Annotated in this window: 58 protein-coding genes (1 of these 58 only partly in view); 53 read left to right on the top strand and 5 right to left on the bottom strand. The window is 41.1% G+C overall.

Features of this window, described 5'->3' with window-relative positions; translation table 11 throughout:
• Positions 1–29: 29 nt before the first annotated feature.
• A complete protein-coding gene (locus WMZ97_RS02575) occupies positions 30–377 on the bottom strand; it encodes a helix-turn-helix domain-containing protein (protein WP_343270492.1) in 348 nt (115 codons plus the stop codon).
• Positions 378–739: 362 nt separating this feature from the next.
• On the opposite strand from WMZ97_RS02575, the gene WMZ97_RS02570 reads away from it, so the two are divergent.
• The 4 genes from WMZ97_RS02570 (at position 740) to WMZ97_RS02555 (ending at position 3,613) form a co-directional block, all read left to right on the top strand.
• Positions 740–1,342: a CalY family protein gene (locus WMZ97_RS02570; RefSeq protein ID WP_343270491.1), complete on the top strand. Its 603-nt coding sequence runs from the start codon at positions 740–742 to the stop codon at positions 1,340–1,342.
• 136 nt (positions 1,343–1,478) lie between these two features.
• Positions 1,479–2,327 (top strand): amyloid fiber anchoring/assembly protein TapA, encoded by an 849-nt coding sequence (gene tapA / locus WMZ97_RS02565; RefSeq protein WP_343270490.1) that lies wholly within the window; start codon positions 1,479–1,481, stop codon positions 2,325–2,327.
• Positions 2,320–2,919, top strand: coding sequence for a signal peptidase I SipW (gene sipW, locus WMZ97_RS02560; protein ID WP_343270489.1), 600 nt, complete (start codon positions 2,320–2,322; stop codon positions 2,917–2,919). The genes tapA and sipW overlap by 8 nt, the downstream gene beginning before the upstream one ends.
• A 37-nt stretch (positions 2,920–2,956) precedes the next feature.
• Positions 2,957–3,613 (top strand): TasA family protein, encoded by a 657-nt coding sequence (locus tag WMZ97_RS02555; protein ID WP_343270488.1) that lies wholly within the window; start codon positions 2,957–2,959, stop codon positions 3,611–3,613.
• A 36-nt stretch (positions 3,614–3,649) separates the two neighbouring features.
• On the opposite strand, the gene WMZ97_RS02550 is transcribed toward WMZ97_RS02555, so the two are convergent.
• Positions 3,650–4,423 carry a class I SAM-dependent methyltransferase gene (locus WMZ97_RS02550; protein ID WP_343270487.1) on the bottom strand — a complete coding sequence of 258 codons (774 nt, stop codon included), beginning with the start codon at positions 4,421–4,423 and terminating at the stop codon, positions 3,650–3,652.
• A gap of 320 nt (positions 4,424–4,743) precedes the next feature.
• On the opposite strand from WMZ97_RS02550, the gene WMZ97_RS02545 reads away from it, so the two are divergent.
• The gene (locus WMZ97_RS02545) at positions 4,744–5,604 is read left to right on the top strand and encodes a LysR family transcriptional regulator (RefSeq protein WP_343270486.1); all 861 of its coding nucleotides are present in this window, start codon (positions 4,744–4,746) and stop codon (positions 5,602–5,604) included.
• A gap of 77 nt (positions 5,605–5,681) precedes the next feature.
• Complete coding sequence (locus tag WMZ97_RS02540; protein WP_343270789.1) at positions 5,682–6,104, top strand: organic hydroperoxide resistance protein; 423 nt, start codon at positions 5,682–5,684, stop codon at positions 6,102–6,104.
• Between the two features lie 39 nt (positions 6,105–6,143).
• On the opposite strand, the gene WMZ97_RS02535 is transcribed toward WMZ97_RS02540, so the two are convergent.
• Positions 6,144–7,859 carry an Rqc2 family fibronectin-binding protein gene (locus WMZ97_RS02535; protein ID WP_343270485.1) on the bottom strand — a complete coding sequence of 572 codons (1,716 nt, stop codon included), beginning with the start codon at positions 7,857–7,859 and terminating at the stop codon, positions 6,144–6,146.
• A gap of 162 nt (positions 7,860–8,021) precedes the next feature.
• Between WMZ97_RS02535 and WMZ97_RS02530 the strand changes: the two genes are divergently transcribed.
• The 15 genes from WMZ97_RS02530 (at position 8,022) to spoVM (ending at position 24,521) form a co-directional block, all read left to right on the top strand.
• Positions 8,022–10,673, top strand: a complete 2,652-nt coding sequence (locus WMZ97_RS02530; protein WP_343270484.1) for a calcium-translocating P-type ATPase, SERCA-type — start codon at positions 8,022–8,024, stop codon at positions 10,671–10,673.
• Positions 10,674–10,759: 86 nt separating this feature from the next.
• Positions 10,760–11,641, top strand: a complete 882-nt coding sequence (locus WMZ97_RS02525) for a YicC/YloC family endoribonuclease (RefSeq protein ID WP_343270483.1) — start codon at positions 10,760–10,762, stop codon at positions 11,639–11,641.
• Positions 11,642–11,759: 118 nt separating this feature from the next.
• On the top strand, positions 11,760–12,020 hold the full coding sequence (remA, locus tag WMZ97_RS02520; protein WP_269409293.1) for an extracellular matrix/biofilm regulator RemA: 261 nt from the start codon (positions 11,760–11,762) through the stop codon (positions 12,018–12,020).
• Positions 12,021–12,194: 174 nt separating this feature from the next.
• Complete coding sequence (gmk, locus tag WMZ97_RS02515; protein ID WP_343270482.1) at positions 12,195–12,809, top strand: guanylate kinase; 615 nt, start codon at positions 12,195–12,197, stop codon at positions 12,807–12,809.
• Between the two features lie 2 nt (positions 12,810–12,811).
• Positions 12,812–13,027, top strand: coding sequence for a DNA-directed RNA polymerase subunit omega (gene rpoZ, locus WMZ97_RS02510; protein WP_343270481.1), 216 nt, complete (start codon positions 12,812–12,814; stop codon positions 13,025–13,027).
• Between the two features lie 364 nt (positions 13,028–13,391).
• Positions 13,392–14,600 carry a bifunctional phosphopantothenoylcysteine decarboxylase/phosphopantothenate--cysteine ligase CoaBC gene (coaBC, locus tag WMZ97_RS02505; RefSeq protein ID WP_343270480.1) on the top strand — a complete coding sequence of 403 codons (1,209 nt, stop codon included), beginning with the start codon at positions 13,392–13,394 and terminating at the stop codon, positions 14,598–14,600.
• The gene (gene priA / locus WMZ97_RS02500) at positions 14,597–17,005 is read left to right on the top strand and encodes a primosomal protein N' (RefSeq protein WP_343270479.1); all 2,409 of its coding nucleotides are present in this window, start codon (positions 14,597–14,599) and stop codon (positions 17,003–17,005) included. The genes coaBC and priA overlap by 4 nt, the downstream gene beginning before the upstream one ends.
• A gap of 16 nt (positions 17,006–17,021) precedes the next feature.
• Complete coding sequence (fmt, locus tag WMZ97_RS02495; RefSeq protein WP_343270478.1) at positions 17,022–17,972, top strand: methionyl-tRNA formyltransferase; 951 nt, start codon at positions 17,022–17,024, stop codon at positions 17,970–17,972.
• Positions 17,965–19,305, top strand: a complete 1,341-nt coding sequence (rsmB, locus tag WMZ97_RS02490) for a 16S rRNA (cytosine(967)-C(5))-methyltransferase RsmB (protein WP_343270477.1) — start codon at positions 17,965–17,967, stop codon at positions 19,303–19,305. Before fmt ends, rsmB begins: the two co-directional genes overlap by 8 nt.
• An 83-nt stretch (positions 19,306–19,388) precedes the next feature.
• Positions 19,389–20,150: a Stp1/IreP family PP2C-type Ser/Thr phosphatase gene (locus WMZ97_RS02485; RefSeq protein WP_343270476.1), complete on the top strand. Its 762-nt coding sequence runs from the start codon at positions 19,389–19,391 to the stop codon at positions 20,148–20,150.
• Positions 20,147–22,180 carry a Stk1 family PASTA domain-containing Ser/Thr kinase gene (gene pknB / locus WMZ97_RS02480; protein ID WP_343270475.1) on the top strand — a complete coding sequence of 678 codons (2,034 nt, stop codon included), beginning with the start codon at positions 20,147–20,149 and terminating at the stop codon, positions 22,178–22,180. Before WMZ97_RS02485 ends, pknB begins: the two co-directional genes overlap by 4 nt.
• On the top strand, positions 22,181–23,062 hold the full coding sequence (gene rsgA / locus WMZ97_RS02475; RefSeq protein ID WP_343270474.1) for a ribosome small subunit-dependent GTPase A: 882 nt from the start codon (positions 22,181–22,183) through the stop codon (positions 23,060–23,062).
• Positions 23,063–23,066: 4 nt separating this feature from the next.
• Positions 23,067–23,729 (top strand): ribulose-phosphate 3-epimerase, encoded by a 663-nt coding sequence (gene rpe, locus WMZ97_RS02470; RefSeq protein ID WP_343270473.1) that lies wholly within the window; start codon positions 23,067–23,069, stop codon positions 23,727–23,729.
• A 6-nt stretch (positions 23,730–23,735) separates the two neighbouring features.
• Positions 23,736–24,407, top strand: coding sequence for a thiamine diphosphokinase (locus WMZ97_RS02465; protein WP_343270472.1), 672 nt, complete (start codon positions 23,736–23,738; stop codon positions 24,405–24,407).
• 3 nt (positions 24,408–24,410) lie between these two features.
• On the top strand, positions 24,411–24,521 hold the full coding sequence (gene spoVM / locus WMZ97_RS02460; RefSeq protein WP_343270471.1) for a stage V sporulation protein SpoVM: 111 nt from the start codon (positions 24,411–24,413) through the stop codon (positions 24,519–24,521).
• Positions 24,522–24,770: 249 nt separating this feature from the next.
• On the opposite strand, the gene rpmB is transcribed toward spoVM, so the two are convergent.
• Entirely contained in the window at positions 24,771–24,959 is a 189-nt protein-coding gene (gene rpmB / locus WMZ97_RS02455; RefSeq protein ID WP_343270470.1) for a 50S ribosomal protein L28, read from the bottom strand.
• A gap of 323 nt (positions 24,960–25,282) precedes the next feature.
• Here rpmB and WMZ97_RS02450 point away from each other — a divergent pair, with 323 nt between their 5' ends.
• From WMZ97_RS02450 to WMZ97_RS02395, 12 genes are all read left to right on the top strand, one after another.
• A complete protein-coding gene (locus WMZ97_RS02450; protein WP_343270469.1) occupies positions 25,283–25,645 on the top strand; it encodes an Asp23/Gls24 family envelope stress response protein in 363 nt (120 codons plus the stop codon).
• 153 nt (positions 25,646–25,798) lie between these two features.
• Positions 25,799–27,460: a DAK2 domain-containing protein gene (locus tag WMZ97_RS02445; protein WP_343270788.1), complete on the top strand. Its 1,662-nt coding sequence runs from the start codon at positions 25,799–25,801 to the stop codon at positions 27,458–27,460.
• 597 nt (positions 27,461–28,057) lie between these two features.
• A complete protein-coding gene (gene sdaAB / locus WMZ97_RS02440; RefSeq protein ID WP_343270468.1) occupies positions 28,058–28,720 on the top strand; it encodes an L-serine ammonia-lyase, iron-sulfur-dependent subunit beta in 663 nt (220 codons plus the stop codon).
• A gap of 26 nt (positions 28,721–28,746) precedes the next feature.
• On the top strand, positions 28,747–29,631 hold the full coding sequence (gene sdaAA, locus WMZ97_RS02435; RefSeq protein WP_343270467.1) for an L-serine ammonia-lyase, iron-sulfur-dependent, subunit alpha: 885 nt from the start codon (positions 28,747–28,749) through the stop codon (positions 29,629–29,631).
• A 5-nt stretch (positions 29,632–29,636) separates the two neighbouring features.
• Positions 29,637–31,667, top strand: coding sequence for an ATP-dependent DNA helicase RecG (gene recG / locus WMZ97_RS02430; RefSeq protein WP_343270466.1), 2,031 nt, complete (start codon positions 29,637–29,639; stop codon positions 31,665–31,667).
• A 207-nt stretch (positions 31,668–31,874) separates the two neighbouring features.
• Positions 31,875–32,435: a transcription factor FapR gene (gene fapR, locus WMZ97_RS02425; protein WP_343270465.1), complete on the top strand. Its 561-nt coding sequence runs from the start codon at positions 31,875–31,877 to the stop codon at positions 32,433–32,435.
• A gap of 107 nt (positions 32,436–32,542) precedes the next feature.
• Positions 32,543–33,547, top strand: coding sequence for a phosphate acyltransferase PlsX (plsX, locus tag WMZ97_RS02420; protein WP_343270464.1), 1,005 nt, complete (start codon positions 32,543–32,545; stop codon positions 33,545–33,547).
• Positions 33,548–34,489, top strand: coding sequence for an ACP S-malonyltransferase (gene fabD / locus WMZ97_RS02415; RefSeq protein ID WP_343270463.1), 942 nt, complete (start codon positions 33,548–33,550; stop codon positions 34,487–34,489).
• A complete protein-coding gene (gene fabG / locus WMZ97_RS02410) occupies positions 34,489–35,232 on the top strand; it encodes a 3-oxoacyl-[acyl-carrier-protein] reductase (RefSeq protein ID WP_343270462.1) in 744 nt (247 codons plus the stop codon). The genes fabD and fabG overlap by 1 nt, the downstream gene beginning before the upstream one ends.
• Before the next feature lie 230 nt (positions 35,233–35,462).
• A complete protein-coding gene (gene acpP / locus WMZ97_RS02405; RefSeq protein WP_343270461.1) occupies positions 35,463–35,699 on the top strand; it encodes an acyl carrier protein in 237 nt (78 codons plus the stop codon).
• Positions 35,700–35,794: 95 nt separating this feature from the next.
• Positions 35,795–36,478 (top strand): ribonuclease III, encoded by a 684-nt coding sequence (gene rnc / locus WMZ97_RS02400; RefSeq protein WP_343270787.1) that lies wholly within the window; start codon positions 35,795–35,797, stop codon positions 36,476–36,478.
• A 104-nt stretch (positions 36,479–36,582) separates the two neighbouring features.
• Positions 36,583–37,248 (top strand): MgtC/SapB family protein, encoded by a 666-nt coding sequence (locus WMZ97_RS02395; protein WP_343270460.1) that lies wholly within the window; start codon positions 36,583–36,585, stop codon positions 37,246–37,248.
• A gap of 134 nt (positions 37,249–37,382) precedes the next feature.
• On the opposite strand, the gene WMZ97_RS02390 is transcribed toward WMZ97_RS02395, so the two are convergent.
• Positions 37,383–37,604 (bottom strand): DUF1128 family protein, encoded by a 222-nt coding sequence (locus WMZ97_RS02390; RefSeq protein WP_343270459.1) that lies wholly within the window; start codon positions 37,602–37,604, stop codon positions 37,383–37,385.
• Between the two features lie 233 nt (positions 37,605–37,837).
• On the opposite strand from WMZ97_RS02390, the gene smc reads away from it, so the two are divergent.
• The 20 genes from smc to WMZ97_RS02290 all read left to right on the top strand — a co-directional run.
• Complete coding sequence (smc, locus tag WMZ97_RS02385; RefSeq protein WP_343270458.1) at positions 37,838–41,404, top strand: chromosome segregation protein SMC; 3,567 nt, start codon at positions 37,838–37,840, stop codon at positions 41,402–41,404.
• 14 nt (positions 41,405–41,418) lie between these two features.
• A complete protein-coding gene (ftsY, locus tag WMZ97_RS02380; RefSeq protein WP_343270786.1) occupies positions 41,419–42,414 on the top strand; it encodes a signal recognition particle-docking protein FtsY in 996 nt (331 codons plus the stop codon).
• A gap of 47 nt (positions 42,415–42,461) precedes the next feature.
• Positions 42,462–42,779, top strand: a complete 318-nt coding sequence (locus tag WMZ97_RS02375) for a putative DNA-binding protein (protein WP_343270457.1) — start codon at positions 42,462–42,464, stop codon at positions 42,777–42,779.
• Positions 42,780–42,792: 13 nt separating this feature from the next.
• The gene (ffh, locus tag WMZ97_RS02370) at positions 42,793–44,136 is read left to right on the top strand and encodes a signal recognition particle protein (protein WP_343270456.1); all 1,344 of its coding nucleotides are present in this window, start codon (positions 42,793–42,795) and stop codon (positions 44,134–44,136) included.
• Between the two features lie 125 nt (positions 44,137–44,261).
• Positions 44,262–44,531 carry a 30S ribosomal protein S16 gene (gene rpsP / locus WMZ97_RS02365; protein ID WP_343270455.1) on the top strand — a complete coding sequence of 90 codons (270 nt, stop codon included), beginning with the start codon at positions 44,262–44,264 and terminating at the stop codon, positions 44,529–44,531.
• Positions 44,532–44,548: 17 nt separating this feature from the next.
• Entirely contained in the window at positions 44,549–44,776 is a 228-nt protein-coding gene (locus WMZ97_RS02360; protein WP_343270454.1) for a KH domain-containing protein, read from the top strand.
• Between the two features lie 77 nt (positions 44,777–44,853).
• A complete protein-coding gene (locus WMZ97_RS02355) occupies positions 44,854–45,243 on the top strand; it encodes a YlqD family protein (protein WP_343270453.1) in 390 nt (129 codons plus the stop codon).
• Positions 45,244–45,256: 13 nt separating this feature from the next.
• Complete coding sequence (gene rimM, locus WMZ97_RS02350; RefSeq protein ID WP_343270452.1) at positions 45,257–45,769, top strand: ribosome maturation factor RimM; 513 nt, start codon at positions 45,257–45,259, stop codon at positions 45,767–45,769.
• Complete coding sequence (gene trmD, locus WMZ97_RS02345; protein WP_343270785.1) at positions 45,769–46,521, top strand: tRNA (guanosine(37)-N1)-methyltransferase TrmD; 753 nt, start codon at positions 45,769–45,771, stop codon at positions 46,519–46,521. Before rimM ends, trmD begins: the two co-directional genes overlap by 1 nt.
• Before the next feature lie 304 nt (positions 46,522–46,825).
• Positions 46,826–47,170: a 50S ribosomal protein L19 gene (gene rplS, locus WMZ97_RS02340; RefSeq protein WP_343270451.1), complete on the top strand. Its 345-nt coding sequence runs from the start codon at positions 46,826–46,828 to the stop codon at positions 47,168–47,170.
• A gap of 167 nt (positions 47,171–47,337) precedes the next feature.
• Entirely contained in the window at positions 47,338–47,901 is a 564-nt protein-coding gene (gene lepB / locus WMZ97_RS02335; RefSeq protein WP_343270450.1) for a signal peptidase I, read from the top strand.
• 12 nt (positions 47,902–47,913) lie between these two features.
• Entirely contained in the window at positions 47,914–48,762 is an 849-nt protein-coding gene (ylqF, locus tag WMZ97_RS02330; RefSeq protein ID WP_343270449.1) for a ribosome biogenesis GTPase YlqF, read from the top strand.
• 101 nt (positions 48,763–48,863) lie between these two features.
• A complete protein-coding gene (locus WMZ97_RS02325; protein ID WP_343270448.1) occupies positions 48,864–49,634 on the top strand; it encodes a ribonuclease HII in 771 nt (256 codons plus the stop codon).
• A gap of 25 nt (positions 49,635–49,659) precedes the next feature.
• Positions 49,660–51,405, top strand: coding sequence for a hypothetical protein (locus WMZ97_RS02320; RefSeq protein WP_343270447.1), 1,746 nt, complete (start codon positions 49,660–49,662; stop codon positions 51,403–51,405).
• Positions 51,402–51,680 (top strand): EscU/YscU/HrcU family type III secretion system export apparatus switch protein, encoded by a 279-nt coding sequence (locus tag WMZ97_RS02315; RefSeq protein WP_343270446.1) that lies wholly within the window; start codon positions 51,402–51,404, stop codon positions 51,678–51,680. Before WMZ97_RS02320 ends, WMZ97_RS02315 begins: the two co-directional genes overlap by 4 nt.
• 377 nt (positions 51,681–52,057) lie before the next feature.
• On the top strand, positions 52,058–53,218 hold the full coding sequence (gene sucC / locus WMZ97_RS02310) for an ADP-forming succinate--CoA ligase subunit beta (protein WP_343270445.1): 1,161 nt from the start codon (positions 52,058–52,060) through the stop codon (positions 53,216–53,218).
• Positions 53,219–53,352: 134 nt separating this feature from the next.
• Complete coding sequence (gene sucD / locus WMZ97_RS02305) at positions 53,353–54,255, top strand: succinate--CoA ligase subunit alpha (protein ID WP_343270444.1); 903 nt, start codon at positions 53,353–53,355, stop codon at positions 54,253–54,255.
• A gap of 58 nt (positions 54,256–54,313) precedes the next feature.
• The gene (gene dprA / locus WMZ97_RS02300; protein WP_343270443.1) at positions 54,314–55,237 is read left to right on the top strand and encodes a DNA-processing protein DprA; all 924 of its coding nucleotides are present in this window, start codon (positions 54,314–54,316) and stop codon (positions 55,235–55,237) included.
• A gap of 176 nt (positions 55,238–55,413) precedes the next feature.
• Positions 55,414–57,492 carry a type I DNA topoisomerase gene (gene topA / locus WMZ97_RS02295; RefSeq protein WP_343270442.1) on the top strand — a complete coding sequence of 693 codons (2,079 nt, stop codon included), beginning with the start codon at positions 55,414–55,416 and terminating at the stop codon, positions 57,490–57,492.
• Positions 57,493–57,628: 136 nt separating this feature from the next.
• Positions 57,629–57,671 carry the beginning of a hypothetical protein gene (locus tag WMZ97_RS02290; protein ID WP_343270441.1) on the top strand. The gene runs 269 nt beyond the window's last position, so only the first 43 of its 312 coding nucleotides appear in the window; it begins with the start codon at positions 57,629–57,631; the stop codon falls past the right edge of the window.

The following is a 57,671-nucleotide window of genomic DNA, read 5'->3' as shown; positions in this document are numbered from 1 at the left end:
CCATAAGGGTGGTCATTCTTGATTTTTCTTTATTTTTTGTTGGTAATCTGCCAGTTTTTGAACTTCATAAATTCACGAAATTCACTCAGGTCTCCTTTACTAATTCCTTCCTCACCGACCACAAGTTTGAACAGATCCATGAACTCATGATGAAGATCATCTGAATTATTATTTTCCTTCCTCTTAGTTTCCAGCAGATTGTCAAGTGAAACATTTAGTGTATTAGCAACTTTTTCAAGGGTTTGCAATGATGGATTCTCCCGCAAATCCCGCTCCAGGTAGCTTAAATATGACTTTGAAACTCCGGCTTCTTTTGCGAGTCTAGTTAGTGAATATCCCCTTTCTTGCCTAAGCTTTTTTAATTTTCCCCCAATCATAGGCATAGTCTCCTTATTGATTTGTATATAAAAATTGTTCTTTGTTCATTATAAAGTACATTTAGTTCTTTAAAAAGTTTAGAAATTGTACGTAAAAAGAAGATATAACGAGATAACGAACGCATTTTGTTCTTAATAATGTAAAAACGGCCGAATTTGCGCTTTTGCAAAATGAGACTAATGTCATATACTCAGAATCGTAGGTTCTTGATAAAGAACAAAAATACATAAAGCCTAGCGCTAAAAGAGGAGGGAGAAAATGAATTAAGTTTTATATTATTGTTCTTTATTAAGAATATAACGGATTTTTGTCTCTAGCGTAGGAGTCCAAAAAAATTATTCATTACAGGGAGGAAACGAGAATGGGAATTAAAAAGAAATTGGGAATGGGTATTGCAACTGGAGCACTGGCTGTGAGTTTGATTGGTGGAGGAACTTTTGCTTATTTTAATGATACTGAAACGACGAATAATGCATTTGCCGCCGGTACATTAGATTTATCGGTAAAACCTACAACAATTATTGACGTGGATAATTTGAAGCCAGGGGATTGGATGAATCGTACGTTCAAGCTAAAAAATGATGGCTCATTAGATATTTCGAAAGTACTTCTAACTACAGACTATAATGTAATCGATAAGAAGGGAGATAATACAGAAGATTTTGCTGAGCACATTAAGGTTAATTTCCTACAAAACATAGATAAAAGTGGAATTATTCAACCCAATGACATCATCTATTCAACAAAGCTTGCAGATTTAAAAGGAACGGCACCTGATGCAGTACAAAAGAAAATCTGGTCGGTGTTTGGTGAAAAAAGTGGGCTAAAAGCTGGGACCTCTGATAATTTCTACGTCCAATTTGAATTTGTCAATAATGGGAAGGATCAAAATGAATTCCAAGGGGATAAGTTGGAACTCGAATGGACCTTTGATGCTAAACAAACAAAAGGTGAATCAAGATAAATTAGTAAGGTGGATAGGGAGGGTGCATAACCTCCCTATTTTATAAATACATACAAATAGTAGTTCAAAATGTCTTTGCGTGTATTTATAAAATTCCATAGTAAGTTTGAAAAATGGGGGGGGATTTTTCTTGCGTATGAGTCGTCTACATAAGTTTAAAAAGCCAAAAAAGTTAATGATGACGATGAAACTAATGGCCGTATTTTATTTAATCATTTTTACAAGCAGTTATTTAACCTCTGGCACAAAAGCGTATTTTAACAATCAAGCAATGGATAAACCAGTAATTCAGGTGGGAGAATGGTGGGATCAAAGCGATTTGGATTTTACCGGAAAATCGCCACAAAAAGTGAAGTCCTGTTCACCAACTAATATCACTGTCCAATTGAAAAACAACGGATTTACCATGATTGGAACAACTGAATATGAAGTTTATTACACGAAAAAGGGTAACCCCCGAAAAGATGGAAAGGAAGTTACGAAAGGCTCTATCAATCCGATAAAAGAAGGCGAAACAACCAGTTTATCAATCCATGTTAAAAATCCAGGTTCTTACATATTTAAAGTCTTTCAACGGCCTGGGTATAAAGATAACGATGATTCAAGACATGCTATTTGGAGTAAAACAGTAACCGTAAAGTGTGTCGAGGATAAAATGGAAGAGAAACAGACGGATTCGACAACGAAAGAAAAAGATCAGCAAAAGCACAAAACAGATACTTCGGCAAATAAACCAAAAACTGAAAACGCCAATGGTAACAAATCCAAAGCTGACCAAAAAGAATCGGAACAAATAAATGGCCAAGAAAAACAACAGGCGGAGAAAAACTCCTCAGATCCCGATAACAAGACGGAGGAAAAAGAAGATAATAAGAAAATCGCAGATGAGGAATCATCCGAAGCAACCATAAAAAAGCCAAAAGAGCAATCAAATACGAAAGAAATGCAGCCTGGAAAAGACGGAAAGGATGAGACAGATGAATAAAACAGTAGGCAAAAAAATATGGAAATGGATGAACCACTTGATTACAATCATTCTTTTTGCCTTATTAATTGGAATGTTATCAATAGTAATTATTTCAAAGGCATCTGGAGGAGAACCGGAAATTCTGGGCTATCAATTAAAGACAGTTTTGTCTGGATCAATGGAGCCTGGTATCAAGACAGGATCTATTATTGCGGTTAAACCTGGAGGAGACATGGGTCGGTTTAAAAAGGGTGATGTGATTACCTTTATGGCTGACGAGGAGACATTGATTACCCACCGGATTGTCGATGTGACAAAAAGTGGGGATGGCAATATTTATCAAACAAAAGGGGATAACAATAATGCGCCAGATCTCGAGCCGGTTTTAGCTGAAAATGTGAAAGCAGAATATAGCGGCTTTACAATCCCATATATTGGCTATTTTATTCACTTTGCCCAATCTAAAAATGGTGCATTTCTATTGCTGGTACCAGGGATCTTATTGCTAGGATATGCGATATTCACTATTTGGAAGGCCTTGTCCGAGATCGAGAACCCAACCCGTAAAAAACAAGAACAATTGGAGGAGCAAGCAGAGGCTTCTAATTAGAAAATCAGACAGAAGCCGATAAGGGAGTGGATAGCTGTTGAAACGAATACAAATATTAGTTATCGCTGTAATTGTTATGATATGTGCGTTTGTTCTTCCTTGTATGACCGTCTACGGATCAGAGGATTCATCTTCAGAGATTGATATCGGAATACAACCACGTTCCTATTTATTTGATATAGATAACATGAAGCCAGGTGACTGGGCTTCAAGATCCATTGATATCCAAAATAATGGGCTGCAAGATTTTAACTATACAACAACGGTAAAAAACACAAAAGGATCAGTTAAATTATTTAATCAGCTCATGTTAGAAGTTCATGATACGAAGGGAGAATTGTATCATGGGAAGTTGGTTGATTTTAACAGTCTATCTTCAAGGTTCTTGGCAGCATCGGATGAAGAAACATTAGACTTTACCATTCATTTTCCTGAAACACTGGGAAATGACTATCAAGGTCTTCAAACAGCATTCATAATTAATTTTGTTGCTGAAGGAAAATATAATCAATCAGATGCAGTTACCAGCCAAGGGTTTATTGGCGGAAATGGCCCCCCAGCAGATGGGTCGACATTACCCAATACGGCAACAAACATGTTCATTTATCTATTGGCAGGAGGGGGACTTCTTTTTGTTGGCGGTTCACTGTTAATCTGTCAAAAGGTGAGACATATTCATAAAGATCAAGTATAAGAAGAATCCATAACAAGGAAAGCGAACAGTACTCCATTACTGTTCGTTTTCCTGTTTACACAATACCATCCACTCATCAATCGCAAAAGATTGGATATGCCCTTTCTTGATATCTATTTGAAAATAGTTGCGAATATATTTCATTGCATTCATTAAATAGTTTTCCACATGCTGGACTTCTGCTTTTGTAGCTAGCGTCCGTTTCGCCCATTCCTGAAATGGCAAGGTTTTCTTACGTGAGGTTTGCTTGATCATCCGCATGGGCTGGTGTTCAAACATATTCTTCCATTCTGCAATCGAGCGTGCACGAACATGGCTTGGATCACGCATTTTTTCAAAGGTATTGTAAAAATGATCCAAAGTTGGCTCGTTCGGTGCAACGTTATCGATCAACAAGAACTTCCCCGCCGGCGTGAGTACGCGTGCAACTTCGGCTAGAAACGCTTTCGGATTTGGAAAGTGATGTGCGGCAATCCGACACGTAACGATGTCAAACGTATCGTTTTCAAAAGGCAAATCCTCGGCATCCGCAACCGTAAAGGTAATATTATTGTATGCTTGTAAATGGGATGCAGTATTTGTGAGCATTGCTTCTGTTAAATCCGTAGCAGTCACTTTGGCTACATAAGGGGACAAGTGTTTTGCAACATGCCCGCCACCTGTTGCAATATCAAGCACGTTCATTTCTGATGCAGGCTCAAGCCAGTTAATCATTTCCTGTAAATCTTGTTTGTTTGCATGGGTAGAGCTGGTAATATAGGATGCTTTGTTTTTAGAAAAAATTTGTTTCACGATATCTTTTTCATCCATATGATACCCTCCTCTTTCATTCTTGTTACAACTAGCATATGATTTTTAATGCAATAAGTAAAATATTGATTTATAATCGAAGGTAATAATAAATAATTATCCCGCTTTAACGGGCAGTAAGACTCCCACTTCAAGATTTTGAAGTGGAACGAAAAAAGAAAAGTGGGGTAAAGGTCCGATTCTGATCAACTAACATTCAGCGGGGGAGAAAGGGCAGGATAGGAACGCCACGTCCTGTGGCGACGCCTGCACTAGCACGTCTGAGTGCGTCGAAAACTCCCGCTGAATGAAGTTTCACTTTATCCTTTGGAGGTATCAAGATGAGAATTGAGGATTACGATTTACTACTAAAACTACATCAAATCGGCACCATTCGCAAAACGGCTAAAGTTATTCTAATTTCACAGCCGGCTGTAACGCAAAGGCTCAAATATATAGAAGAATATTTCGGGGAGACGATCTTTATCCGTACATCCAAAAGTCTTGTGCCAACCCCGGCCGGGGAGTTAATTCTGGCGCATGCGAAAAACGTGGTGGAAGCGGAGAAACAATTTAAAAATGAATTGACACAGTCTAGTGATGATGTGCAGGGAACGTTATCGATTGCTTGTTCTTCCCTGATCAGTCAACGCTTTTTGCCCGCAATTTTAGCGGAATATACACGAATCTACCCCAAAGTTGCGATTGATCTGGTTACTGGTTTAAGTGAAGCAATAAAGCGTGACCACAAAAACTATCATGTATGTATTATTCGAGGCGAAAAGTTAAAGGGAACAACATGTCAACGTTTGTTTGACGACCCGCTTTACATTTTTGATACGGAAGAATTTCCTGATAATCATTTAAAAGAGCGACCGCTGATTTCATTTAAAAGTGATGATAGTATGCATGAAGCCGTTGATAACTGGCTTTATCACCATCAGGATAAGATCAAACCAGTAAAGACGATGACGGTGGATCAAATTGAAACGTGTAAACATTTTATGAAAGAAGGGTTAGGGATGGCCGTGCTTCCCGGGAGTGTGGCTGACAATTTGATGGATGAATATCCGCATATTCATCTAACATTGAACGGAAAAAGTGTCACCAGAGATACATGGATCTGTTATCAAGATGGTACACGAAAACTCCCTCAGGTGGACCGATTTATTTCTTTAATCAGTGAAAAAACATTTGTATAAGGTTTAATAGCTTGGACAATGAGGAACAGATAACTGTAAGGTGATGGTTAAGACATTAAAATGAGGAGTGTTCAATGATGAGTAATGTTATATTTACATCAAGTGCAACCGCCAAAAACGGGCGCGATGGACATGTGAAGTCAAGTGATGGCTTAATTGATCTTAATCTAGTTAATCCGGCAACTAATAAAGAAGCTAAAGGCTCGAATCCGGAACAGCTATTTGCGGCGGCTTATTCTGCTTGTTTCGATGGGGCGCTAAATCTGGTTGCATCCAAGCAAAATAAGAAAATTGATTCTGAAACTACTGCAGATGTTAGCTTTTGCAAGGATCCGGAAGATAATGGCTTTAAAATTGCTGTTACAATGAATGTGAAAATTAAAGGCGTCAATCCTGAAGATGCCCAGCAGCTTGTTGAAGATGCTCATCAAGCGTGTCCATATTCAAAAGCTACACGGGGAAATATTGATGTGACATTAAATCCGGAAGCTGTTGAATAAATACTAAGATGGTAGAAAAACGGATGATTACTCTAATAATCATCCGTTTTTCTTTTTCCGCAAATGGTCAATTACGGTCTTATCAGGAGTTACAAACAACGTCTTCTGCTTATCATACGTTACATAACCCGGTTTCGCTCCATTTGGCTTTTTCACATGCCGAATTGTTGTATAATCAACAGGTACAGATGAAGAACTTTGCGATTTGCTAAAGTATGCAGCGATTTGTGCCGCTTCAAGTAACGTATCCTCGCTCGGCTCCCGATCGCGAATGATCACATGCGAGCCGGGGATATCCTTCGTATGCAGCCAAATATCGTCGCGATGCGCTAACTTCGTGGTTACATATTCATTTTGTTTATTATTTTTACCGACCAGGATAGGTGTCCCGTCTGAAGATTGGTATTCCTCAGGCTGCGGTTTTTTGGGCTTGTTCGATTTTTTATGCTGCCGTTGTCTTTTCAAATACCCTTCCTCACGTAACTCATCACGAATTTCTTCAATATCCGCCTCACGAGCAGTATCAATCTGTTGCAGCAGTCCATCCAAGTAAGCAATTTCGTCGTTTGTTTTCGCAATTTCCTTTTCAACCATTTGTTTTGATGTTTTTAATTTTTGATATGTCTTAAAAAAGCTTTGCGCATTTTCACTTGGCGTTTTATTTGGATGAAGATCAATCGTTATTTCCGTTTGTTCAGGATCGTAATAATCAGTCACGGAAACGTGAGAATCTCCTAATTTAACTAAATGCATATTTGCGGTTAGCAGTTCACCAAGCCGTTGGTAAGTTGCTGCATTTTCTGCCTTCTTCAATGTTTGTGCATGCTTTTTTAATTTCCGTTCATTTTTGTCTTTTTCATTTTTAATGATTCGATACAAATCCTTGGCCCGCTGTTTTACACGATCGCGTTCGGCTTTACCGGAGTAAAAAGCATCAAGCATCTGGTTCGTAGTGGTAAACGTTTCCTGTTGCGTTTTGTAGAGCGTGATTGGCACAACATGGAAATCCTCTTTTTTACCATGATAGATGGCCGGTGTGTAGCGATTATCTCGAATTATATCTTGTATTTCTGTGAATCGGCCCAAATAGGTGTTTACAGAACCTAGCTTGGCCCGATGAACTAATTCGTTGGCAAGCAATGGTGAAAAGCCAACGAGTACTTGAACGATCTGTTTTTCCAGCTTCCCGGCATTAAAGTCCAGTTTCTTGATAAAATCCTCACCGCTTATTTCAAGCGGATTTATCTTATCCTGGGTCGGTGGCAGTTTGTACAGCTGCCCGGGAAGAATGGTCCGGTAACTATTTTGTGCGGACGAGACGTGTTTTAGACTATCAATAATATGTCCCTTTTCTTGATCGACTAGCATGACGTTACTATGTTTCCCCATCAGCTCCATAATCAGGGTCTTATAGGCAATATCCCCGATTTCATTACGTGTTTTAAAGGTGAATGTGACAATCCGTTCCATGCCATCTTGTTCAATGGATTCAAGTGTTGCTCCTGTTAAATGCTTACGTAGCAGCATACAAAACATCGGAGGTTCTTTTGGATTGGTATAATCATCGGCAGTTACATGTAATCTGGCATAGGTTGGATGAATAGATAATAATAATGCATGATTTTTCCCTTGGCTGCGTATGGTGAGCACAAGTTCTGTCTCGGTTGGCTGATAGATTTTAGCTACCCTTCCCGGTATGGTACATGTTTTTAATTCTTCTGTTACGGCTCTTGTTACAATTCCATCAAATGGCATTCGATCACCTCAATAAGTTATTATAGCATGTTTCGGGACAAGTCTGCATAGAAATGAATATGGGTTGATGTGAAGCCTTTTAAAGGATGCTAGCAACATGTAAAAAGTACGTATCATATTTTTTAGGAAAAACATATGCAGGTGAATGTGGAGGTTGTTACGATGAAATGGTATCAGTTAGATGTAGATCAAGTTGGAAAGCACGTAAATGTAATAATTGATAAAGGTTTACCTGTAAAGCAAGTTGACGAGCGCCGGCAAAAATTCGGTCCCAATGTTTTACAAGAGGAGCAGCGTACATCCAAGCTGTTGTTATTGTTAAAACAATTCCAGGACTTTATGGTTATTGTCTTACTCGCTGCAACCTTAATTGCTGGATTATTAGGCGAATTTGTCGATGCCATTGCCATCATGGTCATTGTCCTTGTCAATGGATTGATTGGTTTTTTTCAGGAACAAAAGGCGGAAAATTCGCTTGCCAAATTAAAAGAACTGTCAGCACCGGTTGCCACTGTTCTGCGCGATGGGGAGTGGGTCCGCATCGCGTCACAGGAAATTGTGGTTGGTGATGTTATCCGCTTGTCAAGTGGGGATCGGGTGCCAGCTGATGTAAGGATTATTAAGTCAGCAAGTATGGAAACGGAAGAGTCTGCACTCACTGGTGAATCACTGCCAGTCACAAAGCATGCACAAACGTTGATGCAGGATCATTTGGACCCTCAGGATCAACGCAATATAGCATTTATGGGAACCCTTGTCACTAGGGGACATGCGACTGGAATTGTAGTTGGGACAGGCATGAATACGGTGATGGGGCAAATCGCTTCTCTAATGGTAAAGACGAAGAAAATAGCTACGCCACTGGAAAATAAGCTGGCTGAACTAGGTAAAATATTGATATTTGTTGCATTAGCACTAACCGCATTGGTCGTTATTATTGGTGTCTATCACGGACACCCCCTCTATAATATGTTTTTAGCTGGTGTTTCCCTGGCTGTTGCAGCAATTCCAGAGGGTCTTCCTGCTATCGTAACGGTTGCCCTTTCCTTAGGGGTTCAGCGAATGATTCGTAAAAAGGCTATTGTTCGCAAATTGTCGGCGGTTGAAACGTTAGGTTGTGCTTCGGTTATTTGTTCGGATAAAACAGGTACAATGACAGAAAACCAAATGACCGTAAAATCTATTTTCTTAAATGGCCGCCACCTGTATGTGACCGGGGACGGGTACGACATACAGGGAGAATTCTTCCTTGATCAATCGAAAGTCGATGACACATTCCCGAATTTAGCCTCCATGCTCAGCTATGGAGCGTTGTGTAATCATGCTGACTTACGGGTCAAAAAAGGAAAATATTATGTGGACGGGGATCCAACAGATGGTGCTTTACTGGTTGCAGCTCGAAAAATGGGTCTAAAACCGGAACAGGATAATTTCAAGATAATTAAGGAAATCCCATTTGATTCGGAACGTAAACGCATGAGTGTCATTGTCGAGGATAAAAACAATCGTCAATTTATTATTACCAAAGGGGCACCAGATGTATTACTTCCACGCGCATCGTTTGTTCTGGGAAAAGACGGTAAACGATTACTGAAACAAAAAGACCAGCAGCAGTTTGAGATGGCGATCAACGATATGGCTAAACAGGCACTTCGAACGATCGCAATTGGGATCAAGCCGTTAACCAAGCAGGACATAACGGATACTGCTTTTATCGAAAACGAATTAACCTTGATTGGATTATATGGCATGATTGATCCACCACGAAAAGAAGTGAAACAGGCGATTGCTGAGTGCCGGGATGCGGGGATCAAGACAGTGATGATAACTGGGGATCATGTAAAAACGGCAAAAGCCATTGCAGAAAACTTGCAGTTACTTCCAGCGAATGGCCTTGTCCTTGATGGAACCCAGTTAAATCAAATGTCGACAGAAGAATTGCGTGATATCATTGACCAGGTGTATGTTTTTGCCCGGGTCACACCAGAGCATAAGTTAAAAATCGTTGAAGCGTTTCAGGAAAAAGGACATATCGTGGCGATGACGGGTGATGGAGTAAACGATGCTCCAGCTATTAAAGCAAGCAACATTGGGATTAGTATGGGACAAGCCGGCACTGATGTGACCAAGGAAGCATCCTCGTTAATTTTGATGGATGATAATTTTGCGACCATTAAAGCAGCAATCCAAGAAGGTCGTAATATTTATGAGAACATTCGTAAGTTTATTCGTTACTTGCTTGCTTCCAACGTTGGTGAGATTCTCGTTATGTTTTTTGCGATGCTGCTTGCCTTGCCACTACCCCTTGTTCCTGTACAAATATTGTGGGTAAACCTAGTTACGGATGGACTGCCCGCGATGGCCCTTGGATTGGATAAGCCGGAACAAGATGTCATGCGGCATGCACCACGAAACCCAAGGGAGGGTGTGTTTGCCAGGGGGCTTGGTTTTAAAATTATTTCTAGGGGTATCTTGATTGGTGTGGTAACCCTGATTGCGTTTATGGTTACCTACCATAATAATTCAGGTCAACTTGTTCATGGCCAAACCGTTGCGTTTACAACTCTGGTTATGGCGCAGTTGATTCATGTTTTTGATTGTCGCAGCGAAAACTCGGTGTTTGCTCGGAATCCATTTGAAAATATCTATTTAGTATTGGCTGTCCTTTCTTCCTTGTTGCTGCTGCTTGTTGTCATTTATTTAGAACCTTTACAGCCTATATTCCATACCATTGCGCTTGGACTAAATGATTGGCTGCTGATTATTTTTCTCAGTTTTTTGCCGACGGTATTATTCGGATTCACCAAAAAGTAACGATGTAAAACCTTCATCATTTCAGATGGAGGTTTTATTTTTTCACTTCGATTGTTATAATAAATGGATGGATTGGATGTGATCGTATGGTAAGAAGTATGACGGGGTATGGTAGAAGTGTTCTTCAGCTCGAGAGTACGGTCGTTACAATTGAGATTAAAAGCGTCAATCATCGTTTTCTGGATGTCCAGCTGAAGATTCCACAAACCTTTTTATTCTTGGAGGAAAAATTGAAGGAAACCATTCGTACATATTTTGCCCGGGGGCGAATTGAACTCATACTTAACATTGGCGGGACGGGTGCTATTGGGAAAACCTTGGAAACAGATTGGAAGTTATTGGATCAGTATATGGAACAGCTCAAGCAAATTAAAACGCGCTATCAGCTATCAGACGAAATTCCGATGAGCCTGTTGCTATCCATACCGGAGTTGTTTTCGGTCCAGCAAACAACGGAGAATTCCAGTCTCTTATTGGAAAAAATAGAAACATGTACTGAAAAAGCTTGCTTAGAGCTTTTGGCAATGCGAGAAGCGGAGGGTGAAAAACTGTTTGCTGATATTATGGAGCGGATGCATGGCGTCAAGGAATTAGTTGGGTCATTGCAGACACGAAGAGGACGAGTGACGGATGCTTATCGTGAACGGATTCAGCAGCGGATTGAAGCCTATATCAATAATAAGATTGAGACAGACAATAGCCGGATGTACCAGGAAATTGCGTTGTTGGCGGAAAAAGGTGATATTACTGAAGAGGTCACCAGATTGTTTAGTCACATGAACCACTTCTTTACGACGATCGAACGTGAAACAGAAATAGGTAGACGATTAGATTTTATCCTGCAAGAGATGCAGCGGGAAACAAATACGATTGGCGCCAAGTCCACAGACCCGAAAATCAGTGAATGGGTAGTATCAATCAAGAGCGAATTGGAGAAAATGAAAGAACAAATTCAAAATATAGAGTAATCGCTTGTATTTTGCCCTCCATTATCCCTATACTAGTTATATTATACAAAAATTGTTCCGGATTGGATCAATTTCATGCGAGAAGACAAGATGGAGAACTGCTGAAGGGGGAACCAGTTTGAATTTACGTTTAATTAATATTGGATTTGGAAATGTTGTCTCGGCTAACCGGATTATCTCGATTGTATCGCCAGAGTCCGCGCCGATCAAGCGAATTATTACCGTAGCCCGGGATAACAACAAACTAGTAGATGCAACATATGGACGCAGAACAAGAGCTGTTATCATAACGGATAGTGACCATGTTGTATTATCCGCGGTCCAGCCGGAAACAGTAGGTCAGCGAGTGCTGAGCCATGAAGAAGATTCAGATGAATAAAGTGGAACTTCATTCAGTGAGGGTTCCTACCTCCTCCACTGAATGTTAGTTTGAACAGAATCGGACCTTAACGGGGCAGTTGATCCCCCTACTTATCTTTTTGGGATCTACCTGAAAACTTTGAAGTGGGGTTTTACTGCCTGTTAGCGGGATAAAATAGGAGGTTACGGAGTTTTGATAGAAGAGAAAGGGATTTTGTTTGTTCTCTCGGGACCATCTGGTGTTGGGAAAGGTACAGTAAGAAAGCAATTATTTCAACATGATACCGAATTAAGATACTCTATTTCCATGACAACCAGAGAAAAACGCCCTGGCGAAACGAATGGGGTTGATTATTTTTATAAAACAAATGCTGAATTTGAAGCATTAATTCGTCAAAATCAACTACTGGAATATGCAAAATACGTTAACAACTATTATGGAACACCACGCGCATATGTGGAAGAAACACTGGACGCGGGACATGATGTTTTCTTGGAAATAGAAGTTCAGGGAGCATTACAGGTGAAGGAAAATTTCCCAGAAGGGGTGTTCATTTTTCTATTTCCGCCAAGCTTGGAAGAATTGAAGAATCGCATTGTTAGCCGTGGAACAGAGACGGAAGAACTCGTATTAAACCGGTTGAAAGCGGCACGCGATGAAATTGAAATGATGGATGCCTATGATTATGTCGTCGTCAATGACCAGGTTGATCATGCGGTAAGGAAAATAAAGGCAATTATTCAGAGCGAGCATTTGAGGCGGGAACGAATTGAGAAACAATATAAGCAATTATTGGAGGATGATTGAGCATGATGTTAGACCCATCAATTGATGCACTGCAGGAGAAAATTCGATCAAAATATACACTGGTTATCCTTTCAGCAAGACGTGCCAGAGAAATGCGTCATAATGCAGACTGCCAAGTGGAAAACCCGAAATCGGATAAATTTGTTGGCATGGCGCTGGAAGAAATACAAGCCGGTAAGTTAACTGTAAAAGAAACGGAAGAAACCGTCACTGAGTAAAGTGAAACTTCATCAGTGGGGCACTTTTTCCCCGATGAAATAGAAGATCAAGGGCTAAAGACGCAACGTCCTGTTCTTTGTGACCTGCTTGCATACCCGAACTTTTACGGGAAGTTAAACTCCTACTTATCTCTTGGTTTCATCGCAAGGAGCGGGAGTCTTATTGCCCGTTAAGATGGGATAAAAATCAAATTGTAAGTTTTCCGTTTACTAAAATGGTTTACTTTGTATTTGATGGATGACGAATATAAAATGCCCTCGCTTTTCTTTTTTGCGGGGGTATTGTTTGTTTTATGAACTATTAATTCTGTATGATAATGGTACATTTAAGATGCAGAATGAAACCTGAAAGGGGCCTTTATAGATGATACAGAATAAGAATGTTCTTTTAGCAGTTTCCGGGGGAATTGCTGCCTATAAGGCGTGTACGTTAACAAGTAAACTAACGCAAGAAGGGGCCAACGTAAAAGTAATGATGACGGAACATGCGACCCGATTTGTGTCCCCATTAACATTTCAAGCATTGTCAAGAAACCCCGTATATACCGATACATTTGATGAAAAAGATGTCACAAAAATTGCGCACATTGATGTTGCTGATTGGGCAGACATTGTCATTATTGCACCTGCTACAGCAAACATTATTGCGAAGCTTGCACAGGGTATTGCGGATGAAATGGTATCCACCACATTACTGGCAACTCAAGCACCTGTATATATTGCTCCGGCCATGAATGTGCATATGTATGCCCATCCAGCGGTCATTCAAAATATGCAGCAGCTTGAAGCATGGGGTTACCACTTTATTGAACCGGGGGCAGGCTATTTAGCTTGTGGTTATGTTGGAAAGGGTCGGCTGGAGGAACCAGAGAGTATTATCGAAGTTGTTGCCAACCACCAAATTAAAAACGGTATACTGCAAGATAAAAAAGTATTAATTTCTGCCGGACCAACGAGGGAGCAAATTGATCCGGTACGTTATTTCACGAATTATTCATCTGGAAAGATGGGATTTGCGGTAGCTGAAGCGGCAGCGGAACAAGGCGCAGTGGTTACCCTTGTAGCAGGACCAACACAAGAGATTACCACACACCCAGCCATTCAACGGGTCGACGTTACCTCGGCTGAAGAGATGTTTCAAGCAATGCATCGGTTTTTTCCGGAAAGTGATATTGTTATCAAGGCCGCTGCCGTAGCCGACTACCGTCCCAAACAAGTTTATGATAAGAAAATGAAGAAGCAGGATGGAATCTGGCAGATTGAGATGGAACGGACAAAGGATATCTTGCAATCATTAGGTGAAGAAAAAACAGGGCAATTTATAGTTGGATTTGCAGCGGAAACAACCAATGCTCTCGACTATGGGATGAATAAATTACGAAAAAAGCATTTGGATGCCATTGTGATTAATGATTTATCGGCAGAGGGTGCTGGTTTTTCCGGTGACACAAATATTGCAACCTATGTCAATAAACGGATGCAAAAAAAAGAGATGGCGCTGTCCTCGAAACGGGATATGGCCGACAAAATCTTGGGGTTCATTACTCGCGATATGAAGGATGATCCACGGTGAAGATAGCGAAAGTAATTGTTGATGTTCCAGCAGGGTCGATCAACCAAACCTTTGATTATCTCATTCCGGACCGGTTTATGGATATCCTAAAAAATGGCATGCGAGTCGTTGTTCCCTTTGGTCCCAGGAAAATCATGGGGTATGTTGTTGGTCGCGCTGAAGAATCATCGTTTAAAGGACTTAAAGAAATTATTGACATTCTTGATTTAACCCCAGTCTTGACTTCAGAGTTGCTTGAATTGGGCAAATGGCTTGCCGATGAAACGTTGAGTCTTTATATTACAACCTATCAGGCAATGCTGCCACAAGTATTGAAATCGCAGTATAAAAAGGATCTTGTTCGTTTAACCGATGCAGTATTACAACCGGATTTAGAGGCAATCTTTGCTGGACGAGATGTGATCGGGTATGAAGAATTGACGAATCGTAATATTCGCTATGCCCATGTCCAAAATGCGATCCAGGACGGGGATATCATGGTTAATTATTTGGTCAAATCCAAAATAACCAAAAAATATGTGACGATGATTAGCCCTGCAAAGGAAACATATTTGCTGGAGGAAGCCATCCATGACCTGCCTAAAAATGCTGCTAAACAGCGGGAGTTATTGCGGTTTTTTGTGGAGTATCCAGAGCAGGTGGAACAAACAAAACTAGTAAAACGGTTGAATACTACTCCTCAAACTGTAACAAAATTGATGGAGAAAAGGTTATTAACCTCAAAAAAGATGGAGGTTTTTCGTAATCCGTATGATGACGAGCACATTGTCCATACAAGTGCACTTACACTGACCGGTGAGCAGCAACAAGCCATAGAACCGATCAAACTTGCAATTGCCGAAAATAAGCATGATGTTTTCTTGCTGCATGGTGTCACTGGCAGCGGAAAGACTGAAATCTATTTACAGTCGATTCAGGATGTGATTGAAAAGGGGAAGGAAGCCATTGTTCTCGTACCGGAAATTTCCTTGACTCCACAAATGGTTCATCGGTTTAAAGGACGGTTTGGGCGGCATGTCGCCGTTATGCATAGTGGGTTGTCAAGCGGTGAGAAGTATGATGAATGGCGTAAGATTCAACAAAAAGAAGTTCAGGTTGTTGTTGGTGCTCGATCAGCAATATTCGCCCCATTTGAGAATATTGGGATTATCATTATTGACGAAGAACATGAAACAAGTTACAAGCAGGAAGACCAGCCGCGTTATCATGCTAGAGATGTAGCTATTTATCGGGGCAACAATCATCATTGCCCGGTTATCTTGGGAAGTGCAACGCCAACACTGGAGTCCTATGCCCGGGCGCAAAAAGGGGTGTACAAGCTCGCCTCATTAACGAAACGGACGAATGATAAAGGGATGCCGGATGTACAGATCGTTGATATGCGAAATGAACTGCATGCAGGCAATCGGACAATGTTTTCTCGTGATTTGAAGGAGAAAATTGAACAAGCAATCACCAAGAAAGAACAAGTCGTGCTGCTGTTAAATCGCCGGGGTTATTCCACTTTTGTCATGTGCCGGGAATGTGGGCATGTAAAGGAATGTCCGCATTGCGATATTGCTCTGACCTATCATAAAAATAGTAATCAATTAAAATGCCACTATTGTTCGTATGAGGAAAAAATGCCCACGGTCTGTCCGGAATGCAATAGTGATTTGATTCGCTACTTTGGCACAGGTACACAACGGGTAGAAGAAGCGCTGACACAGCTGATTCCAGAAGCGAGGGTAATCAGAATGGATGTTGATACGACGAGAAGAAAAGGGGCGCATGAAAAACTATTAACCCAATTTGCCAATCAACAAGCAGATATTTTATTAGGAACGCAAATGATTGCCAAAGGACTTGATTTTGAAAATGTCACATTGGTTGGGGTGTTAACCGCGGATTCCATGTTGCATTTGCCTGATTTCAGGGCATCGGAAAAAACGTTCCAATTGTTAACACAGGTAAGTGGCAGGGCGGGAAGACATGAATTGCCCGGTGAAGTAGTCGTACAGACATATACACCAGACCATTATAGCATTGAGCTTGCCAGCGCGTATGATTATCTGCAATTTTATCAGACGGAAATGAACACACGTCGAACATTTCAATACCCGCCATATGTTTTTCTAGCATTATTGACAGTGTCTCACCAGAACCGAGTGAAGGCGGTGCAAACAACGCAAAAAATCGTGCAGCTGTTCATGCAGCATGTAAATAACAAAACGATTATTCTGGGTCCAACCCCGTCTCCGGTTGCCCGGGTGAAAGATAGATATCGTTACCAATGCATGGTAAAATACAAGCATGAACCCCAGTTACGGAATTTGATTCGAAAAATTATTCGACAATTTGATGACGAGATCAAAAAAGATGATTTGCTGATAACTGTTGACATGCAACCATATCAACTGATGTAGGAAGTAGGGATGTGTAATGAAACGTATTGTATTTATGGGAACACCAGACTTTTCGGTGCCAGTTTTGGATTCGTTGGTTGAAGCCGGTTATGAAATTGTTTTAGTTGTAACCCAACCGGACCGGCCTAAGGGAAGAAAAAAAATTCTTACTGCCTCCCCGGTGAAAGAAGCGGCACAAAAGTTTGCGATTCCTGTTTTTCAGCCGGAGAAATTAAAACAGGATTTTCAGCCGATTATTGATTGTCAACCGGATCTGATTGTAACAGCTGCTTATGGACAAATCCTGCCAGCAGATTTACTGCAAGTACCGGAATTTGGCTGTATTAATGTTCATGCTTCCTTGTTGCCGGAATTACGTGGTGGTGCCCCGATCCATTACGCTATTTTACAAGGAAAGAAGGAAACCGGGGTAACGATCATGTATATGGTTGAAAAACTGGATGCCGGTGATATCTTAACCCAGACAACGGTGCCTATTGCCGACGATGATAACGTTGGTATTTTACACGATAAATTATCACATGCTGGTGCCGATTTGTTGCTGGAAACGTTGCCTAAATTGGCAAACCGGACTATTACACCACAACCGCAAAATGAATCCTTGGTAACGTTTGCTGCCAATATTAAACGCGAACAAGAAAAAATTGACTGGACCGAACCAAATGATGTGGTGTATAACCAAATCAGAGGTTTAAATCCTTGGCCAGTAGCTTTTACGAGCTATTTTAATCAACAGATGAAAATTTGGTGGGGAGAACCGGATAACCAAGTGTATCAGGGAGATCCTGGTGAAATCGTTCGGGTTGGCAAAGAAGCATTTACGGTTGTTTGCGGCAATGGACAGGCCATTCAAGTGACAGAAATTCAACCAGCTGGGAAGAAACGTATGACGGTAGACGAATACTTGCGTGGTGCTGCAAACCGTATCCAGTCTGGTGTGATACTTGGGGATAAGGCGCATGAGTAAATTAAGAGAGACGATCCTCGACAGTTTATTGCGGATGGAAAAAGATGGGGCATATAGTCATTTGGTCATTGATCATGCGCTTAAAGCAGGGACTATTCAGCCGAAAGATGAGGGGCTTTTGACAGAGATTGTGTATGGAACCTTCCAGCGTAAACTAACACTGGATTTTTATCTGGATTCATTCGTTCCATCCAGGAAAAAAATCGCTCCGTGGGTTTGGATGTTATTACGGATGTCCGTTTATCAAATGGTTTATTTAACAAAGGTCCCTGATCATGCTATTATTCATGAAGCAGTAGATATAGCTAAACGACGCGGTCACAAGGGTATTGCTTCACTGGTAAATGGTGTCCTTCGCAATATTCAGCGCAAAGGCGTTCCAGATACAGCATCACTAAGTGATACAGTAGAACGAATTGCCATCGAAACCAGTCATCCCGAATGGCTTGTAGAACGTTGGATCGCCATGTATGGTGAACAGTTGACGAAACAAATGTGTGAAGCAAATATTACGCGTAAACCAATATCCGTTCGTGTGCAGCCCCTTAAGCTATCACGTAATAAGGCAATGCAGTTATTACAGGAGCAGGGATTACAGACAAGGCCTTCAGCATTTTCGGATCAGGGAATTATTATCGACAGCGGCAATATTTTAAAAACAGATCTGTTTAAGGATGGATTCGTGACCATCCAGGATCAAAGTTCCATGCTAGTTGGTGAAATGCTTGATGTAAAACCTGGTATGGATGCACTTGATGCTTGTAGTGCACCTGGAGGGAAGGCGACACATATTGCTGAAAAAATGAAAAACCAAGGACGATTGTATGCATATGATCTTCATGCTAAGAAAGCAAAAGCTGTTCAACAAAAAGCAGTAGAATTGGATTTATCGATTATTACAGCTGACCAGGCAGATGCCAGACGTTTGGGGGACCGTCATGCCTCAGAAAGCTTTGACCGTATTTTAGTAGATGCTCCTTGTTCTGGACTTGGTGTCATTCGTGGGAAACCGGAGATAAAATATAATAAAAAAGCAGCTGATATTGACAAACTAGCGGAAATACAGCGAAATATTTTACAGTCAATCGTACCACTTCTGCAAAAAGATGGCCAAATGGTGTATAGCACATGTACAGTAGATCGAACAGAGAATGAAGCAGTTGTGCAATCCTTTCTGCAAGACAACCCGGATGTTGTAATTGATGATGCCTTTTTTGCCGAATTGCCAGAGGTTTTGCGGGATTCACCAGGGATAAGTCAGTCGGGATTACAAATTTTTCCGCAAACATTCCAAACAGACGGCTTTTTTCTTACGAGATTTCGAAAAAAGTGATGGAAAATATTCTATTATTGGTTATTTCATGTCATAATATAGGTAATAAATGGTGATAGCATCTGGTTTTTAAGGGGTGAGTGATGTTGAAAGGACAATTTTTGACCGACCGGGGGAAAGTTAGAGATCATAATGAAGATTCAGGCGGCATTTTTTTTAATGCTGATCAGCAGTTTCTAGCTGTTATCGCAGACGGTATGGGCGGTCATAAAGCAGGAGACGTTGCAAGTCAAATGACGATTAATAATATACAAACAAATTGGGAAGAAGTAAGCGGGCTCACAACACCTGAAGAAATGGAAAACTGGCTATTTGAAACGATTCGATCGGTGAATAAAAGCCTTTTTGACCATGCGCAATCTCATGTTGAATGTCAAGGGATGGGTACGACTATTGTTATCACGATTTGTACGCCGGACTTTTTCACGGTGGGACATGTTGGTGACAGCCGGTGTTATATTGCAAATGAACATGGTTTTAGTCAGGTTACCGAGGATCATTCGCTTGTTAATGCCCTTGTGAAAGCGGGTCAAGTTTCCAAAGAGGATGCCCAGAATCACCCGCGAAAAAATGTGGTATTAAAGGCGGTAGGGACCGAACAGCAGGTAGAACCAGATGTTCAAAGCCTGGAATGGGAGCATGGGGATCGACTATTACTATGTTCTGATGGATTAACGGACAAATTAACGGATGAACAGTTATCCAGCTTTGTGGATGGCAATGTTGAAATGGGGCAGGCGGGCCAGCAAATGATTAACTTAGCTAATCAATTAGGAGGCGAAGACAATATTTCGCTTATTCTCATCCAACATGATGTTTCCCCAGAGGAAGGTGAAACATCATGATGAACGGACGCCTGTTAAATGAACGCTACCAGATTAAAGAAACAATTGGCGGTGGTGGGATGGCGAATGTTTATTTGGCCAGAGATATTATTCTGGATCGTGATGTCGCCATCAAAGTCCTGCGTTTAGAATATGCCAATGATGACGAGTTTATTGCCCGATTCCATCGAGAGGCTCAATCAGCAACAAGTCTTTCTCATCCAAATATCGTTAATATTTACGATGTAGGCGAAGAGGACCATATTTTATACATGGTGATGGAATATGTAGATGGCATGACATTAAAAGAATACATACAAAAATATGGCCCAATTGATGTTCAGACGTCATTGGATATTATGAAACAGATAAGTTCTGCTATTACGCATGCACATGAAAATGAAATTATTCATCGGGATATTAAACCGCAAAACATTCTGATCGATACATATGGTCAAGTAAAGGTGACCGATTTTGGGATTGCAGTTGCATTGAGTGCGACATCATTAACCCAAACCAATTCGATTCTTGGTTCCGTTCATTATTTATCTCCGGAACAGGCACGTGGCGGGTCAGCTACGAAGAAATCGGACATTTATTCACTTGGAATTGTGTTGTATGAGCTATTAACTGGTCGTTTGCCGTTTTCCGGTCAGTCTCCAGTTGCTATAGCTCTAAAGCATTTACAAAACGATACACCTTCTGTCCGGCGGTTTAATCAGGATATCCCGCAAAGTGTTGAGAATATTGTCCTTAAGGCAACTGCAAAAGACCCATTTCATCGGTATGAGACCGTATATGAAATGGAAGCAGCGCTTGACATAGCTTTGGATCCTGACAAGATAAATGAAGAAAGGTATGTACCACCAATTGAAGCCGGTGAAGAAACCAAAGCAATTCCAATTATTACCGATGATCAAATTGGGGACTCCGTCAATCAGGATACGATCGTTCATCAGACAGGTGGTAATACAAAACCTTATGTAGAAAAAGAAGCAGCGAATTCAGATAAGAAAAAGAAAAACAAGAAAAAAGAAAAAAAGGTTAAAAAAAGCAAAAAAAAGAAAAAGAAAAAGTGGCTTATCTTTCTTCTATTATTGCTCGTGGCTATTGCAGCAGCGGTCGTGATCCCGGTACTACTGCAACCAAAGGAAGTCGATGTACCGGATGTTGCCGATATGGATTATGATGATGCGGTCGCCGAATTGGATAAGTTGAATTTGAAGCACAAAAAAGAACTGATGTATGATGATGACGTAGATGAAGGCGTCGTTGTCAAAACGGATCCACACGCAGGTAAAACAGTGAAAGAGGATTCAACGGTCACGGTTTTTGTTAGTCAGGGCAAAGAAACAACTGCTTTTGATGATTATGTAGGCGAGGATTTTAGCCAAATTGAAGCCATGTTGGAGGAAGAAGGATTTGAGGTTATCGGGTATGGGAAATATTCGGATGAGCCTGAGGGGCAAATTGTGACCCAAATTCAGCCAACACCGGATACGGATGTGGTTCCTAGTGAGACACGCGTTATTTTTGAATACAGTAATGGGCCGGAATTAACCGCGTTAAACAATTTGAAGGGGATGACTAAAGAAGAAGCTGAGTCATACTTGAATGAGCAGAATTTTAAAATGAATGTCAAAGAAGAACATTCCGATTCTGTACCAAAAGGGGAAGTTATCAAACAAGATCCTGAACCCGGATCAAAATTAGGTGAAGGAGAGGCGGTTGATGTTTATGTATCAACCGGTCCAAAAGAAAAATCACCTGCATCAAAAACAATTAACTTTACCGTTTCCTATAATCCAAAAGAGCCAAAGGACGACCATCAGGATGACGATAAGCAAAAGTCGGAAGAACAAACAGTGAAAATATATATTGATGACATGAATCATTCCATCTCGGATGTCGCTGAACAGGAAGCTATTTCGAAGGATACAGATTTTACAATTACATTAACCATTGCTCCGGATGACAAAGCAGAGTATAAAGTGATGCGGGATGATGAGGTCGTAATTAATAAGACGGTTACGTATGAAGAGGGTGACTAAATGGCCAATGGTAGAATTATTAAAGCATTAAGCGGATTTTATTATGTTCAAACAGCAGACGGTATTTTTCAGTGCAGGGGCCGTGGTGTTTTTCGCAATAAAAAGATCACGCCGCTTGTAGGTGATTTTGTATCGTTTGATGAAAGTAATCCAGAGGAAGGCTATATCCAAGAAATCAAACCAAGAGAAAATGAATTGGTGCGTCCGCCTATTGCCAATATCGATCAAGCAATGATTGTTAGTTCTGCCACTATGCCTGATTTGAACCCGCTATTATTAGACCGATTCCTCGTATTAATCGAGTCTAAAAGAATTCAGCCGGTACTGTTTTTTACGAAAATGGATGCCATCGATGATGAAAAAAGACGGGAAATAACTAGGTTTCAAAAAGATTATCAGCAAATCGGATACATTGTTGAATTGTTATCAGCCAAGGATCCAGATGAATTGGAGCGATTGCAAGGATACTTCGCCAATCGGGTAACGGTGATTGCTGGACAATCAGGTGTAGGAAAATCATCGCTCCTCAATGCGTTGAATCCGTCGTTGTTATTGAAAACAGCAGATATTTCCAAGAGTTTGGGGAGGGGAAGACATACAACCAGACATGTTGAACTTTTGGAGGTTTACGACGGGTTAGTTGCTGATACACCAGGTTTTAGTTCCCTTGATTTTAATGATATTGACCTAGAAGAATTAGCTAATTGTTTTCCGGAATTTCGCGAACGAAAAGAGAATTGTAAATTCCGTGGCTGCATGCATTATAAAGAGCCAAAATGTGCTGTTAAACAAGCTGTTGAAAACGGTGAGATACCAGCATTTCGATATGAACATTACGTACAGTTTTATCAGGAAATTAATTCGAGAAAGCCGAGGTATTAAGACAATGACGAAATTAGCACCTTCCATTCTTTCAGCCGATTTTGCAAAGCTTGGAGAAGAAATTCATGATGTGGAATTAGCAGGGGCGGATTATATCCATGTAGATGTGATGGATGGCCATTTTGTTCCGAACATTACGATTGGTCCGCTGATTGTGGGGGCAATTAAACCGAAGACGTCACTGCCGTTGGACGTTCATTTAATGATTGAACAGCCGGATACATTCATTCCGGCATTTGCCAATGCAGGGGCTTCGATTATTTCGGTTCATCAGGAGGCGTGTGTGCATCTCCACCGAACGATACAATTAATTAAAAATCAAGGCGTAAAAGCCGGAGTTGTTCTTAACCCGGCAACCCCAGCCGAAATGATTAAGAGCGTTCTTCCAGACATAGATTTAGTTTTATTAATGACCGTAAATCCTGGTTTTGGTGGGCAAGCGTTTATTGACGCTGTTGTAGAAAAAATCAACCAGGTGGCATTATGGAAGAAGGAACTTGGGTTGAATTTTGAAATTGAGGTAGATGGCGGTGTGAATGCAGAAACTGCCAAGCGCTGTACCGATGCCGGGGCAAATGTATTAGTTGCAGGCAGCGCAATTTTTAACAAAGCGGATCGGAAACAGGCTGTGGAAGACCTTCGTAATGCAACAAACGAATGGGTGTAATGTGCAATGACAACGGTAGCAATAGTTGGGAACGGCCCAGCAATATTAACCCCCGATCTTACCATATTTAAGGATATCGATATTTGGATTGGAGCAGACCGGGGTGCCTTTTTGCTAATAGAGAATCAGTATACCCCTGATATTGCAATTGGTGATTTTGATTCGCTTAATAAAGATGAATGTGCACAGGTAAAGCAGTATTCACGCACATTTATCCCATATCCAATTGAAAAAGATTGGACAGATTTGGAACTTGCTTTGGGTAAAGCATATGAATATGCACCTGAGAAGATCTATTTATTTAATGTAACGGGTGGGAGATTGGATCATTCCTTGATTAACATCCAAACACTATACTCTATTATGGAACGAAAAATACAAGGGTTTATTGTGGAGAATAATAACTTGCTGACCATGGTAAAGCCTGGTAAACATGCCGTTGTAAAGGATGACACCTATCCGTTTCTGTCGTTTGTTCCCTTTACTAAAGACGTGAAGGGACTGACATTACAAGGGTTTGAATATCCACTTGCTGATCAAACAATTACCTGGGGGTCTACTCGCTGTATATCAAACAAGCTTCTTTTAAAAAATGGTACTTTTTCGTTTAAAGAAGGCATACTATTACTAATAAAGAGTCGTGACGCCACGAAAGAAACGATTCCAAAGAATAGTTAGGCTTTGTTTGTTATTAGAGGAGGGGACTCATTGAAATTTTATACGATTAAACTCCCAAGATTTATTGGCGGATTAGTTCGAGTTTGTATTGGTGTATTTAAGAAAGAAAAATGAGAAAGGGATTAGCTTTTGTCAATTGTTTGGCAGGAGCTACTTTTTTTGTTTTTACAAAGGAAAGAATAAAGTGGGATGGACTGCGCTCTGATACGTCGGTTAAGAAGGAGCAGTTTCATCGATCGCTGGAACTGAACGAGGCTAACTTTGGCACGGGCAGAAAAGCGTCATGATTTTTATACCTTCTTATCTATGAAAAAGGCATCCGTACGGCGGATGCCTTTTTACACTAATGTCTGAAGCTGTATATTAAACGCGTTCCACTTTACCTGATTTAAGGGCACGTGCAGATACATAAACACGTTTTGGTTTGCCGTCTACCATAATACGAACTTTTTGTACATTAGCTTTCCAATTACGTTTGTTGGAATTCATTGCGTGTGAACGCTGGTTTCCACTACGCGTTTGACGTCCGGTAACAACACACTTTCTTGACATGTAAATCCCTCCTTACTGTTTACATGTGTCATCTAAAACAATCTTTTCATACTAACTTAATTTATCACAAGTAATTTCATAATGCAATTTATTTTTTTTACGACTGTACAGGTACATGCGTGAATGTTGACTAGTGACCCGGTGCTTTTGGCCGGTCTGTTTTAATAGCGGTTAATCTTCTTGTATCAAGCTAAAAATCTTGACAGATGATTTAATTTCATTCATTGTTAGAAGGGTGTAAATTGAGACAAGAGGTTCACTTTCAAAAGTCAGTGGATTGTAGTAAACTATCCATAAGATATAAGCCTGTTAGGAGGATTATTATGTCCATAGAGCTTAATACAAATGATGGTCATGTTACAATTACCAATGATGTTATTGCAACAATTGCCGGGGGTGCAGCAATTGAATGTTACGGGATTGTTGGCATGGCTTCGAAAAATCAAATCAAAGATGGTCTTACAGAAATGCTCCGAAAAGAGAATTTTTCAAGAGGGATTATCGTTAGGCAAGAAGAGGACCGGTTGCATATTGACATGTACATTATTGTAAGTTATGGCACAAAAATATCAGAAGTTGCACATAATGTTCAATCACAAGTAAAGTATACATTAAATCAAACATTAGGATTATCGATCGACTCTGTTAATATTTATATCCAGGGAGTTCGTGTCGCCAAAGATTAACCTTTTCAGGTATGTTTAAACTGCCAATTGATTATACCACCATCGAACATGCAGGTGGTTGAACGTTTGAACTTGTTATTATTCCATTTATATATACAGCGGCAGGATGAAAAAGGGTTAATGTTTGGGCTTAGTGAAGGAGGAAGTACAGGTATGGTACGAGCGTTAGATGGCAAGACATTTGCACAAATGGTACTCTCTGGAGCACACCATTTAACGAATAACGCCAAAAAAATTGATGCATTAAATGTGTTCCCGGTTCCTGATGGAGACACCGGAACCAATATGAATTTATCGATGACATCTGGAGCAGGCGAAGTAAAAAAAGTAAGTACGGATGCTATCTCGGAAGTGGCCAATGCTTTTGCCAAGGGCCTCCTAATGGGTGCGCGTGGAAATTCAGGGGTTATTTTATCACAACTGTTTCGCGGCTTTGCCAAAAGTATGGAGAAAAAGCAGGAGTTATCAGCCGAAGAATTAGCGAATGCGTTCGAACAAGGGGTTCAGACCGCATATAAGGCAGTTATGAAACCTGTGGAGGGAACCATTTTAACGGTAGCCAAAGATGCTGCGGCAGTAGCTGTAACGGAAGCGAAACAGGAAAGCGATATTGCTGTTCTAATGGATAAGGTGCTCGCGGAGGCTAAAGCGTCGTTAAAACGTACTCCCAATCTATTGCCGGTGCTAAAAGAGGTTGGGGTGGTCGATTCAGGTGGCCAAGGGCTGGTTACCATTTATGAAGGATTTTTAGCATCCCTAAAAGGAGAAGAACTGCCGGAAGAAGAGGTTAGCGAATCTGAAATGGATGAAATGGTTAATGCGGAGCATCACAAGCTTGCACAGGAATTTATGGATACATCTGACATCGAATTCGGGTATTGCACCGAGTTTATGGTTAAGTTCGAGAACGACAAAACAGCCGCACATCCATTTGACGAAGAGGAATTTCGAAATGAATTAAGTGAACACGGGGATTCATTGCTCGTCGTCGCTGATGATGAAATTGCCAAGGTTCATGTTCATGTTGAGTATCCCGGGAATGTATTAACGATTGGTCAACGATATGGTAGCTTGATTAATATGAAGATTGAAAACATGCGTGAACAGCACACGGCAATTGTCGGAGATAAAAATAAAAAGACCCCTTCAGAAGAGAAGGCTGAGTTTGCGATTATTACCGTGGCAATGGGAAGTGGCGTTAAGGAATTATTTGAAAGTCTTGGAGCAACCGTCGTTATTGAAGGTGGACAAACCATGAACCCAAGCACTCAGGATATTACCGATGCAATCATCGAAGCGCATGCCAAAAACGTTTTGGTTTTACCGAACAATAAAAATATTGTCATGGCAGCTCAACAGGCAGCTGAACTTGCTGAAGTAAATGTCGAAGTGGTGCCAACAAAAACGATTCCACAGGGGATTGGTGCAATGTTAGCATTTCATCCTGGAGAAAACATAACGGCAAATAAAGAGACAATGGAACAGGCAAGCGGACAGGTGAAATCGGGACAGGTTACATATGCTGTCCGTGACACAAAAATTGACGGGATAACGATTGAAAATGGCAATTTTATGGGAATTGCTGATGGCAAAATTAAGGCAACTCATCAAGATAAGGCAGAAACTGTAAAAGCTTTGTTAGCGGAAATGATTACAGCGGACGATGAGATTTTGACTATTTTGCAAGGGGAAGATGTCAGTGATGCTGAAGTAGAAGCATTAGTAAACGATCTTGAAGCTGCTTATGAGGATATCGAAATCGAAGTGCATAATGGGAAACAACCAATTTACTCGTATATTTTGTCTGTTGAATAATTCATACAAAGGTGAAAAGTGGTTCAAGCAAATAAAATTTATAATTTCCTAAACAACAAAAGTGTTTAGTTAGGTAGAAATCCGAACAATGATTTAAATTTCCTCAATTGGAATTTGCATTAGTTCGGATTTTTCTTTTTGTAAGTGAGTAAACGTATAAAGTTTGAGCAATGAAGTATCTCGGATTGTTGATAATTCAGATAAACTGCGACATAGTGATAATTTCTTTGAGGGCACTTCCCCCGTTCTAATGGAAGATTGGTGCTTACATTCGCTCCGTCAGAATACTCCGCCCTCCCCTCACCCGGACGGCGGCATTAGCACTCCTCTTCCAATAGAACGAGTGTCATGTAATAAAATTGTCACTACGTCGCATTTTCCATCAACTACGTATTATTAATCCACTTGATAGAGTAATATTCTAAACCTCCGATCCTGTTAACGTTCGTATTTAGTGTAGAAAGTTTCCCTTATCTCTCAGCTTCTTTGTTGAAGATTACCCTTTTTTAACCACTTCGAGCACGTTTTCATTTACCAATGAATCTTACTGTTGTTTTTGCTATAATAGAGGAAGGCTAGATGAAATGAGGGAACGTAATGAAATATAATTCGGTATTCGATATTATTGGTCCAGTAATGATCGGGCCATCCAGTTCACATACAGCGGGAGCTGCCCGGATTGGGAAGGCTGCCCGCAATTTGTTTGGTGAGGAACCAACATGGGCGAAAGTTCACTTATATGAATCCTTTGCCAAAACGTATAAAGGTCATGGGACAGACTTTGCCTTGGTTGGCGGACTGCTTGGATTTGACACGGATGATCCTCGAATGAGCAAAGCACTGGAACTTGCGAACGAGAAAAATATAAAAATAGAATTCATTGAAGACGATGCTAAGGCTGAACATCCGAATACAGCAAGGCTAATTATTGGAAATGATACGGAAGAATTAGAATTAGTCGGTATCTCCATTGGTGGCGGGAAAGTAGAAATAACCGAGTTAAACGGATTTGAATTACGGTTGTCTGGTAATCATCCGGCTATTTTAATTATGCATAATGATCGATTTGGCGCGATTGCTTCGGTCACCAAAATCCTGGCAAAATACGAGATTAATATCGGTCATATGGAAGTCAATCGAAAAGACGTCGGAAAAGAAGCACTAATGGTCATTGAAGTAGACCAGAATGTTGAGGATCCTATTTTGCAGGAATTGGAGAATGCTGATCATATCAATCAAATCTCCAAGATAGTTTCTTAAATAGGATATTCGAAAGGAGTTTTTCTATGTTTCGAACAGTTGCTGAATTAGTAGCGCTTGCTAAGCAAGATAATATATTGATTTCTGAGGTCATGATCCGTCAAGAGATGGATGTGAAGAATTTATCCCGTGATCAAGTTTATCAACATATGGAAAACAATCTTCATGTGATGGAAAAGGCAATCGAACAGGCGCTGGAAGGTGTGGAATCGGTTACCGGTTTAACTGGCGGGGATGCCGTTTTAATTCAAAACTATATGCGTGAGAAAAAGCCGCTTTCAGGGAATTTGTTACTTGATGCAGTTAGTAAAGCAATGGGAACTAACGAGGTAAATGCAGCGATGGGAACCATTTGTGCAACGCCAACAGCAGGTAGTGCCGGCTGTGTTCCGGGAACCCTGTTTGCAGTAAAAAATCAATTACATCCAACACGGGAACAAATGGTTCGTTATTTATTTACAGCAGGGGCATTTGGTTTTGTGGTTGCAAATAATGCATTTATTTCCGGGGCTGCAGGCGGCTGTCAGGCGGAAGTTGGCTCAGCAGGAGCAATGGCTTCGGCTGCAATTGTGGAAATGGCTGGCGGTACACCCCAACAGTCTGCGGAGGCATTTGCTATGACATTAAAAAACATGCTCGGTCTGGTATGCGATCCTGTTGCTGGATTAGTAGAAGTCCCATGTGTCAAGCGAAATGCAGGAGGTGCTTCGCTTGCCATTGTCTCAGCAGATATGGCACTTGCAGGCGTCACCAGCCGTATTCCATGTGATGAAGTAATTGGAGCTATGTACCGGATCGGTAAAACAATGCCCTCCGCATTACGGGAAACTGGTGAAGGCGGGCTTGCCGCAACTCCGACAGGTCAGGCGATGAAAGAGAAGATTTTTGGCTTGGCTGCAGTGAAAGAGTGATTAACATGTTAGCAGATACAGTAGATACATTGAAAGGCATAGGAGATAAGTTTGCAGAAGATCTAGCTGTACTCGGTATTTATACGGTGGATGATTTGCTGTTTTATTTTCCCTATCGTTATGACGTGTTTGAAATAAAACCGCTTCAGGAGTTAATCCATGATGATAAGGTGACCATTGAGGGGACGGTGATTCACCCCCCTTCCCTCACTTTTTACGGGAAGCGCAAATCACGGCTCGTGTTCACAATGGAAGTTGAGAATGTGGCAATTAAAGTGGTGATGTTTAATCGTGCCTTTGCTAAAAAACAAATTCAGCCAAATGATGTGATGACATTGACTGGAAAATGGGATGCACACCGGCTGCAAATCACAGTCAGCAATTATAAGAAAGGTCCGGCAGCCAATCAGGCTTCCATTCAACCATTTTATTCATTAAAAGGGGATATGACGAATATAAAATTAAAAAAGGCAATCAAACAAGCCTTTGGAGATTACGAAGACCAGGTAGAAGAGATATTACCAGCGAATTACCTGGATGCTTATAAGCTGCCAAATCGGAGACACGCATTACGGACAATGCATTTTCCAGAAGATCGCGTCCAGTTAAAGCATGCGCGTCGTCGTTTTACATATGAAGAGTTTCTGTTGTTTCAATTAAAGATGCAACTATTACGCAAGGTAAAGCGGGAAGCAACAAACGGTAACGCTCAACAATATAATTCAGAAAAGCTCGCGGGATTCATGAATCAATTTCCATTTTCGTTCACGAATGCGCAGAAACGTTCGCTTGACCAAATCTTAACCGATATGCAATCTCCTTATCGAATGAACCGGCTGCTGCAAGGGGATGTTGGGTCAGGAAAAACGGCGGTAGCAGCAATTTGTTTGTATGGATCCATTACAGCAGGCAGACAAGGTGCGTTAATGGTGCCTACGGAAATATTAGCAGAACAGCATTATGCATCGCTTTGTGAGTTGTTTCAGGAGAAGGCACGGATTGTCCTGTTAACCGGTTCAGTGAAAGGAAAGAAGCGTAACGAAATTCTGGCAGCGATCGAGGCAGCGGAGGTAGATATTGTTGTAGGAACGCATGCCTTGATACAGGATGATGTATTTTTTGCTGATTTAGGATTAGTGATTGTTGACGAACAGCATCGGTTTGGTGTCGAGCAGCGGCGGACATTGCGTGACAAAGGGCTGCATCCGGATGTTTTATTTATGACTGCGACACCAATACCACGGACACTTGCCATTACTGCATTTGGGGATATGGATGTCTCTGTGATTGATGAAATGCCATCGGGAAGAAAAGAGATTGAGACCTACTGGGCGAAGGAAAACACATTGGACCACGTGCTGCAGTTTATTCAAAAGCGGGTTGCTCATGGTGAACAAGCCTATGTTATTTGTCCGTTAATTGAGGAATCCGATAAATTGGATATTCAAAATGCAGTTGATCTATATGATCAATTAGCGGCATTTTATCCGCCGTCGATTCAGGTTGGGTTGATGCATGGCCGGCTTCATCCGGATGAAAAGGATGCAGTCATGAAACAGTTTGCGGCAAACGAAATTCAAGTGTTGGTATCAACTACCGTTGTCGAAGTGGGTGTCAATGTTCCCAACGCCACCATCATGGTCATTTACGATGCTGAACGATTTGGTCTGTCTCAATTACACCAGCTCCGGGGACGCGTCGGTCGTGGTGGTAAACAGAGCTACTGCATTTTAATAGCAGAACCAAAAGGGGAAATCGGCAAAGAACGGATGCGCATTATGACGGAAACCAATAATGGTTTTGAATTGTCAGAGCAGGATTTACAGCTTCGTGGTCCAGGAGATTTCTTTGGTAAAAAACAAAGTGGTGTTCCAGAATTTAAAGTTGCTGATATGATCCATGATTATCGGGCGCTGGAAACAGCCAGAAATGATGCACAGGAAATCATTGAAGCGAATTTGCTAGAAAATGAGGCGTTTGCACGATTGAAAGCAACACTCATGGCCGACGATGTTTTCTCGGGTAAACTTGATTAGCAAGGAAAATCTTGGCGGTGCGTAAATTCTTGCAAAAAAAATTGTGCTATTATATATTACTATTAGTACCAAGTCCTAATTTTTCTCACTCTTAATGGGGAGTAAAATCCCTGCTGATTGAAGTGTCACTTTGCGAAAATATGGAATTTGGTACATAGATAGTCTTAGAAGATAAAAGTTTTTCAAAAGTAGTGGATGGTGTCCCAGATGAAACGTACGAAAGCAGAACGACAGCGGTTATTAAAAGAAACGATTGAACATACACCGTTTATCACCGATGAAGAATTGTCGCAAATATTTACTGTCAGTATTCAAACGATTCGCTTGGATCGCATGGAGCTTGCTATTCCGGAATTGCGGGAGCGGATCCGTTCTGTGGCAACAAATCAATGGAATGAAACGGTGAAAGCATTACCGTTGGATGAGATAATTGGTGAAGTAATTGATTTAGAACTGGATAAACGAGCTATTTCGATTTTAAATATCAAACCGGAACATGTTTTTTCCCGAAATAAAATTGCCCGTGGACATCATTTATTTGCCCAGGCTAATTCCCTTGCTGTTGCAGTAATCGATGACGATCTAGCATTAACTGCCAAATCCGAATTGAAATTTACCAGGCAGGTTGTCGAAGGGGAACGTGTGATTGCAAAAGCATCTGTAGAAGAAGTAAACGATAATGGCCTAACGACAGTACGTGTTAATAGTTTTGTTGACCATGAAATCGTGTTTACCGGGTTATTTCATATGTATCGGTCAAATGACTGACAAAGCATAAGGTGAAACTTCATTCAGTGGGGGTCTTACACCCGTTAAGGCGGCGGGAAACAACCGTTTAGCGTTTGTTAAACGGGTATAAAAGGGAGTAGGTCAACATGAGAATAGCAATTGATGCGATGGGGGGCGACCATGCACCAAAAGAGATGGTACTTGGTGCGATGGAGGCTGTCGCCAAAATCGATAGTTTAGAAATAACGTTAATCGGGGATCAGGAAAAAATCAGCCCATATTTAACGAATGACAAGTCGATTGACGTCATCCACACGACAGAAGTTATTACGGGAGAGGATGAACCAGTCCGGGCTGTGCGCCGTAAAAAAAACTCCTCGCTCGTTTTGATGGCCAAAGAAGTCAAGGAACAACGTGCGGATGCCTGTATTTCAGCGGGGAATACCGGTGCATTGATGAGTGCGGGATTGTTTGTTGTCGGTCGCATTCCAGGAATTGACCGGCCGGCATTAAGCCCGACGTTGCCAACCATTGATGGAAAAGGTTTTTTACTATTGGACGTAGGGGCAAATGTAGATGCCAAAGCCCATCATCTCGTACAATATGCCATTATGGGGTCGATTTATACGGAAAAGGTTCGCTCGATTCATCACCCGACAGTTGGACTTTTAAATGTTGGTACAGAAGATGGGAAAGGAAACGATCTTACCAAAAAAGCATTTGCCCAACTAAAAGAAGCGCCAGTAAATTTTATCGGCAATGTTGAAGCCAGAGATATTCTTGATAGTGCAGCCGATGTTGTGGTGACCGACGGCTTCAGCGGGAATATCGCGTTGAAGACAGTGGAAGGAACAGCGCTTTCCATGTTTTCCATGTTGAAACAGACGTTTATGTCATCCTTTAAAACAAAGCTTGCTGCTGGCATGGTAAAACAGGATTTAAAAGGGTTGCAAACCAAATTGGATTATTCAGAATATGGCGGTGCCGGCTTGTTTGGTTTAGCAGCTCCGGTTATCAAAGCTCATGGTTCATCTAATCAACGCGCAGTGTTTAATGCGATTAAACAGGCGTGCCATATGATTGATCATCGTGTAACAGATACCATTAAGCAAACAATTATTTCTGCAGGGATTAACAAAGGAGGAGAATAAGTGAAACGTGTAGCATTTATGTTTCCGGGACAAGGGTCACAGACTGTTGGAATGGGCAAAGAATTTTACGATCGCTATCCGGAAATACAATCATTATATGAAGATGCAGATAAGGCATTAGGGTTTTCGTTGACGGACATTATGTTTAACGGACCAGAGGAAACGTTAACGCTAACAGAACATGCCCAGCCAGCATTGTTACTGTCAAGTATAGCAACCCACACCTTGTTAATAAAAGAAGAAATTCAACCAATAATGACGGTAGGGCATAGTCTTGGTGAATATAGTGCCCTGGTTGCAGCAGGAGCTTTAGCGCTTGAGGAGGCTTTGCCATTAGTAAATGCGCGTGGCCGGCTGATGGAAGAAGCCTATCCCGCAGGCAAGGGAGCAATGGCTGCTGTATTAGGTATGAAGCAAGAAGAGATTGAGGCAGTTATACAAGGGTTCCCAGATGAGGAAGCGGTGGATATCGCTAACTTGAATTGTCCCGGTCAAATTGTAATTTCCGGCACAAAAGCAGGAATTGAGCAAGCGACGGCGAAATTAAAAGAGAATGGTGCAAAGCGTGTGCTGCCATTAAATGTTAGTGGACCATTTCATTCCCGGCTGATGAAGCCTGCCAATGAACAATTTGCCAAGAAACTGGATGAGGTTACCATTACAGAAGCAAGTATTCCCGTTTATGCCAATGTTACGGCAGCGCCAGTCACGGATAATGATGAAATGAAAGAACTTTTACTTAAACAGCTTTATTCTCCTGTTCGTTTTGAAGCGTCCATTCAGCATATGCTGGACGAAGGTATTGATGCATTTGTGGAAGTGGGAAATGGCAAGGTGTTAAGTGGGTTGGTAAGGAAAATCAGCCGGCGAACAAAAACATTTGCCATTCAGGATCAAGAAGCATTGGATGCGTTTATTTCCTGGTACAAGGAGGAATCCTGATGTTGTTAGAAGGAAAAAATGCTTTAGTTACAGGAGCATCACGCGGAATTGGTCGTGCGATTGCGTTAGAATTAGCTAAACAAGGTGCCAATGTCGTTGTGAATTATGCAGGTAATGAGGAGAAAGCTCAAGCAGTTGTCGAAGAAATAAAAGCATTAGGTGTTCAGGCATTTAAAGTTCAGGCTGATGTGGCCAATGAGACAGAAGTTAAGGAAATGGTAAAACAGGTGATCCATGAATTTGCAAGCCTTGATATTCTCGTTAATAACGCCGGAATTACACGTGATAACTTATTAATGCGTATGAAAGAAGCGGAATTTGATCAAGTTATTAACACCAATCTAAAAGGTGTATTTGTTTGCACCAAGGCTGTTACCAGACAAATGATGAAGCAGCGAAGTGGGAAAATCATTAATGTCGCGTCGATCGTTGGTGTAAGTGGAAATCCTGGACAAGCCAATTATGTCGCTGCTAAAGCAGGTGTTATTGGCTTAACGAAAACAGCTGCAAAAGAATTAGCATCGCGGAATATTATTGTTAATGCAGTTGCACCTGGGTTTATTTCAACTGATATGACGGATGCATTGACAGATGAACAGCGTAAAGGGATGCATGATCTCATTCCGCTTGGTAAACTGGGTGAGGCCGAAGATGTAGCGAAAGTCGTCCGTTTTCTGGCCTCAGATGATGCCAACTATGTCACTGGACAAACCATCCATGTTGATGGCGGAATGGTGATGTAGAGAGAAAAGCAGAGGCGACTGATAAGGAGCGTATACTGGACTGACCTGTTCAAGAGAAAGGAAAGCCGAAAGTAAACTGCTTTCGAGCTTGGGAGGGAAGTCCGCCAGCCTCTGAAGCCAGGGGTGACAGAGCAGAGGGCAAAATGAAATGAATGACTTTTCAATGTGTATGGCCTATGTTAAGCTGGGAAAGGCTCTGAACAAGTACCCTTGAAAGGAGGTGAACACGTGTGGCAGACGTATTTGATCGTGTGAAAGATATCATTGTTGAAAAACTTGATGTAGAAGAATCAAAAGTAACACTAGAGGCTTCTTTCAAAGATGATCTTGAAGCAGACTCATTGGACGTTGTTGAACTTGTCATGGAACTGGAAGATGAATTTGACACGGAAATTGCTGATGAAGAAGCTGAAAAAATTAATACAGTAGGTGATGCTGTTAACTACATAAACAGTACCCAATCATAATTATTGCCATTTATTTTTTATGAGGAGAGAGTCTCGCTTGATGCGGGACTTTCTATGTATTTTTAAAACCTAACTGATTTGAAGCAGGTGAGATGATGGATGTAGCAAAACTGGAAAAAACATTGGATATTACCTTTCACGATCATTCTTTAGTGCGGTTGGCTTTCACCCATTCATCCTATGTGAATGAGCATCGAGGCAAGGTATCCTCGGATAATGAACGATTGGAATATTTGGGTGACGCTGTTCTTGAACTGGCTGTATCCCAATACCTATATCGCAAAAATAAAACAATGCCAGAGGGCGAAATGACCAAGATGCGTGCAGCAATTGTTTGCGAGGCCTCCTTATACAACTTTGCACGCGAGATGCACTTTGGCGATTATCTATTGCTGGGTAAAGGTGAGGAGCAAACAGGTGGACGCGAACGCCCTGCATTGCTTGCTGATGCATTTGAAGCGTTTCTTGGTGCATTGTATTTAGATCAGGGGTTTGATGCGGTATTAACGTTTATGAATGCGTTTATTTTTCCGAAACTGAGTACTGGTGCTTTTTCGCATGCGATGGATTATAAAAGCCAGCTTCAAGAATTAGTTCAGCAATACCGTAATTCGTCAGTAGACTATAATATTGTAGAAGAAAAAGGCCCTTCACACGATAAGGAGTTCGTTTCCGAAGTAACGATTCGGGGAAAGGTATCCGGGCGCGGAATTGGACGAACCAAAAAAGAAGCAGAACAACGCGCGGCTAAACATGCGTTGGATACGTTTAACAAATAAATTGGAGACAGTGGTTGGGACAGGAAGTGATGGTTTTCTGTCCCTTTTTTCTATCGGTCTGGCAGAGTGCTAACTGGTACCTTTTTTCAGGAATGAGGTGAGGTATGTTGAATTATGAATTTTTAATTCGTATTGTTCTGGCTGGTTTGTTGGGCTCGGCTATTGGACTTGAGCGGGAAAAGCGGTTTAAGGAAGCTGGACTTCGGACCCATTTTCTTGTTGCAGTCGGCAGCGCAATCATTATGATTATTTCGAAATATGCGTTTAGTGATATCCTAACAGAAAGTGAAATTGTCCTGGACCCGAGTCGGATCGCTGCTCAAGTGGTGAGTGGGGTTGGCTTTCTTGGAGCTGGAATGATCCTTGTACAGCGTCAATCCATCCATGGACTGACTACAGCCGCCGGAATATGGGCAACATCGGCAATTGGTATGGCGATCGGCGGGGGAATGTATGAAATTGGCATTTTTGGTACCTTGCTCGTATTAATTGGCTTAGAATCGTTAAAACGAATATTTCAATTTGCCATTCCCGAAGCATCGAATTTAAGTATTGAATCAGAAACAAAAGAAAACGTGCAGATGATAACCGATAAATTAATTGAGCGGAACATAACCGTAATAGAATTTGATGTGAAGCCAAGGTACGCAGAAGATGAGAAGTGGTATACCATTCGGTTTAAAATAGAGCAGAAGAAAAAGATAGATAAAGGGGAATTAACAAAACTGCTTCAGGATATCAATGGCGTAATCGGAGTGAAATGGTCTTGATTGATTTTTGTATATCGCTTTTTTTAAACGGCCATATCGTTCGTTTACCATTGATATTTATTTGAATTTGAAGAACTTTGCCTGCCAAAATGACAGGTTGGCAGTGAACCTGCTCAACCTGCCTCTTGGAAGTCCTATTTTCTTACGGATCGTAATTCATCGATGAAGGCGCGTGTTTCGGAAGCGCTTAGTTTGCCTTTTTGTTTGATCATGTCGTACATAAATTTTAGGTCATCATATTTGTCTAAATCATAATCCTCTGGATCCATAATGGAACGATTGACGACGCCAAGCGTTTCGGCTAAATCATCTAAAATAATTTTTAAGTTTTCTGCAGAAGGATTTTCTAACCCCACATGAACACCTCATTTGTTAATTAAGTAACGTTAGCTATGTATGAAGACAGTCTGGCTCTTCTTTTGTTTCTTCCTTTATGATAAAATAAATGCGGTAAAAAGCCAAATACTATTTTATTTGGCAATCGGGATAAGAAGGCAGGTTCGAGGAGGCCAGGTAGAAAAAAGGCAATGGCGGTGATTGTTATTATCTGACTTTTTGCTGCTGGCCTCTGTATGATAGGAGAATGATTATGTATTTAAAACGGTTGGAAAGTGTTGGCTTTAAATCATTTGCTCAACGGATTAACGTTGATTTTGTTCCCGGTGTGACGGCAGTGGTCGGCCCGAATGGAAGCGGAAAAAGTAATATTACCGATGCCCTTCGCTGGGTGCTTGGAGAACAATCAGCTAAATCTTTACGTGGCTCCAAAATGGAGGATATCATCTTTCAGGGAAGTGACACGCGAAAACCGTTGAATGTAGCAGAGGTTACACTGGTGCTTGACAACACTGATCAGACCTTACCGCTTGATTATGAAGAAGTAAGTGTCATGCGCCGGGTTTATCGTTCGGGGGACAGTGAATTTTATATTAATAAACAGTCCTGCCGCTTAAAGGATATTGTTGATTTGTTTATGGATTCCGGACTGGGCAGGGAAGCTTTTTCGATTATTAGCCAGGGGAAAGTAGAGGAAATCCTGAGCTCCAAAGCCGAAGAACGTCGAACGATTTTTGAAGAGGCAGCAGGGGTTTTAAAATATAAGCAGCGAAAAAAGAAAGCAGAATATAAATTAGCCGAAACACAGGAAAACTTAAATCGGGTGGAGGATATTATCCATGAAATTGAGACACAGATTGATCCGTTACAGCAGCAGGCTGAGACCGCCCAAACGTATCTGGAATACAAAGAACAGTTAAAAGAGCAGGAAATTTCCTTGCTCATCGCTGAAATTGAGCAATTACATGAACAATGGCAAACAGTGCTTCGACAAATGGAAGCGGAAAAATTGCAGGAAGTTGAATTGAAAACAACAATACAACAGAAGGAAGCAAAAATAGAAAGCGAGCGGAAGTCTATACAGGATTTGGATGAACGCATCGAAGTATTTCAATCATCGCTTTTATCCATTACGCAAGAGCTGGAACAATTCGAAGGGAAAAAGCGGCTTTTAAATGAACGAACAAAGCATTTCACTGAAAATAAAACGGAATTAGAATCCCAGCAGCGTGAAGCCAGTGAACGATTGGAAAAATTGAAACAAGTATTAGTAGTGGAAGAAAAAAAATTGCAAGAACTAACCAATCAGCGTAATGAAACGAAACAAAAGGCCGAACAGCTTCATAAACAAATGAGTATGGAAGAGGAAAATATTGCTGAGAAAATTGAAGAGTTAAAGTCGGATTATATTGAGTATCTCAATGATCAAGCAGCGAAACGAAATGAAAAAAACTCGATCCAACAGCAGTTACAACAAATTACGGAAAAAAAAGACAGACAGCAAGCGAAATTCAGTGATCTCCTGACGGAAAGAGAAGGGTTGACGAACGAAAAGCAAAGAATTAAACAAGCCCTTCGCCAAAAAGAACAATTATATCAAGAGAAGGAAGCGTCGTTGCAAACACTGAAAAATGATTTAGAACAAGCGCGAAGTCATTTCCAGGAATCACAAGCAAAGCTTTATCAAGGCTACCAATACATTGAAAAAGTAAAATCGAAAAAAGAAATGCTTGAGGAAATGAAAGAGGACTTTCAAGGTTTCTTTAATGGTGTTAAAGCTGTTTTAAAAGCGAGGGAAGAACAAAGGCTTGCAGCAATATATGGCGCTGTAATTGAGTTAGTTGAGGTGCCGAAAAATTACATAACGGCTATTGAAACAGTATTAGGTGGACAGGCGCAACATATTGTGGTCGAGGACGATGGCGCGGCTAGAAAGGCAATTACCTGGTTAAAACAGACAAATAAAGGGCGCGCTACATTTTTACCACTTGCTTCGATTCAACCGCGGTATGTGTCAACAGATATTTTAACAAATGTTAAACAGCATCATGGCTATGTAGGGGTTGCTGCTGATCTAGTTTCTTGTGACAAGCCCTACCACAAAGCAATTAAGCATTTAATGGGACATGTATTAATTGCCAAAACGTTGAAAGATGCAAATGATATCGCGGCGATTGCCAAACGTAAATTCCGTGTGGTTACCCTGGAAGGTGACGTTGTTAACCCAGGTGGTTCCATGTCCGGCGGTGCCCAAAAGAAAACAAACCAGTCACTTTTCACGAGAGAGAAGGATTTACAGGAGCTGACGCAAAAACTGGAGCAATTTCAAGAGCGAACGATCACGTTCGAGTCAAATGTTGCAAAGAAAAAACAAGAAATGGAACAAATGGAAGCACTGCTTGAAAGCAAACAAAAGGAACTGGAAGCACAGCGAGAGGCATTACAGAATGTGCAGGCACAATTGCGAGAAATGGAATTAAAACAAGCCTCGTTAAATGATCATTTAACGAGGTATGATCAAGATAAACGACAATTTGATGAAGATGTACACGGGCTTCAGAAACGGGCTGGGCAACTGTCTGATGAACTAGCAGAAATTGCGGAACAGTTAGCCACTATCCAGCAGCAAATTGATGATTTAACCCAACAAGATACAGCATCTAAGGAAAACCAGGAGCAAATGCGAAAAGACTACCATAACTGTCAAGTGATCCTGGCAGAACAAGAGGAACGTTTGAAAAGCCAGCGGGAAAAAACGAAGGCAAGTAACCAGCAATTACAAGAGCTTACAGCGCAACATACCCTTTACACAAAAAAATTGGCTGATTTAATGGACATAAATGAAAATGAGACAACAGAAGAAGAAATGATTCAGCATATTCAGGTGAAACAAGAAGAAAAAGAGCAAGTTACCGTCAAGATCCAGGAAATGCGTAACGATCGCGCAACGCAGACACAATTGATTCAGGATCAGGAACGGGAAGTAAAGGAAGAACATAAGCAGCATCAGAAATTTGTAACGGTGCTTCAAGAAAAAGAGGTGAGAGCAAATCGATTGGATGTAGAGCTGGAAAATCGACTTTCCCATTTGCAAACAGAGTATACGCTAACGTTTGAACGAGCGAAACAGACTTATGAGAAGGCTGCTGATATGGCCGCAGTAAAGCAGAATGTTGACCAGCTAAAACAATCGATCGAACGATTAGGGACGGTTAATCTTGGAGCAATTGAAGAATATGAACGTATTTCTGAACGCTATACGTTTTTAACGGAGCAAAAGGGTGATCTGGTTGAAGCAAAACAGACCTTATTCCAGGTAATCGCTGAAATGGATGCAGAAATGGAAAACCGTTTTTCAACAACATTTACCCAAATACAAGAAGAGTTCACCAGTGTATTTAAAGAATTGTTTGGTGGTGGACGAGCTGCATTAAAATTAACCGATCCTAAGAATCTGCTCGATACGGGTGTCGATATCATTGCTGAACCACCAGGGAAGAAATTACAGCATCTTGGCCTGCTTTCTGGTGGTGAAAGGGCATTAACCGCAATTGCTTTATTATTCGCGATTTTGCGCGTGCGTCCAGTACCTTTTTGTGTGCTTGATGAAGTGGAAGCTGCACTTGATGAAGCGAATGTCGTTCGATTTGCCAAATATGTAAAAATGTATAGTAAAGAAACACAATTCATTGTGATTACCCATCGAAAAGGTACAATGGAAGAGGCAGATGTTCTGTACGGAGTGACGATGCAGGAATCTGGTGTTTCTCGATTAGTATCGGTTCGCTTAGAGGATACACAAGAATTGATTACTTCATAAAGGACGTGTGCATGATGGGATTCATGGATAAATTTAAAAAGAAATTCAGACAGGAAGATACACAAGAAGTATCTACAAAGTATAAGGAAGGGATGAAAAAAACCCGCAGTTCATTTTCGGGAAAAATTAATGATTTAATTGCCCGCTACCGGAAAGTGGATGAAGATTTCTTTGAAGAATTGGAAGAAGTATTAATTTCCGCTGATGTCGGTGTGATGACAGTGATGGATCTCATCGATGAACTTAAAATGGAAGTAAAACGACAAAACATGAAAGATACAAAAGAAGTAAAAACTGTTATTTCCGAGAAATTAGTCGAGATTTATTACGGGGATGATGAGGATGAAATCGAGGAACTTAACCTAAAAGAAGGGGAGCTATCGGTTATCCTGGTTGTCGGAGTCAATGGTGTTGGAAAAACCACCTCCATTGGTAAATTGGCCCATCAGCTAAAGCAAAAAGGGAAAAAAGTTGTTTTGGCAGCGGGCGATACATTCCGAGCCGGGGCAATTGAACAGCTGGAAGAGTGGGGAAAGCGATCTGAGGTGGATGTTATCAAGCAAAACGCCGGCAGTGATCCGGCGGCAGTAATTTTTGATGGCATTCGTGCGGCTAAATCACGGGAGGCAGACGTATTAATTTGTGACACTGCAGGAAGATTGCAAAATAAAGTCAATCTAATGAATGAACTGGCTAAAGTAAAACGAGTCATTGAAAAGGAGGTTCCGGGGGCGCCACACGAAGTATTACTTGTCCTTGATGCAACAACAGGCCAAAACGCCATGAGTCAGGCGAAAATATTTGCAGAAGCAACGAATGTATCAGGGATTGTATTAACAAAACTTGACGGTACTGCTAAAGGTGGAATCGTTCTTGCCATTCGTAATGAATTGCATATTCCGGTGAAATTTGTGGGATTGGGTGAGCAGGTAAATGATTTGCAAGCTTTCAATGCCACCGCTTTTGTTTATGGTTTGTTTGCGGATCTGCTTGAAGATGAACCGGAATAATGGTAGTATATTTGTAAAGTGAATCCACTTAACAAGGGGTGATAGAATTGCTGGAAAAGACAACACGCATTAATTATTTATTTGATTTTTATCAAGCGTTATTAACCCCTAAGCAACGGAACTATATGGATATGTACTATTTAGAGGACTATTCCTTAGGCGAAATATCCGAACTATCACATGTATCAAGGCAAGCTGTATATGATAATATTAAACGGACGGAAGCGATGCTTGAAACCTATGAAACGAAATTGCTTTTATATGAAAAGTTTCAACAGCGCACACAATTACTGGACAAACTTGAAAAAACAGCAAGTGAAGAACCTGTTTTAAACCTTATTAACCAATTAAAAGAATTAGATTAGGGGGACACCTTCCATGGCGTTTGAAGGACTTTCTGACCGCCTGCAACAAACCATAAAGAAAATAACAGGTAAAGGTAAAGTAAGTGAACAAGATGTTAAAGAAATGACACGTGAAGTTCGTCTTGCATTACTGGAAGCCGATGTCAATTTTAAAGTTGTCAAGGATTTAATTAAACGAATTAAGGAACGAGCTGTCGGACAAGAAGTGATGGAAAGTCTGACACCCGGCCAGCAGGTCATTAAAGTTGTTAAAGAAGAGCTGACCGAGCTGATGGGCGGTGAACAGAGCAAGATTGCCGTAGCTGATAAATCACCAACCGTTATCATGATGGTCGGATTGCAAGGTGCTGGTAAAACAACAACTACGGGAAAACTTGCAAATTTACTACGCAAGAAACACAATCGTAACCCGTTATTGGTTGCCTGTGATGTTTATCGTCCTGCTGCTATTAAACAGTTAGAAACATTGGGTACCCAATTGAATATGCCGGTATTTTCAATGGGGACCGAAGCAAATCCGGTCGATATTGCCACGAAAGCAATTGCGCAAGCGAAGGAAGATCATCAGGATTATGTGATCATTGATACAGCTGGGCGCTTGCATGTTGATAATGATTTAATGGATGAACTGGAACGAATGAAACAAGCTGTTAAACCAGACGAGATCTTTCTTGTCGTTGACGCGATGACAGGGCAGGATGCTGTGAATGTTGCCGAGAGCTTTAATGCCCAACTGGATATTACTGGGGTCATATTAACGAAACTTGACGGTGATACTCGCGGTGGGGCTGCTTTATCGATCAAAGCGGTAACGGACAAACCGGTGAAATTTGCCGGGATGGGCGAAAAACTTGATCAACTGGAGGCTTTTCATCCGGAACGTATGGCCTCAAGAATTCTTGGCATGGGTGATGTACTAACTTTAATTGAAAAGGCACAGACAAATGTTGATGAAAAGCAGGCAAAAGAATTAGAAGAAAAAATGCGGTCCATGTCGTTTACGTTTGATGACTTTTTGGAGCAGATGGGACAAGTAAAGAAAATGGGACCATTGGAAGACCTGCTTTCGATGATTCCTGGATCGGGAAAAATGAAAGGGTTAAAGAATGCGCAAATCGATGAAAGCCAGCTGACCCAGGTCGAGGCCATCATCCAATCAATGACCAAAAAAGAACGACAGGAACCTGATATTATGAATGCCAGTCGTAAAAAGCGAATTGCCAAAGGCTCCGGTACATCCGTTTCACAAGTCAACCGGCTGCTCAAGCAATTCAGTGAAATGAAAAAAATGATGAAACAAATGACCAACATGCAAAAAGGCAAAAAAGGCAAAGGCATGAAATTTCCATTTATGTAGACACAAAAGCTGCAGTGCCGTCTAATGACGTTGATTAAACATGTAATGGAAAAACACTTTACAGACTGACAAGTTTCTGTTAGAATCTAAACTTGTGATAAACTTTTTATTGGAGGTGCAAAGACATGGCTGTTAAGATTCGTTTGAAACGTATGGGATCAAAACGCAATCCTTTCTATCGTATTGTTGTTGCAGATTCACGTTCTCCTCGTGATGGACGTCAAATCGAACAAATTGGAACCTATAACCCGGTAGCTAACCCGGTTGAAGTTAAGATTGATGAAGAAAAAGCGCTTAGCTGGATGACGAATGGTGCACAACCAAGTGATACAGTACGCAATCTTTTCTCAAAACAAGGCATCATGAAGAAATTCCACGACCAAAAAAATCAATAGTAAGGTAGTGTGATATCATGAAAGCCCTAATCGAATCTATTGTGAAACCACTTGTTGATCATCCGGAAGACATCCATGTGACCGAAAAGGAAGAGGAAAACAAGATTGTTTACCATCTTACAGTTAATCAGGATGATGTTGGAAAGGTGATCGGCAAGAACGGTCGTATCGCCAAAGCAATCCGTACCATTGTATATGCAGCACGTACGGAGGCAAACAAACGAATTTATTTGGATATTATGTAGAGGGAGAGGGGATACCTTTCCCTTTTTACACATGACTGTTTGTTTTCAGATCGTTTTTACGGGAGCGAGGAACAGATATGAAAATAATCAAGAAGGTACTCATTAAACAAATTATCACAGAGAAAAGCAAAGCCAAGCTACAAATGAACTTTAATCAACATAAAATGCGGCTTGAACAAGAGTGTCAACAGCTACTGTTCGAACAACGAAAATTGCAAAACAAACCAGGTGTCGCAAAGCATGAGGTGAACAGCCGGTTTCAGCAGGAAATTAAAAATCGTAAAGAAAAAATGAAACTATTGGATTTTAAAATAGAACAGTTGGACATGCTGGAAATTGGCAGTGAAATTGTGGAAAAAGAGGTTGAGGCTCTTGTTGAGGTAGAGGTAGGAACGCATTGGGATAAGATCATGGATGAACGCGCAATTGTCATTGAGGATGATGTGGTTGTTCGGATCGATGAATAGTGGGTGATGGAAAATGGAAAAGATGTATACTGTGGGAAAAATCGTGAATACACATGGGCTTCTTGGAGAAGTGAAAGTAAAACGAATTACCGATTTCGCGGAACGGTTTGAGATTGGTGAAACACTATACGTAGTAATAGAAAAAGAACGTCCCTTGCCTCTGGTAATTGATGGTCATCGGATACACAAAGGGTTTGATCTGATCCATTTCGAGAACTATGACAATATCAATGATGTGGAACGATTTAAGGGAGCTTATCTAAAAATTTCCGAGGAACAATTAACCGGTTTGGAAGAAAATGAATATTACTACCACGAAATTATTGGCTGTGACGTTTATACAAATAATGAAGAAAAGCTGGGTACGATTAAAGAAATTTTAGCTCCTGGCGCTAATGATGTCTGGGTGGTTAAACAGGCCAATGGCAAAGAACTGCTTATCCCGTATATTGCAGATGTTGTCAAAACAGTCGATGTGCAGGCAAAAAAAGTGGTTATTGAACCGATGGAAGGACTGCTTGATTGATGCATATTGATGTGTTAACACTATTTCCCGAAATGATCTCGGCTATGTTCCATACGTCGATATTAAAAAAAGCACAGGAAAAAGAAACGTTTAGCTACAACTTGATTAATTTTCGTGATTTTACGGAAAACAAACATGGTAAAGTGGATGATTACCCATATGGAGGCGGAGCAGGTATGGTACTGACGCCACAGCCTGTGTTTGATGCGGTGGCGTCAGTTACAAAGCACGAAGCTGCAAAGCCCCGCATTATTTTGTTGTGTCCACAGGGGGAACAATATAATCAAAAAAAGGCAGAAGAATTGGCTGATGAGGAACATCTTGTCTTTGTTTGCGGGCATTACGAAGGCTATGACGAACGAATCAGGAAGCATCTTGTAACCGATGAAATTTCAATCGGTGATTATGTTTTAACAGGTGGAGAGCTTGGGGCGATGGTCGTTATTGACAGTGTCGTTCGCTTGTTGCCGGATGTATTAGGCAATAAAGATTCAGCTCGAGAAGATTCTTTTTCCACTGGTTTGCTGGAGCATCCGCATTATACCCGTCCAGCTGATTTTCGCGGTATGAAGGTTCCGGATATTCTGCTATCAGGTGATCACCAAAAGATCGAACAATGGCGCAGGAAAGAGTCCCTGAAGCGGACCTATGAACGGCGCCAGGAGTTGATCAACCAGCAAGAATTGACAGAAAGTGATCGGAAACTACTGCACGAAATTATTGATAGAGGTACTGATGGCCTGATAAAGTGAAACTTCAAACAGTGAGGCTCCGACGAACGCTGATGTTCTAGTGCAGGCCCGACCAGAAGCGGACCTTTGTCATGTAGTTGGTTTTAACTTATCTGTTTTATTTTGCTCCAAAATCTTGAAGCAGGAGTCTTACGCTGTTAAGAGGGGATAAACACGACAAGAGAATATTTACAAAACAGTTGAACTCTTGATAGCGTTATGGTATATTAATTGTTGTGCTTAAGTACATAACTTAAGCCGTATAAACGATGTTCCGCTGCCACTTAGTGAGACATGAACATTGGTTTGGAAGGAGTGAAGTAGGATGCAACAATTAATTGAAGAAATTACCAAAGATCAACTTCGCACAGATCATCCTGATTTCCGCGCGGGTGACACAGTAAAAGTTCACGTAAAAGTTGTGGAAGGCACGCGCGAGCGTATTCAGGTGTTTGAAGGTGTTGTTATTAAACGCCAAAATGGTGGTATCAGTGAGACATTTACCGTAAGAAAGCTTTCTTATGGTGTAGGTGTTGAACGTACATTTCCATTACATTCACCTCGAGTTGCAAAAATCGAAGTTTCCCGTCGTGGTATTGTACGTCGAGCTAAACTATACTATCTACGTAATCTACGCGGTAAAGCGGCACGAATTAAAGAACGTCGTTAATTATATGGAAACTAGTATGGGAAAGGAGCTTAGCATTGTTGCAAGCTCTTTTTCTCTTTAACTTGAAATCACATGACAGCTATTATCATACATATTTATTGTAAGAGACGATGTTCAAAAGGTTGGTTTTACCTTCTTTTTGGACATGTACTAAAGGAAGTGGAGTAATGGCCAAGCGAAGAAAAAAAGAGTGGTTTGACTGGATATTAGCATTATTGTTTGCATTTGGAATAGCTCTGGTTGTCAGAACGTACTTTTTTGCTCCCATTATTGTAGATGGCCCATCGATGCAGCCAACATTGCATAATCGAGATCAAATGATTGTTAACAAGTTTGCCTATCATGTAGGTGAACCAAGCCGTTTTGATATTGTTGTGTTTCACGCAAATGAGGAAAAGGATTTTATTAAACGAGTGATTGGTCTTCCCGGAGAGCATGTTGCTGTCAAGGATGAAGTTTTATATATTGATGGGAAGAAGGTCGCCGAGCCTTTCTTAAACGAACGAAAAGAAAGCCTGCAGCCTGGAGAAATACTGACAGATGATTTTCGGTTGGAGGATGTACCTGGTGGTTATCAAACCATTCCAAAAGGTTATGTATTCGTACTTGGTGATAATCGCAGCAATTCCACCGACAGCCGAATATTAGGTTTGATTTCTGAGGATCAGATTGTTGGCAAAACCAGTTTAACCTACTGGCCACTCAATCGTTTCCATATCATAAAAGAATAGGGTGAACAAAAGATGCCAATTCAATGGTTTCCGGGTCACATGGCCAAGGCACGGCGGGAAGTGGAAGAAAAGTTAAAACTTGTAGATTTTGTAATCGAATTGGTGGATGCACGTGCACCATTATCATCTCAAAATCCCATGCTGCAACAGGTATTGCAAAACAAACCTAAAATGATGGTGTTGATGAAAAAAGACTTGGCTGATCCGCAGGAAACAGCCAAGTGGGTTGATCATTTTCAAGCAAAAGGGATAAAAGCGGTTGCAGTAGAAGTGAATGATAAAAAAGATATCAAGCATGTCATCCAAGTGGCCAAAATGTTAGGTCAAGAAAAAGTGGATAAATTACAGCGCAAAGGTATCCAGCCCCGGGCTGTACGAGCAATGATTGTTGGCATACCAAATGTCGGTAAATCGACGCTGATAAATCGGCTTGCCCATAAAAAAATTGCTAAAACAGGGGATCGGCCGGGGGTTACTACACAGCAGTTATGGATTAAGGTCGGCAAAGACTTTGAACTGCTGGATACACCAGGAATCCTGTGGCCAAAATTTGAGGATGAGCTTGTCGGTTATCGTCTGGCAGCATTGGGGACCATTAAGGATCAGCTATTATCATTACAAGACATCACAGCGTTTGTCATTCAACATTTACAAAACCATTACCCCGAATTGCTGAAGGAAAGGTTTGCTATTGATCGCGACGCACACGACATGTGGGATATTTTTGAAACCATTGGAAGCAGACGTGGCTGCTTGGAAAGCGGTGGCAATGTGAATTTTGATAAAGTAGCGGATATTGTGATACGTGATCTCAGGACAGGCAAGCTGGGCAGGATTACATTAGAATCCGTTGAACATTAACTGGCATACACCCCTTCGTGCATGCCAGTTTTCCTTATTTGTAGGAAATAATCCCTTATAAAAAAAGATAAATCCGCCGATAAAGAAATAGAGGTGTACAGATGAGAAAAAGATCCATTACCGAATTAAAACAATTATTTGCAGCAAAACAGGCAACGCCAGCGCTAATCACTGAATTACGACGTGATGCGCGAAAAGGTGTGCAGCAGCTCATTCAGCGCTATGACAGGGAACAACAGAAACGACTGGAAATGGAGAGTATGTTCACCAACATGTGCCGCTACGAACAATATAGTTATCATAATGGCTGCCAGTTTATTGCCGGAATCGATGAAGCAGGCAGGGGTCCCCTAGCAGGTCCGGTTGTTGCTGCGGCTGTGATCTTGCCCCGTGATTTTACTTTGTTAGGATTAAATGACTCGAAACAGTTAAATGAGGCGACCCGGAATCGATTTTTTGAGATTATTAAGGAGCAGGCTGTAAGCTATGGGATATCCATCATTGACAATCAAACAATCGATGAACGAAATATATTTCAAGCAACAAAAATAGCCATGTATCATGCTGTCGATCAATTGGATACGAAGCCTGATCATGTTTTAGTGGATGCGGTAGAATTACCAGAATTAATATGTTCCTCAGAAGCTATTATAAAAGGGGATCAGAAGAGTGTTTCAATAGCGGCTGCAAGCATTTTAGCAAAGGTGACGCGAGATCGCATCATGAAACAAATACATATGGAGTATCCACTCTATGATTTTGCATCAAACATGGGGTATCCAACGAAGCATCACATGGATATGCTGGTGCAGCATGGCATTTCACCGTACCATCGAAAATCGTATGCCCCTGTAAAAAATGCTGCCACATGACGTAACGCAAAATGGAGATGAGGCAATGCGTATTCAACACACGCAGACTGCTGCGGAAATTCAAGCACCTGTCAACAAGCCTGAATTAAAACAGGGACAAATCATACAGGGAAAAGTGCTGCAGCTATATCCGAATCATAAAGCGCTTATGCAGCTTGGTTCGCAAAAAATGGTGGCACAACTAGAAGCTGCTTTAACAACTGGAAGCACGTATTATTTCCAAGTGCAAGCTACGGATGACGTCATTCGTTTAAGTGTACTAGGTGATAAGCTTAAAAATCAAATGCCGGACAATGTGATAAATTTATTACAGCAATTAGGCTTCAAAACTACCAAACAAAGTAAGGCACTAGTAGAACTGCTTATTACCGAAAAAGTCCCGTTTAATAAAGATCAGCTGACGAAGGCATTACATCTGGTGCAACATGCTCAAAACCAGGTACATGCAAGACAAGCAGTGAAAGAAATGATGGTTAGGACATTGCCAATGACCAAAGCGGTTTTTCAAGCAATGTATAGCAAACGCATCAACGGATTAACAGAGCAGATCCGGGCATTCATCCAACAGGTAAAGCCGGATACCAATGCAAATTCATTACAGCAGCAAATCGTGAACCATCTTTCTAATCTGGTAAACCAGGCAACGACACAGCGGGATGTGTTTGTTAAACACGCAATGACAGAGATTGCCCAAGATGATCGAACTCTTTTTGCGTTTGCTAAAGCGAAGGGGATGCTGGATAAATCGGTGGACTTCACAAAATGGAAACAGGCCTGGATGATACATCAAGAACGTCATACGTTCACCAGTTCATTTCCCCTACCATTTAATATGAATGATGATACATTACTTAAAATGCTCGGACAAGCGGATAAACAAACGGCGAAAGAGCTGCAACAGTGGGCTGGTTTACTAAGACAATCGTTACAAAACAACAAGCCACTCCCTGACGCTGCATTTACTGTATTAAAACAGGAACTGAATCAACAGCTTGTCCCAAAACTTACCAATGAACAGATACAACTATTCACACAATATACCCACAACCATCCTGAATCATTGCGTAATCTGCTCAGTATCCTGGAAGCAATGGCAAACGTTCAGGCTGATCCAAAGCTCGAATCGTTATATTCCAACATGAAACAAGCACTTCCAGTAACCTGGCTGCATCCAAAGGAGTTATTTTTACAGCAAGTAAAACAGGTGTTGCAGTTCGTCGGGTTGAATTATGAACATCAATTACTGCAAAAAGATCAGATGATGACAATTAAATCCATGTTGATTCAATTGTTGCATAACAGCGATGGTTCCATACATGAGCAATCCCAACAGCTATTGCACCATATTAATGGTCTGCAGATACATTCGGTTCAAGAATCGGCCAATTTTATCCAGGCTAGTATGCAGCTCCCAGGCGAAAAGTTAGGATTGCTTCGAGACATCCAACTCAATTTTGAGGGGAAAAAGACAAATACTGGAGAGATCAGTACGGACTATTGCCGGATCTTGTTTTATTTGGATTTAGCACATGTAAAAGAAACGGTGATTGATATGAACGTTCAAAAACGTTCCATAGCAGTGACGATTTATAATTCGTACAGCCAATTAAATGAACATATTAGCGCACTTAAACCGATGTTAAAGGAAGGGCTGAACCAGTTGGATTATCATTTGAGTACGGTCGCGCTGAAGCCATTAAAGGAAACCGAAAACAAGACAGATGGTCCAGATGAATCATTCTCGGCACAAGGGGTGGATTATCGGATATGAACGAAAAACGAAAAAAGGCGGTTGCACTCCGCTATAATCATCAGATTAATCAGGCACCTAAGGTAACGGCAACAGGAAAAGGACTGCTTGCCGAAAGTATTGTCGAAAAAGCAAAAAGACACCATGTACCGGTTCAGGAGGACGAATCATTGGTTGAATTATTAGCAGAATTAAATATCAATGAAACGATTCCCGAGGAACTGTACCAGGCGGTTGCTGAGGTGTTTGCCTTTATTTATCAAACCGATCGATCCATGGGTGATACGAATTCATAAAAATGGTATCCCTAGTGTTTTAGTTGCTGGAATCAAGCAATCTGAAAAAACTCTTTTATAATTTGACACTATTTACATATATTGCGATATAGTGATAATTCTTTTTGAGGGCACTCCTCCCGTTCTAATGGAAGATTGGTGCTAAATGCGCTCCGTCAGAATACTCCGCCCTCCCCTCCCCGGACGGCGGCATTAGCACATGTATTTGAAAATCAACAACCCCCTTACTTCGCAGTGTAATGAAAGAGAATTGTCACTACGTCGCAGTTTCCATCAACTTTGAATGATGTCCGGAGTCCCTTAGTTGCTTATTCTTGTGAAATATGTTGTTTTTTAATACAATGGAAATGCAGTGAATTTTGATGGGAGGATGAAGGATGAACATTCATGAGTATCAAGGCAAAGAAATTCTTCGAGAACTTGGCGTCAATGTGCCAAATGGCCATGTTGCATATACTGTCGATGAAGCAGTTGAAGCTGCCAAGAAGCTGGGTACATCTGTAACAGTAGTTAAAGCACAAATCCATGCCGGGGGGCGAGGTAAGGCCGGCGGAGTTAAAGTTGCTAAAAATTTAGACGAAGTGCGTACATATGCGGATGAAATTTTGGGAAAAACTCTTGTTACGCATCAAACAGGTCCAGAAGGTAAGGAAGTCAAACGCTTACTGATTGAAGAAGGATGCGATATTAAAAAAGAATATTATGTCGGAGTTGTCCTGGATCGTGCGACATCACGAGTTGTGATGATGGCATCCGAGGAAGGTGGTACGGAAATTGAAGAAGTTGCCGCAAAGACACCGGAAAAAATATTCAAAGAAGTAATCGATCCAGTTGTTGGTTTGAGTCCATACCAGGCTCGCAGACTGGCATTTAACATTAATATTCCTGATGAATTGTTATCAAAAGCAGTTAAGTTCATGACTGGTTTATATCAAGTATTTATAGAGAAGGATTGTTCTATTGCTGAAATTAACCCACTCGTTACGACTGAAGACGGGGAGGTTATGGCACTTGATGCCAAATTGAATTTTGACGACAATGCATTGTACCGTCAGAAGGATGTTCAGGATTTCCGTGATTTGGATGAAGAAGATGAAAAAGAAATTGAAGCATCAAAATATGATCTGAGCTATGTGGCGCTGGATGGCAACATTGGCTGTATGGTCAATGGCGCAGGTCTTGCCATGTCTACTATGGACATTATCAAATACTATGGCGGCGAACCGGCAAACTTCCTTGATGTTGGGGGCGGCGCGACTGCTGAAAAGGTTACAGAAGCATTTAAAATCATTTTGTCCGATTCCCATGTAAAAGGAATTTTTGTAAATATTTTCGGTGGAATCATGAAATGTGACGTTATCGCGGAAGGCGTTGTTGAAGCTACGAAACAAGTTGGCCTAGAGTTGCCATTGGTTGTACGTTTAGAAGGTACGAATGTTGATTTGGGCAAGAAAATTCTGGACGAGTCGGGATTAAATATTACTTCAGCTGGTTCCATGGCTGACGGCGCAGAAAAGATCGTTTCCATGGTGAAATAAACGTGCACTCAGGCGTCAGGGACCGGAGTTTACCGATCAAAACAAAAGGTAACTGTTAAGCGGTTCAGCACTTCTATTTTTACCATTATTTCACAAGAACGCGTAGTTGATTTACGTAGAAAGGACGGACGAAAATGAGTATATATGTTAACCAGGATACAAAGGTAATTGTCCAAGGAATCACCGGTGGTACTGCAAGGTTTCATACAAAACAAATGCTTGAATATGGTACAAAAATCGTTGGTGGTGTAACACCGAAAAAAGGCGGTACAGAAGTAGAGGGTGTACCAGTATTTAATACCGTAAAAGATGCTGTTGATCAAACAGGTGCTACCGCTTCTGTCATTTATGTTCCAGCGCCATTTGCTGCTGATGCTATTCTTGAAGCGGTGGATGCCGAGCTAGATCTGGCCATTTGTATTACAGAACATATTCCTGTTTTGGATATGGTGAAAGTAAAACGCTATATGGAAGGCAAAAAAACACGTCTGGTCGGACCAAACTGCCCTGGTGTCATTACACCTGAGCAATGTAAAATCGGTATTATGCCGGGATACATTCATAAAAAAGGGCATATCGGTGTTATTTCCCGTTCTGGGACTTTAACGTATGAAGCAGTTCATCAACTTTCAGAAAAAGGCTATGGTCAATCAACCGCTGTAGGTATTGGTGGAGACCCTGTTAATGGTACAGACTTTATTGATGTATTATCTGCATTTAATGATGATCCCGATACGGAAGCAGTTGTTATGATTGGTGAAATCGGCGGTACGGCTGAGGAAGAAGCAGCCGCATGGGTAAAAGCGAATATGAAAAAGCCTGTTGTCGGCTTCATTGGCGGTGCAACTGCACCTCCAGGAAAACGCATGGGCCACGCCGGTGCAATTATTTCCGGTGGTAAAGGTACAGCAGAAGAGAAAATTCGTGTCATGGAAGAATGTGGTATTAAGGTTGCTGAAACACCAGCAGTTATGGGTGAAAAGATGATTGAAGCATTAAAAGAACATAACTTAGCTGAAAAATGTAAAACACATTAATAAATAGATTGGGTCTGTCTTGTATTAGGACAGGCCCCTTTCCTAAAGGAGTGATGTCATGCAAATATTGCGAAAAAAGCTGATTCATCTCCATCGTTGTCGTGGAGTTACCAGACATACAATCCGGCGAATGCTCAAGTTGGAATCCTCTTTGTCCAGCCTCTATCAGCTATCATCCTCACAGTTAAGTCATCACTATGCGATTCCTTATAAAAATGCCCAATTGCTATATTCCGATCTGCACAATCAGCAAATCCATGCGTCACTAAAACGTGATATCAATCAGTTTACGATCGTTACAATAGTTGACGAAATGTACCCGAATGTGCTAAAAACAATAAAAGACCCACCATTTGTTCTTTATGCCTTGGGTGACCTCTCCTTGTTGAGCCACAAACCAGCCCTAAGTGTGATCGGCACACGGAACCCTTCTCAGCAAGCATATCGAAAAATGGCATTCATATTACGACCGATGATGGAAAAGAATTTTTTAGTTGTCAGTGGTATGGCAAATGGTATTGATTCTTACGCCCATCAACTCGCACTAAACCATAAAGGAAAAACAATAGCTGTTTTGGGAAGCGGTTTCCATCACATTTATCCAAAGCGGAACATAGCCTTATTTCATAAACTGGCACAACACGGATTGTTATTATCCGAATATATTCCCGACGCCCTTCCTGAACGATTCCATTTTCCTGAGAGGAACCGAATTATAAGTGGTCTGAGCTTTGGGACACTGGTAATCGAGGCCAAGGAACGAAGTGGAACATTAATAACAGTGGATCAGGCACTTGATCAGGGAAGGGAAGTCTATGCTGTTCCGGATTCCCCTCTTTTGCCGGAAACCGTTGGGTGTCATCGGATGATTCAAGACGGGGCGAAACTAGTGTTTCATGCAGCGGATATAATCGAGGATTGGGAAGCAATGAAGCATATTTTCATAGAAAGCGAACATAAACATATGGATAATGTACGTTGAAAATGAAACGATCCGTTTAATCATGTTTGACAAATGGGAATGATATATTTACTATTAGTGAAGATTTCCAATTGAAAAGTATGCCAACTGATTGCTTGATTAGCTGGTGTTCAATTTGGCAAATTTTTAAATGCAGATTTTAAATAGGTTACCTCATTTTGGGAGGAGAAAGCAGTATGTCAGACTATCTTGTTATCGTTGAATCGCCTGCAAAAGCAAAGACGATTGAGCGGTATTTAGGAAAAAAATATAAAGTAGAAGCATCCATGGGCCATGTTCGGGATTTGCCGAAAAGTCAAACGGGTGTGGATCCGGAAAATAACTTTAAACCAAAATATATTACGATTCGCGGCAAAGGTGATGTGTTAAAAAACCTTAAATCAGCAGCAAAAAAGGCTAAAAAAGTATATCTTGCTGCCGACCCCGATCGAGAAGGGGAAGCCATTGCCTGGCATTTAGCGCACAGTTTAAATATTGATGAGCATTCCGATTGCCGTGTCGTCTTTAACGAAATAACGAAGGACGCTATCAAGGAATCATTTAAACACCCACGTTCGATTGATACAGATTTAGTGGATGCGCAGCAAGCGAGACGAATACTCGACCGATTAGTAGGATATAACATCAGTCCATTACTATGGAAAAAGGTCAAAAAAGGATTAAGTGCCGGCCGTGTACAGTCTGTTGCGGTAAAGATGATTATTGACCGTGAAAAGGAAATTGAGAACTTTAAGCCGGAAGAATATTGGTCTATTGAAGCTAACTTTAAGAAAGACGAGGAAACATTCGAAGGTTCGTTTTATGGAATCGATAACAAGAAGCAAGCATTAGCATCAGAAAATGAAGTTAATGAGGTTCTTAAGAAGTTAACCGATGAAACATTCCTGGTTGACCAGGTGAAGAAACGAGAACGAAAACGTAATCCAGCCATGCCATTTACAACGTCATCGTTGCAGCAGGAGGCAGCCAGAAAGCTTAATTTCCGTGCGAAGAAGACGATGATGGTTGCGCAGCAGCTTTATGAAGGAATTGATCTGGGAAAGAAAGCTGGTGGAATTACTGGTCTCATCACCTATATGCGTACGGATTCAACGCGTATTTCAGATACGGCAAAAGATGAGGCAAAAGGATATATTGAGGAGAAACACGGTAAGGACTATCTTGGTACAGCCAAAAAGACAAAACAAAAAGAAGGGGCACAGGATGCACACGAAGGCATTCGTCCAACATCCGTCCTCCGGGATCCAAAAACACTAAAGCCAACATTATCACGGGATCAATATCGGTTATATCAATTAATCTGGGAACGATTCCTCGCAAGCCAAATGGCGCCTGCTGTTATGGATACGATGACCGTTCAGTTAATAAACAATGGTGTGGAGTTTCGTGCCACTGGATCTAAGATTAAATTTAAAGGTTTCATGAGTGTATATGTAGAAGGAACAGATGATAATGGCAAACAAGAAAATAAGTATTTGCCTGATTTACAGGAAGGAATGGAAGTAAAGGCTAATGAAATAGTCCCTAATCAGCATTTCACCCAGCCACCCCCACGGTATACGGAGGCAAGACTGGTTAAGACAATGGAGGAACAGGGAATTGGCCGGCCATCAACCTATGCTCCTACTCTTGATACTATCCAACGTCGCGGGTATGTCAGTATTGATAATAAGCGATTTATTCCAACCGAGCTCGGTCAGATTGTTAATGAGTTACTGGAGGAATTTTTCCCGCAAATTGTTGATCTCGACTTTACTGCAAAGATGGAAGAAGATCTTGACTCCATTGAAGGAGGTAAAGTGGATTGGATTGCGATCTTAGATGAATTTTATCAGCCGTTTAGTAAGCGGCTGGAGACCGCAGAAAAGGAAATGGAAAAAATCGAGATTAAAGATGAACCTGCAGGGATTACCTGTGAAAAATGTGGACATGAAATGGTATATAAAATGGGAAGGTATGGGAAATTCCTTGCTTGTTCCAACTTTCCAGAATGTCGTAATACGAAACCAATCTTGAAAAAAATTGGGGTAACCTGCCCGAAATGTAAGCAAGGCGATGTCGTGGAACGGAAATCGAAAAAGAAACGTACCTTTTATGGCTGTGACCGGTTTCCGGAATGTGACTTTGTCTCATGGGATAAACCAATTTCCCGACCATGTCCTAAGTGTAATTCGCTACTGGTCGAGAAAAAGAAGAAAAAAGAAACCCAAATACAATGCACAAATTGTGATTATAAGGAAAAAGCACAAAGCTAAACAAACCGCTCGGTAAAACGGGCGGTTTTGTTATTCACAGGCTTTTAAAGCCCTCAGATGTAAAAATATAGTAACCCAATACAGCGTTTTAGCCAGTCAAAAAAGGGTAAATATTTCTATAAGGAGGGATTGCAAAATGACAAGCAGAAAAACATATTTTGTAACAGTGGATACAGAAG

The sequence above is a fragment of the Lentibacillus songyuanensis genome, from assembly GCF_039548255.1.
Taxonomy (GTDB): domain Bacteria; phylum Bacillota; class Bacilli; order Bacillales; family Amphibacillaceae; genus Lentibacillus_C; species Lentibacillus_C songyuanensis.
Note: the sequence above shows the minus strand (reverse complement) of the source record. Positions and strands in the feature narration are given on the sequence as shown.

Excerpts from the sequence above, each read along its gene's own strand:
- WMZ97_RS02540 (WP_343270789.1), top strand. The coding sequence starts at position 5,682 with ATGAGTAATGTTATATTTACATCAAGTGCAACCGCCAAAAACGGGCGC.
- WMZ97_RS02395 (WP_343270460.1), top strand. The coding sequence starts at position 36,583 with ATGTTGAATTATGAATTTTTAATTCGTATTGTTCTGGCTGGTTTGTTG.
- rplS (WP_343270451.1), top strand. The coding sequence starts at position 46,826 with ATGCAACAATTAATTGAAGAAATTACCAAAGATCAACTTCGCACAGAT.
- dprA (WP_343270443.1), top strand. The coding sequence starts at position 54,314 with ATGCAAATATTGCGAAAAAAGCTGATTCATCTCCATCGTTGTCGTGGA.
- WMZ97_RS02535 (WP_343270485.1), bottom strand. The coding sequence starts at position 7,859 with ATGCCATTTGATGGAATTGTAACAAGAGCCGTAACAGAAGAATTAAAA.
- tapA (WP_343270490.1), top strand. The coding sequence starts at position 1,479 with ATGAGTCGTCTACATAAGTTTAAAAAGCCAAAAAAGTTAATGATGACG.
- ffh (WP_343270456.1), top strand. The coding sequence starts at position 42,793 with ATGGCGTTTGAAGGACTTTCTGACCGCCTGCAACAAACCATAAAGAAA.
- WMZ97_RS02550 (WP_343270487.1), bottom strand. The coding sequence starts at position 4,423 with ATGGATGAAAAAGATATCGTGAAACAAATTTTTTCTAAAAACAAAGCA.
- sdaAA (WP_343270467.1), top strand. The coding sequence starts at position 28,747 with ATGTTTCGAACAGTTGCTGAATTAGTAGCGCTTGCTAAGCAAGATAAT.
- WMZ97_RS02450 (WP_343270469.1), top strand. The coding sequence starts at position 25,283 with ATGTCCATAGAGCTTAATACAAATGATGGTCATGTTACAATTACCAAT.
- recG (WP_343270466.1), top strand. The coding sequence starts at position 29,637 with ATGTTAGCAGATACAGTAGATACATTGAAAGGCATAGGAGATAAGTTT.
- WMZ97_RS02485 (WP_343270476.1), top strand. The coding sequence starts at position 19,389 with ATGTTGAAAGGACAATTTTTGACCGACCGGGGGAAAGTTAGAGATCAT.
- WMZ97_RS02525 (WP_343270483.1), top strand. The coding sequence starts at position 10,760 with ATGGTAAGAAGTATGACGGGGTATGGTAGAAGTGTTCTTCAGCTCGAG.
- sdaAB (WP_343270468.1), top strand. The coding sequence starts at position 28,058 with ATGAAATATAATTCGGTATTCGATATTATTGGTCCAGTAATGATCGGG.
- topA (WP_343270442.1), top strand. The coding sequence starts at position 55,414 with ATGTCAGACTATCTTGTTATCGTTGAATCGCCTGCAAAAGCAAAGACG.
- plsX (WP_343270464.1), top strand. The coding sequence starts at position 32,543 with ATGAGAATAGCAATTGATGCGATGGGGGGCGACCATGCACCAAAAGAG.
- sucD (WP_343270444.1), top strand. The coding sequence starts at position 53,353 with ATGAGTATATATGTTAACCAGGATACAAAGGTAATTGTCCAAGGAATC.
- WMZ97_RS02465 (WP_343270472.1), top strand. The coding sequence starts at position 23,736 with ATGACAACGGTAGCAATAGTTGGGAACGGCCCAGCAATATTAACCCCC.
- WMZ97_RS02315 (WP_343270446.1), top strand. The coding sequence starts at position 51,402 with ATGAACGAAAAACGAAAAAAGGCGGTTGCACTCCGCTATAATCATCAG.
- WMZ97_RS02320 (WP_343270447.1), top strand. The coding sequence starts at position 49,660 with ATGCGTATTCAACACACGCAGACTGCTGCGGAAATTCAAGCACCTGTC.
- rimM (WP_343270452.1), top strand. The coding sequence starts at position 45,257 with ATGGAAAAGATGTATACTGTGGGAAAAATCGTGAATACACATGGGCTT.
- rnc (WP_343270787.1), top strand. The coding sequence starts at position 35,795 with ATGGATGTAGCAAAACTGGAAAAAACATTGGATATTACCTTTCACGAT.
- WMZ97_RS02530 (WP_343270484.1), top strand. The coding sequence starts at position 8,022 with ATGAAATGGTATCAGTTAGATGTAGATCAAGTTGGAAAGCACGTAAAT.
- rpsP (WP_343270455.1), top strand. The coding sequence starts at position 44,262 with ATGGCTGTTAAGATTCGTTTGAAACGTATGGGATCAAAACGCAATCCT.
- rpoZ (WP_343270481.1), top strand. The coding sequence starts at position 12,812 with ATGATGTTAGACCCATCAATTGATGCACTGCAGGAGAAAATTCGATCA.
- fmt (WP_343270478.1), top strand. The coding sequence starts at position 17,022 with ATGAAACGTATTGTATTTATGGGAACACCAGACTTTTCGGTGCCAGTT.
- WMZ97_RS02570 (WP_343270491.1), top strand. The coding sequence starts at position 740 with ATGGGAATTAAAAAGAAATTGGGAATGGGTATTGCAACTGGAGCACTG.
- rpmB (WP_343270470.1), bottom strand. The coding sequence starts at position 24,959 with ATGTCAAGAAAGTGTGTTGTTACCGGACGTCAAACGCGTAGTGGAAAC.
- coaBC (WP_343270480.1), top strand. The coding sequence starts at position 13,392 with ATGATACAGAATAAGAATGTTCTTTTAGCAGTTTCCGGGGGAATTGCT.
- trmD (WP_343270785.1), top strand. The coding sequence starts at position 45,769 with ATGCATATTGATGTGTTAACACTATTTCCCGAAATGATCTCGGCTATG.
- WMZ97_RS02545 (WP_343270486.1), top strand. The coding sequence starts at position 4,744 with ATGAGAATTGAGGATTACGATTTACTACTAAAACTACATCAAATCGGC.
- rsmB (WP_343270477.1), top strand. The coding sequence starts at position 17,965 with ATGAGTAAATTAAGAGAGACGATCCTCGACAGTTTATTGCGGATGGAA.
- sipW (WP_343270489.1), top strand. The coding sequence starts at position 2,320 with ATGAATAAAACAGTAGGCAAAAAAATATGGAAATGGATGAACCACTTG.
- sucC (WP_343270445.1), top strand. The coding sequence starts at position 52,058 with ATGAACATTCATGAGTATCAAGGCAAAGAAATTCTTCGAGAACTTGGC.
- WMZ97_RS02360 (WP_343270454.1), top strand. The coding sequence starts at position 44,549 with ATGAAAGCCCTAATCGAATCTATTGTGAAACCACTTGTTGATCATCCG.
- WMZ97_RS02325 (WP_343270448.1), top strand. The coding sequence starts at position 48,864 with ATGAGAAAAAGATCCATTACCGAATTAAAACAATTATTTGCAGCAAAA.
- WMZ97_RS02445 (WP_343270788.1), top strand. The coding sequence starts at position 25,799 with ATGGTACGAGCGTTAGATGGCAAGACATTTGCACAAATGGTACTCTCT.
- fabG (WP_343270462.1), top strand. The coding sequence starts at position 34,489 with ATGTTGTTAGAAGGAAAAAATGCTTTAGTTACAGGAGCATCACGCGGA.
- smc (WP_343270458.1), top strand. The coding sequence starts at position 37,838 with ATGTATTTAAAACGGTTGGAAAGTGTTGGCTTTAAATCATTTGCTCAA.
- fapR (WP_343270465.1), top strand. The coding sequence starts at position 31,875 with ATGAAACGTACGAAAGCAGAACGACAGCGGTTATTAAAAGAAACGATT.
- rpe (WP_343270473.1), top strand. The coding sequence starts at position 23,067 with ATGACGAAATTAGCACCTTCCATTCTTTCAGCCGATTTTGCAAAGCTT.
- lepB (WP_343270450.1), top strand. The coding sequence starts at position 47,338 with ATGGCCAAGCGAAGAAAAAAAGAGTGGTTTGACTGGATATTAGCATTA.
- WMZ97_RS02355 (WP_343270453.1), top strand. The coding sequence starts at position 44,854 with ATGAAAATAATCAAGAAGGTACTCATTAAACAAATTATCACAGAGAAA.
- ylqF (WP_343270449.1), top strand. The coding sequence starts at position 47,914 with ATGCCAATTCAATGGTTTCCGGGTCACATGGCCAAGGCACGGCGGGAA.
- rsgA (WP_343270474.1), top strand. The coding sequence starts at position 22,181 with ATGGCCAATGGTAGAATTATTAAAGCATTAAGCGGATTTTATTATGTT.
- ftsY (WP_343270786.1), top strand. The coding sequence starts at position 41,419 with ATGGGATTCATGGATAAATTTAAAAAGAAATTCAGACAGGAAGATACA.
- WMZ97_RS02575 (WP_343270492.1), bottom strand. The coding sequence starts at position 377 with ATGATTGGGGGAAAATTAAAAAAGCTTAGGCAAGAAAGGGGATATTCA.
- pknB (WP_343270475.1), top strand. The coding sequence starts at position 20,147 with ATGATGAACGGACGCCTGTTAAATGAACGCTACCAGATTAAAGAAACA.